Genomic DNA, 57,157 nt, shown 5'->3' with positions numbered 1-57,157 from the left:
CCAGCGCCGGTCGTGAGGAGGCGCGCCGCGGCGAGTGCCGGGTTTCCGAAATTCGGTACACCGCCGCGGCGCATTCTGACTTCGGAAACCAGACGGCACTCGCAACTCAATAGCTCCATTGCCGCTTTTCGATTTGAAGTTCCTTCGCCGGTTCGCTTCTATCGCTGCAGGAACTTCAAATCGGCGGCACTGGGTCCCTCTGGGCGCGGCGCTTTATGCCGCGGCCAGCAGCAGTTCGGTGAGCCGGTCCGGCATGTCGATCATCGCATCGTGCCCGCATGGCATGTCGTGCACATTCCAGCCGCGGTCGGTACGCAGCCGCGCCGCGATGGCGTCGAAGCCGCCCGAATTGAAGCCCCTGGCGCGGATATAGGTCTTCTTCGCGATCTTCTCGCGCGCGCCGGTGAGCTTCAGCGGATCGCCATAGGTGCCGATCGGCTGCGGAGTGCATTTCCTGTCGACGAAGGCGCGGTCCTCTTCGTTGACGTTGAAATAGGCGGCGCTCGCCGGCGGAATGCCGAGATCGCCGCGCCTGATTGCGGCGTTGACATTGTCGCGCAGGCCCTGCCGCGACATACTCATGATGGTCGCACCATTCGGCGGCACGAACGCATCGAGGAAAACGATCGAGGCGAGCTGCGGCAGCACTTTTTCGGCAACGCCGGAGATGACCAGGCCGCCATAGGAGTGGCCGACGAGTACCACGCGCTGCAGATCTTCGAAGCGGATGATGTTGGCGATGTCGTCGATATGGGTGGTGACGGTCGGCCGCGTGCCGATCAGATGGGAGCGGTCGCCGAGCCCGGTGAGCGAGGGCGCATAGACCTTGTGGCCCTTGCGTTCGAGCCGGTCCGCGACTCGGCGCCAGCACCAGCCGCCACGCCAGGCGCCATGGACGAGCAGGAAGCTGCGTCTGTCGTTTTGGGAGATCGCGGGAGACGCCAGCGTGGAGGCGGTGACCGCCGTGCCGGCGATCAGCGAACGGCGGGTGAGGGAAGTGTGTGTGTCATGCATTGCTGCGTTCGCTCCATGCGATCAGCATACACAAACCGAAACGAACCGGCCCCACCCGGATCACAATGCCCGCATCCGCTGGATCGCCCAATAGGTGAGGGCGCCGGCCCCGGCCGCGAGCGCCAGCGCGTACCAGGTGCCGCCCGGAGTTTCCAGAAATGGCAGGTCCCTGGTGTTCATGCCGAAGAAGCCGGTGACCAGCGTCGGCGGCAGAATACCGGCGGTCAGAATTGACAATGTCAGCAGGCGCCGGTTGGTCAGTTCGGCCATGCGGCCCGCCAGCTCTTCCTGCAGCAGACGCGCCCGGTCGTGAATGGCCGACACCGAATGATCGAAATCGTCGATTTTCTGCGCCAGCGACTGAACCGGTGCGGCGAGCTCCGGCATGGGGCCGGTCACGCGCAATTCCAGCCGGTGAAACAGTCCCCGCATCTGCGTCAACTGGCGATGCACGCGCACGGAGTCGCTCCGCGCGCGGGCGATCAGCTGTGATTCATCGCCGCGCGGGCTGTGTGCGATGCGCTCCTCGACCAGATCGAGGTCGTCGCCGATGCGCTCCGCAAGCCTGCCGATGACGTCGGCGAAATGGTCGATGATGGCGTCGAGCAGCTCGATCGGCGCCGTAAACAGCGTGCCGGCCGTGATTGCGCGCCGCACATTCTCCACCGAGCGCAGCGGTATCCGTCGCATGGTGACAAGAAGCCGGCTGGTCATGGCGAAACGCAGCCGGGTCAGGTCCTCGGTCGGATGGTCGAACTCGAGATGCAGTTCGGGAATGACGCCGACGATCTCACGGCCATAGATTTCGATGCGCTGATGGTCCTCGTCACCGAGCATGATCTCCCGCACGATCTCGCTCAGCGGTGCATGCTGGTCGATCCAGTGACGGCAGCGGATGTCGGCGCGGGAAAGGTGCACCCAGACAAAACCCTCCGGGTTCTGCAGTGCCTCGTCGAGGTCTTGCGGCCGCAGGGCCCGTGCCTCTCCCTCGGAATCGAAATGGAAGGCAGAGATGATGCCGGCGGCCGGCGTGCTGTCGACCGGAGGCTGTGCGAGCCTGTTCATCCGAGCGCGATCCCGATTTGCGGGGTGATCGCGCGGGGCTAGATTCTCTGTGTGACAGTCTGACGACAGGATCTGGTCAGCCGCGCTGGCGCTTCCATTCCTTTTCCGGCTCCTTGGCCCCTGCGCGGCGAAGCGACTTGATCTGGAGCGGAATCTGGCCGGATTTTTCCGCAATTTCGCGATCCTGCCGTTCGATAACGTGACGGGCCGGGTCGTCGCCATCAAGGCCGCCCAGTTCCTCGGCGGGGACTCGGCGGTTCGAGCGCTGGCTGCCGTCCTCGTAGATTACGTCGAACAGCACAAATTCGGCCCGTTTGGTCGGCTTGCGCGCCATTTTTGTTCTCCTTTTCGTGCGCCTGAATGTTCCGAAGCACCCGTCCCGTCCTGTCGGCGGTGCTTCTCCGTCTCGGCTTGTGCAGATGGCCCGATACGGCGGACGCACGACTCGGGACGTTGCTTATATGCGCAATGAAACGAAGTGCCGCAACCGGGCCGGGGCCGGCTCATGCGAGCCATTCGGTCAGGTCATGGGCCCCGTCGTGCAGGTTGGGGCCCTATTCCGCCGCCGCAAGATCGGGGGAGTCGATGAAGCCGCCGGACTGGCGGCGCCAGAGCGAAGCATAGTGCCCGTCGGCCGCAAGCAATTCGTCATGCGTGCCCTGTTCGACGATGCGGCCCTTGTCGAGAATAACGAGGCGGTCCATGCGCGCGATGGTCGAGAGCCGGTGCGCGATCGCGATCACGGTCTTGCCCTTCATCAATTCGTCGAGGCTCGACTGGATTGCGGCCTCGACCTCGGAATCGAGCGCGGAGGTGGCCTCGTCGAGCACCAGAATCGGGGCGTTCTTCAGGATCACGCGGGCGATCGCGATGCGCTGGCGCTGGCCGCCGGACAGCTTCACGCCGCGCTCGCCGACCTGCGCGTCGTAGCCGTGGCGGTGGCGCCAGTCCTCCAGGCCAAGGATGAAATCGTGCGCCTGCGCGAGCTTCGCCGCTGCGACCACCTCGTCGTCGCGGGCCGAAGGACGGCCGTAGCGGATATTGTCGCGGATCGAGCGGTGCAGGAGAGAAGTGTCCTGCGTGACAACGGAAATCTGGGTGCGCAGCGATTCCTGCGTGACCTCCGCGATGTCCTGGCCGTCGATCAGGATGCGTCCGTTCTCCAGCTCGAAAAAGCGAAGCAGCAGGTTGACCAGCGTGGATTTGCCGGCGCCGGAGCGTCCGACCAGACCGATCTTCTCGCCCGGCTTGACGGATAGCGACAGGTCCTCGATCAGGCCTTTCTCGCTGCCATAGCCGAAACGGATATCCTGAAACGCGATGGCGCCGCGCGTGACATTCAGTTCTTTGGCATCCGGCTTGTCGGTCAGGCCGAGCGGGCGCGCGATTGCGCGCATCCCCTCCTGCACGACGCCGATATTCTCGAAAATGTCCGTGATCTGGTAGGCGACCCAGCCGGCCATGTTCACGATCTGCCAGGCGAGCGGCAGCGCCATCGCAACGGTGCCGACCTGCACCTTTCCCAGCGTCCACAGCCAGATCGACAATCCCGCGACCGATACCACCATTGCGGCATTCAGGGTTGCGAGCGTCAGCGTGAACAGCGTGTTGAGACGCAGGGAGGCGTGAAACAGTCCGGTATGCGTCTCGATCGAGTTGCGTACATAGGCGTCCTCCTCGCGCGAGCGGGCGAACAGCTTCAGCGTCAGGATATTGGTGTAGGTGTCGACGATGCGCCCGGTCATGATCGAGCGCGCCTCCGACACTTCGACCGAGCGGTCGCGCATGCGCGGCACGAAAATGCGCAGCAGCAACGCATAGCCTGCGAACCAGACCAGGATCGGCAAGGCGAGCCACGGATCGGCCGACGCCAGCAGCAGCATGGCGCTGGTGCCGTACACCAAAATGTACCAGACCGCCGTGATCATGGAGACCAGGCTCTGGCGGATCGCAGGGCCGGTCTGCATCACCTTGTTGGCGATGCGGCCGGCGAAGTCGTTCTGGAAGAACGCCCAGCTCTGCCGCACCACATGCCAGTGGCTCTGCCAGCGGATCAGATTGGTGACATTGGCGGCGATCGCCTGATTGGCGACGATGTTCTGCGCGGTGAGCGCGAGCGGTCGCAGCACGACCAGCACCAAAGCCATGCCGAGCAGGAGATGCCACCATTGTGCGAACAGCGTGCCGGGATCGTTGGCCGTCACCAGCGTCACAACGCGGCCGATAAAGACCGGGATCGTCACGTCAAGCAGGGCAACGATGAAGCCTGTCACGAACAGCGCCGCGAACAGCCCCTTCGCCTGGCGCGCGAAGTGCCAGTAGAACGCGGCAAGGGTCGGCGGCGGCTCCGGGTTGTCCGGCAGCACCGTCGGCTGCAGCGCTTTTTCAAACCACCCGAACATGAGGCGTCCAAATACAGCAAAGGCGGCGCCGCGGCGCCGCCTGGCTCGATCGCGATCTCATCGAATGCCGCTGGTTAGGCCGGCTTCATGTCGAGAGGATGGCGATTGCCCGCCGAAGGGCTCGCCAGCGTGGCCGCCGGGAGGTCGTTCAGCGCTTGCAGGACGTCTCGGGGGTCATGGCCGCGGGGTCGCCCGGGCCGGCAAGTACGCCGGTGAGCGATGACGTTTCGGCCGCGTCGTCCGACGTTGCGCCTGGGCGCAGGCGCCGCTGCAGATAGTAATTGGTCAGACCCACCATCAGCTTTTCACGGGCGTGCTCGGCGCAATTCCGGTCGATCACGGCGATCACCGGATTCACAGTCATCTCCTCGCCGTGCTCGGCTTCGCGTTCTGCAGCCGCATAACCGTCAGTTGTCGACTCCGAAACCGGACCGCGCAGGGCCGCCGATGTCGTCACGACGAGAGTGGCGAGAAGCATGCCCCCGGCGAGGACGCCGACCGGACCGACGGCCGGCTTTTCTGGCTTCTCGCTTGGGGGTTTGCGATCGCGGAACAGAGGCCGCGGCGGGAACAGCCAGAGGTAAGGAGGAGACGACTTCAGCAGCGAGATGAGTTTCATGGTCTTCGGCCCTGCGACAGCAGCGCTATACCGAAGCCACGGCTTAAGCTCGCTTAAGACGCAAGAGCGATCCGCGAGCAGGGTGACGCCGACGCTAATGCAATCGTTCAAATTGCGCGTGTCGTGATGACATGCGTGACGCGCGATCACTTGGCGCAAAAAAACGGCCGGCTTGCGCCGGCCGTGCAGAGCTACCCAAAAACAGTCAGACGATTCCTACCGGTGCTGGACCACGATCTTGGTGCCAACCGGCACGCGCGCATACAGATCCTCGATCTCGCTGTTCACCAGCCGGAAGCAACCCGACGATACCGCATGACCGATGGTCTCCGGCGCGTTGGTGCCGTGAACGCGATACACGGTTGTGCCGATGTAAAGCGCGCGCGCCCCCATCGGATTGCCGGGGCCGCCGGCCATGAAGCGCGGCAGATAGGGCTGGCGCTGGATCATCTCGGGCGGCGGGGTCCAGTCCGGCCATTCCGTCTTGCGCGAAATCTTGTGGATGCCGCCCCAGCGGAAGCCGTCGCGGCCGACACCGACGCCGTAACGGATCGCGCGATTGTCGCCCTGCACGAGATAGAGGAAACGGTCATGCGTGTTCACGATGATCGTGCCGGGCGCCTCATGCGTGCGGTAGAACACCGCCTGCTTCCGGAATTCATAGGGCAGCGAGAACCCCTCATTGCCGTCAGAGCCGGGATCGCGGTCGCGAATCGTCGGCGACGGGACCTGACCTGCTCCTTGGCCGATGACCGGCGCAGGCAGGGCGCATGCAACAACAACACCGGCACATGCCAGCAAACGCATCCAGTTCATGTCGGAAACCCGGCTCCCCGAATTAAATATTGACGTAACTCTGACCGAAATATGTGGCAAAATTCAATACAGATGGCGGTCAAGACGTCGGGAGCGGGGCCGGTTTGGTGTAATATTACCGTAAATGATACGGTACCGGCCGCGCCAGAACGCGGCCGGAATCTCAAAAAGCCGGCGGGCCGCTATTGCGGGCCGGGACCGGCGCCGACATAGCCCGAAATTTTCCAGCCGCCGGCGTCCTTGACGTAGCAAAGCTGGTCGTTTCCGAGCGCAGAAAGAACATCGGCCGAGATGTAGCCGACCTTGCCGGACGGGGTCACGACCCGGACCAGCGGCACCTCGTTCGGAGATGCGGGGGCGGCCTGCTTCGGATCCGGCATGATGCGGATCAGGACCGTGCCGAGTTTCTCGATCACCGGCGCATTGGCGCGCGGCGCGCTGCGGACCTCGACGCTGGTATCCAGCGGATAGACAAATTCGCCCGGATCGGCGCCGGTTGCCTTTGACACCTCTTCGAGCTGCTTTTCGTCAAGTTCCGGGTCAGCGGGCCCGCAGATCACGCCCTGCTTGCCGGGATATTCACCGGCGGTGGGATCCTGCGCGTAGCCCTGCAGCATATCCCAGCCCACCGGTTCCTTCCCTGCGAGTCCGATTGCGGCCGAGAGATTGTCGATCCCGGATTTTTTCTTGTCGGCCTGGTCGCCTTTCTCACCGTCCCAGAAGAAACCCTGCGCAACCACCAGCCTGGCAAGCCCGGCGCGGTCCTTTTTCGCGGCAACTTCGCCGAGTTGCTTGCGGAATGCTTCGAAACTCGGGTCTTTGAACGGGCCCGGCAGCTTGACGGCGATCGGGGTGTAAGGCCTTGCCGGAGCGGGCGGCGGCGGCCCCTTCTGCGCCGGCTGTTTCTGTTGGGCCTGCGCGCCGAACGGCGCTGCGATGAGGAGAGCTGCTGCAATGATGATCGCGTGGCGCATCTTGATTCTCCGAAAGGACGGTCGACTCTAGAGGTTTCGCCATGAAAATGCGACGGTCGTGCAACGCTGCGCTGAACATTTTCGCGGCAGGGCCGGGCAGCGCATATCGGCGGTGACCAGTGCTAGAATCAAATGTCGTTCACGCCAACGGTTGCCGCATGACATTCACATCTCCCCATCTCCTGCCGATCCTGCTGCTGCTCGGTTCCAACATTTTCATGACACTCGCGTGGTACGGTCATCTGCGGTTCAAGGAACAGCCGCTGCTGATCGTCATCTTCGTGGCCTGGGGTATTGCGTTCGTTGAATATTGCATGGCTGTCCCGGCCAACCGATGGGGCAGCGAAGTCTATACGACCGCGCAACTCAAGACGATCCAGGAGGTGATTACGCTGGTTGTGTTTGCCGCCTTCTCGGTGGTCTATCTGAAAGAGCCGTTTACCTGGAATTATGCGGTCGGCTTCGCGTTCATCGCGATCGGAGCGTTCTTCGTTTTCCAGAAATGGTGATCATTTCGCCGGGGTCAGCCGCAGGATTCGTCCTGCGGCGTTGTCGGTGACGAGATAAATCGCCCCGTCGGGCCCGGTGCGCACGTCGCGGATGCGTTCATTGAGCTGGCGCAGCATGCGCTCTTCGCGCACCACTTTCTCACCGTCGAGTTCGAGCCGCACCAGCGTCTGCGTCCGCAATCCGCCGATGAAGGCATTGCCCTTCCATTGCGGGAACATGTCGCCCGTATAGATCGTGAAACCGGACGGCGCGATCACCGGCGTCCATTGCCGGATCGGCTGCTCCATGCCGGCCTTGTGCGTGCCTTCGTGAATCTTGGCACCGCCGTAATTCACGCCATAGCCGATCACCGGCCAGCCGTAATTCCTGCCGCCTTCGGGAATGTTGATCTCGTCGCCGCCCTGCGGACCATGCTCGTGCATCCACAATTTCCCGGTCGACGGATGCAGCGTCGCGCCCTGACTGTTGCGGTGGCCGTAGCTCCAGATTTCCGGTCTGGCCCCGGCGCGCCCGACGAACGGATTGTCCTTCGGGACCGAGCCGTCGGGCGCGATCCGGATCACCTTGCCGAGATGGTTGTCGAGGGTCTGCGCGAGGTCGCGCGGACCGAAATGATCCCCGGTGGTGAGAAACAGGTTGCCGTCGCGCGCCTGCACGATTCGACAGCCATAATGCAGTCCCCGCGAGGGAGGGCCGTCCTGCCGGAAGATGCGCCGCATGTCGGTGAGCCGCGGTCTCTCGCCAGCTTCCAGCCTGGCACGCGCAAGTGCCGTCTGAGCGCCGCCGCCTTCGACCGGATCGGAATAGCAGAAATAGATCGTGCTGTTGTTCGCAAAGTCGCGGTCGACGATCACATCGAGCAGCCCGCCCTGATTCTGCGAAAGCACTTTCGGCACGCCGTCAATCGGGGCCGACAGCGTACCGTCGCGGGTCGCGAGCCGCATGCGGCCGGGGCGTTCCGTCACCAGCATGCGGCCGTCCGGGAGAAATGCGAGTGCCCAGGGATTTGCCAGGCCTGAAACGATCGTCTCGACGCGAATGTTGCCGAGGTCTGAGTTCAACACCTGCTGCGCCTGCGCCGGGAGCGCAGCACATGCGAACAGCAATGCGATCGTGAAAGCTTTCATGCCGACCACTCTTGAAAACCGACCCGCACCAACGTTAGGGGCGCGGATCGCGTTCCGAAAGAGCGCCGTGATGCCGCATGGCCCCGATCACGGCATTGCGATCCGCAAGAGATCAGGTCCTGCGGGTGATCGCGGCGGTGATTCCGCCCATGCCGGCAAGGAGCAGGCCCAGCAGAAGCGCGAGAGGAACAACGCCTTCGCGTCCCTGCGCGATCACCCTGAAGGTATCGGCGCGCGCGGTGCCAATCGCCACCGCGGTCACGGCGACCAGAATGCAGATCACAAGCACGGCGGTCATCAGCAGATGCGCCAGTGCGAGCTTGCGTTTCGTCAACGGCCGGGCGTTGCGATCGGGAGAATGGAATCCGATCCCGGCGATCCGATCCCGTGTCATGGCAATAGCTCCGAAAGAGCGAATCAGGCCCCTGGTGGCAATATCGTACGGGATGCAGGCTTCGCCCCGGCCGGAAAGCGGCGCAAGCCGTCAGCTCTGATGGCGATTTGATGACAATGCGTTAACGACACCTTAACCGTTAACGCACAGTTAACGGTGTCACTCTGCCGCGACTTTCAGCTGCTCCGGCCGATGATCCATGGCGACATGTTGCGGCTCGGCGGTGACGCGGGCGAACCAGTCGCGCAGGGCCGGGAACGGACGCAGGTCGAAATCGCATTCCTCGGCGAGATGGGTGTACGAATAGAGCGCGACATCGGCCACCGAATAGCGGTCGCCCGTGACGAAACGATTTCGCGACATGTGCTTGTCGAGCAGGTTGAGCGAACGCTGCCCTTCTTCCATCCAGTCGTCGAGCGAGTGCTGCTGCAGTTCACGTCCGCCCTTGACCAGGCACAGCCAGAAATAGGCGGCGCCGATACTCGGCACGACCGCGTGCTGCTCGAAGAACATCCATTGCAGCACGCGGGCGCGTTCGAGCGCAGTCTTGCCATCGAGGTGGGAATCTTCCGCCAGGAACCACAGGATGGCATTCGACTCGGCGAGATAGCGGCCGGGCTCGATCTCGAGCAGCGGAATCTGACCGTTCGGATTCTTGGCGAGGAAATCGGGTGTGTGGGTTTCGCCCTTGAGGATGTCGACTTCGACCAGCGCATGCGGAATCGCAAGCTGCGCCAGCGCAAGGCGCACCTTGTAGCAATTTCCCGAGCGCTGCATCGAGTAGAGCGTATACATGCGCAAAGCGCTCCACGAAAAATGTTGGTCGAGTGTTCAGGCCATCGTAGCATGACGCGCGAGACACAAGAAGAAAAGCTCGGCCTTTGCAAGGCGGCCAGGCGGCACCTCATCATAAAGTGACGTTCATTGCGTGACGGTGCGTTGCAGCGAAATAAATGTTTCGTGTTTTCTGCATTCGCTTCAATGTGAGGATGGCGCGTTGCAATCGGTCATCCGGCGTACCGGAACGAGGGCGTTGTGGGCCAGACCATCACCCGCCGTCATCCATTCATCACCGAATGTCGCTTGCAGCGCAGCAAAATGGGCATTACCAAGCCACCGCAATCCTTGGAATCGCATCTGCAAGCCAAGTCCGGAGACCCGTCCCAATGGCCTTCCTCGCCGACGCGCTCGCCCGCATCAAGCCGTCCGCCACCATCGCGGTGACCGACAAGGCGCGGGCGCTCAAGGCCGCCGGCCGCGACGTGATCGGGCTGGGTGCCGGCGAACCGGATTTCGACACGCCGGCCAACATCAAGGCCGCCGGCATCAAGGCGATCGAGAGCGGCAAGGCGGCCAAATACACCGCCGTCGACGGCATCCCGGAGCTGAAGGCTGCGATCTGCGCCAAGTTCAAGAAGGAGAACGGGCTCGACTACAAGCCCTCGCAGATCATCGTCGGCACCGGCGGCAAGCAGGTGCTGTTCAACGCGCTGATGGCCACCATCAATCCGGGCGACGAAGTGGTTATCCCGGCGCCGTATTGGGTCAGCTACCCGGAGATCGTGGCGCTGCTCGGCGGAACGCCGGTCCCGGTCGTGACCACGATGGCAACCGGCTTCAAGCTCACGGCGGAGCAGCTCGAAAAGGCGATCACGCCAAAGACCAAGTGGCTGATCTTCAACTCGCCGTCGAACCCGACGGGTGCTGCCTATACCCGCGACGAGATCAAGGCGCTGACCGACGTGCTGATGAAGCATCCGCAGGTCTGGGTGCTGACCGACGACATGTACGAGCACCTCGTCTATGACGACTTCAGGTTCACGACGCCGGCGCAGGTCGAGCCGCGGCTCTATGAGCGCACGCTGACGCTGAACGGCGTCTCCAAGGCGTATTGCATGACCGGCTGGCGCATCGGTTATTCCGGCGCGCCCGAGCATCTGACCAAGGCGATGGCGATGCTGCAGTCGCAATCGACCTCGAACCCGTCGGCGGTGGCGCAATGGGCCGCGGTCGAGGCGCTGACCGGTCCGCAGGACTTCATCGCCAAGCACAACGCGATCTTCAAGGAACGCCGTGACCTGATCGTGTCGATGCTCAACCAGGCCAACGGCATCCAGTGCCCGAAGCCCGAAGGCGCGTTCTACGTCTATCCGTCCTGCGCGGGGACCATGGGCAAGACCGCGCCTTCGGGAAAGACGCTCGCGACCGACGAGGATTTCGTGACCGAATTGCTGGAGACCGAAGGGGTGGCGGTGGTTCATGGCTCGGCCTTCGGCGCGGGACCGGCCTTTCGGATTTCCTACGCGACCAAGACCGAAGACCTCGAAGAGGCCGGCAAGCGCATCCAGCGCTTTTGCGGGAACCTGAAGTGACTGCAGCGAACGGGTGCCCCCGCAGCCGGCCCGGGGTTTCCTGCGTCGCATTGTCCGAAAATTGGCGGAAAGGTGTTGTCGCCTTTGATACGGAAGCCGGCTAATTTCCGCCCGACTTCCGGCGCCTGATCGCCGCCTGCCGTCCATCATTCTGCAAGCAAAGGGAAACGCCCATGTTCCGTTCCGCGCTCATTGCTGCGTTGCTGTTGATCACCGCCCAGGCGACGCCGGCGTCCGCGCAGCAAGTTCAGGCCGGCGTTCTGGAATGCCGAGGCGGAGGTTCGATCGGCTTCGTGATCGGCTCGGTCACCGAACTGAGCTGCGTCTATAGGCCCGACTTCGGTCCGCGTCAGCCATACCGCGCGGTTCTGCGGCGGGCCGGCGTCGATCTGGGCGCGACCGCAGTGTCTGGTCTCGTCTGGGGCGTGTTTGCCCCGACCCAGCAGATCGGGCTCGGCGACCTCTCGGGCAATTACGGCGGCGTGACTGCCGGCGCCGCAGTCGGCGTCGGGCTCGGCGCCAACGTGCTCTATGGCGGCTCCAACAATTCCTTCGCGCTGCAACCCCTGAGCGTTGAAGGTCAGGTCGGGCTGAACATCTTCGGCGGCATTGCCGGGCTGGAACTTCGCTTCGCTCCGTAAGCAAAAAAACTCGGCTTATTCCCGCGAAAGCGGGAATCCAGAGAGCCAAGAATGAGCTGGTCCCCGCTTCCGCAGGGACGAGCGGTTATGATCGGAACACGATGCGCCCATCGACACCGGTGCGCACCGTCTTGATCTTTTCCAGATACTCGATGACGGCATTGGTCATCAGCGGGCCGTCGTGGCCCGGAACGATCTCGCGTACGTTGTTGAACATCTCGTAGCCGTCGCCGCCGCGCGACATGAAGTCGTTGGTCGCGATCCGGTAGATTCTGGTGTCGTCGAGCGGCTTGCCGCCGACTTCGGCCGACAGGACGCGCTGACCGACCGGCCGTGACGGATCGACCACGACCTTCATTCCTGAAATCTGCGGGAAACGGCCGGCGGCGCGCGGCAGCAGGCTGAATCCATTTTCGAGCGCGGTGCGGACCGACTTGCCCGACACGTCCAGCACCGAGATGTGATTGTTGAACGGCAGTTCCGCCATGACGTCGCGCCGGGTGATGGTCGAACCCGCCGGATAGAGGCGGCCGCCGCGGATGCCGCCGCCGTTGGTGATGGCGATTTCGGCGTCCGCCTCCGCTCTCATCGCATCGGCGATCAGGTTGCCGATCGCCGCTTCCCGGGTGCGGACCGTAGCGTTGCGGCTGTCGAGTTCGACCGCCGTGGTAGCGATTGGGATATCGAGCGCACTCGACAGCTTCTTCTCGTAGGCGTCGACGACTGCGAGCACCTCGGGATCCGGCGCCACGTTGCGGGTATCGATGATGCGAAATTCCGGTTGCCATATCACCTCGCGGCGTCCGTCATTGGTGCGCGTTGTGAAGGTGACATCGATGCAGGTGACGAAGTGGGCGTCATAGCTCGACTCGATTGCGGCGGTGCGACCGTCATAATTGAGCCAGAGATCGTGATCGTGTCCGCTCAGGATGATGTCGGCCGCCTGCCGGCGGTACATCGCCTCGTCCTTGGCGCGGTCGGTATGAACGCAGGCCACCACGATATCGGCACCCTCCTTGCGCAAGGCGGCGGCCTGCTGCTCGATGGTATCGACCGCCCGGGGAAACTTGAGGTCGCCCGGGCTCGACAGAATGACGGCCTCCTCGTCGGTCGCGGCCGCGATCCCGACGCGGATTCCGTCGATCGTGAGGATGGCGCGCTCCCGCATCCCGGCCGCGAGCGTGCCGTCAGGATTGAGGATGTTCGCGCAGTAGATCGGGAATTTCGCCTCCGCCATCCGCTTGAAGAAAATCTCCTTGCCGAAATCGAACTCATGATTGCCCGGAACGAACACGTCGGGCGCGATCATGTTGGTCAGCACCATGATGTGTTCGCCCTCGTCGATGCCGGACATCAGGGAGGGTGACAGCGTGTCGCCGGCATGCACGAAAATCACCGGCCCCCTGGCGCGCTCGGCCTTCACCACGGCAGCGAGTTTCGCGAACCCGCCCCGCGCCGTGCCGTCCGGGGCCGGCTCGGCGCTCATCTGGTAGATGTCGTTGACCAGCACGAATGTCAGCCGCGAGCGGCTGGTCTGGGCTGGCGAAAGGCGTGGAAGGCTTGCAATCAGCGCGATGGCGGACGATCCAAGCAGCAGCAGGCGGCGGGTGATGGTCATTTTCATGATTGATTTCCGGCAGGCAGGTGTGGCTTAGCATGGCGCCATGAACGACGCATCGCCAGACGCAGTCGCGAGGGGGTACCGTCCTGCCGGCCATCCGCCGGTCAAATCCGGGAAAATCGGTGTGCTGATCGCCAATCTCGGCACCCCCGACGCGACCGATTATTGGTCGATGCGGCGCTATCTGAAGGAATTCCTGTCCGACAAGCGGGTCATCGAGGAAAACTCGCTGACCTGGAAGCTGGTTTTCAACCTGATCATCCTGACGCGGCGGCCGGCCACCAAGGGCCACGATTACGACTCCATCTGGAATCGGGAGAAAAACGAGTCACCGCTGAAGACCATCACCCGCTCGCAGGCCCAGAAACTCGCCGCCTCGCTCGCACCGGTCGACGCGCGCATCCAGGTCGAGTGGGGCATGCGCTACGGCAATCCGTCGGTCGGCTCCGCGATCGATGCGCTGATGGCGAAGGGCTGCGACCGCATTCTGTATCTGCCGCTCTATCCGCAATATGCGGCCGCGACCACCGCGACCGCCTGCGACGCAGCATTCAAGCATCTGATGACGATGCGCTGGCAGCCGACGCTGCGGGTCGCGCCGCCCTATCATGACGAGCCGGCCTATATCGAGGCGCTGGCATCTTCGCTGCGCGAGGAACTGGCGAAGCTTGCCTTCAAGCCCGACGTGATCCTCGCCTCCTTCCACGGCATCCCGCAGGATTATTTCGACAAGGGCGATCCCTATTATTGTCACTGCGCCAAGACCACGCGGCTGCTGCGCGATGCGCTCGGATATTCGGAAGAGCAGTTGCGAATGACGTTCCAGTCGCGCTTCGGCACGGCGGAATGGATCAAGCCCTATACCGACAAGACCGTCGAAGCATTGGCACAGAGCGGGGTGAAGAATCTCGCGATCATCACGCCGGGCTTTTCCGCCGACTGCCTCGAAACGCTGGAAGAGATCGCGGTAGAGAACGGCGACATCTTCAAGGCGCATGGGGGGACGAATTTCGCGGCGATCCCCTGCCTGAACGACAGCGAACCGGGCATGTCCGTGATCCGCGCCGTGGTGCTGCGCGAGCTGCAGGGCTGGGTGTCCTAACCCCCCGTTAACCATATGCGTTTTAACTCCGTTAACCATTTCCGCCGGCTGCGAAGCCGGCCGCTCTCATTTGCGCGGGCTCGAAAGGCCGGCGAAATGCGGGCGCGGCAGGAGTCGACGCGTGGCGCGCAGCCTCGTCCCGATCACGGTGCTCTTGATCGCAGCGCTCGTCGCGGCCGGCCAGGGCTTCGCGCAGCAACAGCCGCAGCGGCCGAGCGAGCCGCGCGATCCTTCGACGCCGACCCTGTTCGATCCGCATTTCGATTCCGGCCGTACCCAGCAATTCCGCAGGCCGGGTCAGCCGGCGCGGGCGGTGCCGGTGACCATGCCGACCTCCGGGGCCGGTGAGACCGGCTTCGACGCAACCAATGCGCGGGTGAACCGCAAGAGAAAGGACGCGGCGCAGAAGCGCGCCCGCGCCGATGCGGAGAATCTTCCCCCGATTGCGGCGACGGGACCCGACCGCACGGTCGCGCCGGTGTTTCAGCGGCAGGAAAGCCGCGCCGCGCAGCGGCGGCGCGCCACCAACTCGGCTCCGATCCCCCTTGATGCAACCGGCGTGGTCGCGGCGCGCCCGATCCGCAAGCGGGTGGCCGAAGAGGATCCGTTCGGCCCGGTCGGCTTCTACCGCGGGTCGTTCCTTTACAAGCCCGCTCTGGAATTCTCGGGCGGCTATAACAGCAATCCCGGACAGCGCCTGAACGGCAAGGGTTCTAGTTTCGAGAAGATCGGGTCCGAACTCAGCGTCAAGTCGGACTGGTCGCGGCACGAATTGTCCGCCGACCTGCGGGGCAGCTACATCTGGTACAACGACAACGACCTCACCAATCTGAGCAAGCCCGATATCGACCTGAAGACCAGGGCGCGGCTCGATCTCACCAAGCAGACCCAGGCCGAGCTCGAAGGCAAATTCGCGCTGCGCGCGGACAATCCCGGCGATCCCAACCTGCCGACCGACGTGTCGACACCGCCGATGTATATCGTCCCCGGCGGTTCGGCCGCCATCACGCACCGTCTCAACCGCCTCGAATTGTCACTCAAGGGCAGCATCGAACGGACGGCCTATGGCGATGCGGTCCTCAACAACGGCGACCTGCTCGACCTGCGTGATCGCAACTATAATCAGTATACGCTGCGGACTCGCGCCGCCTATGAAACGCTGCCCGGCATCAAGCCGTTCGTCGAATACGGCAGTGACCAGCGCCGGCATGATCGACAGAACGATGCCGCCGGCATCGCACGCGATTCCAACGGCCGCATGATCAAGGCCGGCACGCAGTTCGAACTGACCGGCTATCTGATTGGCGAAGCCTCGATCGGTCTGTTCGAGCGCGAATACAAGGACCCGATCTTCCCGAATATCCAGGGGCCGCTGTTCGATGCTTCGCTGACCTATTATCCGTCGCCGCTGACCACGCTGAAACTCGAAATGAAGACCACCGTGGATGAATCCATCCTGCCGGGCGTCGCCGGTTCGCTGCGTCACGACTACGGCCTGCAGATAGACCACGCCTTCCGCCGCTGGCTGATCGGCACGGTTACGCTCGGCTATGGCAACGACGATTACGAGGGTTCGGACCGCCTGGACAACCGCTACATCGTGGCCGGCGCGCTGCTCTTCAAGATGTCGCGCGAAATCCACTTCAAGGCGGAAGCGCGGCGCGAATGGCTGAAGTCCACCTTCGAGGGCCAGGACTACACGTCGAATATCTTCACAGTCGGACTGCGACTGCAGCGGTAATCCTGGGACGTCCTTTTGTCCTATCCGAGCAGCCGCTTCAATTCATCCGTCAGTTCGCCTGCGATGTCCTTTCGCTTCAGCGCATAGGCAACGTTGGCGGTGAGGAAGCCGAGCTTTGAGCCGCAATCATAGGAGCGGCCTTCGAACTTCACCGCATAGAAAGGCTGCGTCTTCGACAGCGCGATCATCGCGTCGGTGAGCTGGATTTCGCCGCCGGCGCCGGTCTGCTGGTTTTCCAGGATCGAAAAGATTTCCGGCTGCAGGATATACCGCCCGGTGATCGAGAGATTGGATGGCGCGTCTTCGCGCCTGGGCTTCTCCACCATCTTCGTGATCGGCATGGCGGCTCCGCTCTCCTTGCCGACGCCGACGATGCCATACATGTGCACGCGGTCCATCGGCACTTCCTCGACCGCGATGATATTGGCCTTGCCCTTCTGCTTGCTGTAGGCCGCGACCATCTGGGCGAGACAGCCTGGCTCGTTCTGCACCAGCACATCCGGCAGCACGACGGCGAACGGCTCGTTGCCAACGATCTCGCGCGCGCACCAGACTGCATGACCGAGACCGAGAGGCGATTGCTGGCGCGTGAAGCTGGTCGTGCCGGCGTCGGGGGTATCCTGTGCGAGCAGCCTGAGTTCGCCTTTCTTGTTGCGCTCTTTCAGCGTGACTTCGAGCTCGAATTGCCGATCGAAGTGATCCTCGATCACCGACTTGTTGCGGCCGGTGACGAAGATCAAATGCTCGATGCCGGCCTCGCGCGCCTCGTCGACCACATGCTGGATCAGCGGCCGGTCGACCACCGTGAGCATTTCCTTCGGCATCGCCTTGGTCGCCGGAAGAAACCGGGTGCCGAGCCCCGCCACCGGGAAAATCGCCTTACGAATGGGCTTCATGGGGGAAACCGGAAGGACCTGTGGAAAAGGAGGCATTTGTTACCATGTGACACCCGAAAAAACCGGCGGCCGTCCCAAAACGTCCACGGAATTATTGATGCTGTTAAGGGTCTGGCAACCGTATGCGTTCCCCATAGGGAAAGTATTCGTGTTGTGGTTGCGTGAGGCTGCGATGGCCTGTCGGCGTGGAACCCTGTGGAGTCTTTGGCCGGTCGCGGCGCTGGGCCTGGCGCTGATCGGCTGCGCCGGTGCCGGCGAGGAGCGGAAAATCGGCGTCACTACCACGGCGTCGGTTCCGCAAGCGGCCCGCGCCGTCCAGACTTCCGGCGCACGGCGCTCCTTTGCGCAGGCGACCGGCCCGGAATGGAGCGGCGAATCGGGAGCCTCCGGTCATCCGCTGATGAGCGCGGATGCCATCCGCGCGGCGGCCGGGGAGTTCCAGAATTGCCTGCAGGGGCTGTATCCCGCAGCATCCAAGCGCGGCATTCCCAAACAGGCCTTCGATACGCTGACTCGCGATCTGACGCCCGATCTAAAGATCATGGACCTGGTTGACGCGCAGCCGGAATTCACCCTTGCATTCTGGGACTATCTCGACCGCCTGGTGGGCGAGGAGCGGATTCAGCGGGGCCGCGAATTGCTGCAGCAGCATCGCGCGACCTTCGACGCGATGGAGGCCCGCTACAATGTCGACCGCTATGTGATCGCGGCGATCTGGGGCATCGAATCGAAATATTCGACCATGATGGGAGAGCGCGCGGTCCTGCGATCGACCGCGACGCTTGCCTGTGTCGGGCGGCGGCAGAATTACTTCCGCAACGAGTTTCTCGCGGCACTGGAAATCCTGTATCGCGGCGACGTACAGCCGGACCGCATGAAAGGGTCATGGGCCGGTGCCTTCGGGCCCACGCAGTTCATGCCGACGGTCTACATGAACTATGCGCTCGATGCCGATGGCGACGGTCGCCGCGACATGACGGCCTCGGTGCCGGATCTTCTGTTCTCCACTGCGAATTATTTCCGCAAGCATGGCTGGGTCAGCGGCCAGACCTGGGGCTACGAAGTCGTGGTCCCGAACAATTTCAATTTCATGCTGGCGGACCGCAACCGGCTCATGACCATCCGCGAATGGGAGCAGCTCGGCATCCGCCGCGCTGGCGACAAGCCGTTTCCCCGCGGCTCGGACCGGGCCTTCCTGCTGGTGCCGGCCGGCAGCCAGGGACCCGGCTTCCTGATGCTGAATAATTTTCGCGTGATCATGCGCTACAATCCAGCCGAGGCCTATGCGCTGGCGATCGGCCACCTCTCCGACCGGCTGCGCGGAGGGGAGCCGCTGGTGCAGGCCTGGCCGCGCCATGAGCGCGTTCTTACCCGCGACGAACGCACCGAAATGCAGCAATTGCTGGCGCGGCGGGGCTTTGACGTTGGCGAGGCCGATGGCCGGTTCGGCTCCAAGACCCGTGCCGCAATCCGGGATTTCCAGGCACGCGCCGGTCTGGTGCCGGACGGATTCCCGAGCGTGACCGTTCTCGCGCGGCTGCGAGGCAATTAACGGAGTTGCGCGGCGACCTTCGCCTCGCCATGTTCTTTTGCTATGGAAGTTCGATCCGGCGGACGCGCCGCCGGTATCATGGAACGGGTCCGGATGGCGGAAACAAGTGCACGGAAACGCGTCACGATGAGGGCGCTCCTGGCCGGCGCTTTGGCGCTTGTCGTCGGCGCCGCCCTCTGGCCCGCGCAGGCGCAGTTTTTTCCGTTCGATGACCGCTTTTTCGGACCGCCACGGCAGAAGCCGCGTCCGCGTGTGGTCGAGCAGGATCAGGTCAACGCGCCGGCCGCGAAGAAGGCGGAAGTCCCGCCGACCATCCGCATTCTCGTCCTCGGCGATTCGATGGCCGACTGGCTGGCCTATGGCCTCGAGGAGCAACTCGCCGAGAACCCTGAAATCGGCATCGTGCGAAAGCATCGCGCCTATTCCGGTCTGATCCGCTATCAGCAGAAGAGCGATGCGGATTGGCCAAAGGTGGCCCGCGAACTGATCGCAGCCGAGAAGCCCCAGGCCGTCATCATGCTGGTCGGCTTGCATGACCGTCAGGACATCCGCGAAACGGCGCCGCCGAAGCCGCAACCGTCAAACGGCCAGAAGCCGGGTCAGGCGGAGAAAGAGGCGCAATCGGGTGCACAGCCCTCGACGGAAACGAAAAAGCGCGCCGATGACGATGATGACGAAAGCGCGTCGCCCGAGCCACAGCGCGCGCGCCCGGCGGGTCCTGTAGATTTCAGGTCCGAGCGATGGGAAGAACTCTACGGCGCCAAGGTCGACGAGACCATCGCCGCCTTGCGCACCGCGAACGCGCCGGTTCTCTGGGTTGGCGTGCCCGCCGTGCGCGGCACGAAATCGACCGCCGACCTCCAGTATGTGAACGAGATCGTGCGAGCGCGGGTCGAGAAGGCGGGGTTCATCTTCGTCAATGTCTGGGACGGATTTGTCGACGAGCGCGGCAATTTCATGCAGCGCGGCCCGGACGAGACCGGTCAGATTCGTCCGTTGCGCACCTATGACGGCATCCACTTCACGCGCTTCGGCGCGCGCAAGCTTGCGCATTACGTGGAGCGCGACCTGAAGCGCGTCCTGCGCGAACCCATTCCCGCAGCCCTCATCCCGGCCGAACCGCAGCCGGCGCAGGCAGCCAAACCTTCCGGGCCGACGGCACGGCCTCTTGCGGGGCCTGTCATCCTGCTCGGTACGCCGCTGCAGGAACCGACGGAGCTGGCCGGCGGCGCGCCGGCTCCGGCCAAGAATCCACCGCCGCTCGATGCGGTCGCGAACCGCATGCTGGTCAAGGGAGAGCCTCAGCGCAACGAAGCGGGGCGCGCCGATGATCCATCCTGGCCACCGCGGATGCCGAACCTGGTGGCCGCCGAGCCGCTGCCGCCGACCGGACCTCCGCTTGCGATCGCGAGGGTGCCGGCTCCGGCCGCGCCCGTTCAGCAGGCGGCGGCTCCTGGTCCGAAGCCGGGCGCTCCGACCGCCCGGGTGGCCCAGCAACGGGCACAGCAACAGGCACCGACCTTCTGGCGACGCCAGGTGCCTGAATATTCCGGCCCGCGTTTCTTTTTCGGATTGTTCGGCGGTCGCTAGACCCCGCTCCTGCAGGCGGCTGAACGGGCAACGACCCGCGGACGATGGCGGCTGCAGCGAATTTGTATTGAGCGAATTGCCCCGTGGACCGGCCGGGTAGCGCGACCCGAGTGGGGCGGCGATTTGATTGCTGCGGCTCGCAGGATTAACCCGCCTTTAACCATGGGTGGTCAACGATGAGACCATCATCGCAAAGTTGCATCAATTCATAAGAACACAAATCCATTCAGAGGCTGCACAATGAGCTTCGTTATTGGAATGGCAGGCGGCCTGATCGTCTCGTACCTGATTTTGTGGTGCCGCGAATTGTCGGCTGTCGACTACGACCCCTACTGACTGATTCTATCGCGGCAGGGTGGTCGTCCCCATCAGGAACTTGTCGATCGCGTGCGCGCATTGGCGGCCTTCGCGGATCGCCCAGACCACCAGCGACTGGCCGCGGCGCATGTCGCCCGCGGCGAACACTTTGTCGATCGAGGTCTTGTAATCCTCGGTGTTGGCCCTGGCGTTGCCGCGCGGGTCGAGCGCGACACCGAGCGAAGCCAGCATGCCGTCCTTCACCGGGTGCACGAAGCCCATGGCGAGCAGCACCAGATCGGCCTTGATGGTGAATTCGGTGCCCGGGACCGGCTTGATCTTGTCGTCGGCGCGCACGCAACGGATCGCTGTCACCTTGCCGTTCTCGCCTTCGAAGGCCTGCGTCAGCACCGAGAATTCGCGCTCGGCGCCTTCCTCGTGGCTCGACGAGGTGCGCAGTTTGTAGGGCCAGTCCGGCCAGGTCAGCGCCTTGTTTTCGCGGGTAGGCGGCATCGGCATGATCTCGAAATTCGTCACCGACAGCGCGCCCTGCCGGATCGAGGTACCGATGCAGTCCGATCCGGTGTCGCCGCCGCCGATCACCACGACATGCTTGCCGCCGGCCAGTATCTCTTTCACGCCGCCGAGCGGCTCGCCGGAGACGCGGCGATTCTGCTGCGGGAGGAAATCCATCGCGAAATGAATGCCGTCAAGCTCGCGCCCTGGAATCGGAAGGTCGCGCGGATGCTCGGCGCCTCCGGTCAGCGCCACCGCGTCGTAATCCGCGAGCAGCGTGTCGGCCGGAACATTCACGCCGACATGCGCGCCGTAATGGAAGGTAACGCCCTCGGCCTCCATCTGATCGATGCGCAGGTCGACGATGCCCTTCTCCATCTTGAAGTCGGGAATGCCGTAGCGCAAAAGGCCGCCAGCCTTGGCCCATTTCTCATAGACATGCACGTCATGTCCGGCGCGCGCGAGCTGCTGCGCGCAGGCCATGCCGGCCGGGCCGGAGCCGATGACCGCGACCTTCCTGCCGGTCTTGCGGGCGGGAGGTTCCGGCTTGATCCAGCCGCTCTCGATCGCCCTGTCGGCGATCGCGCATTCGATGGTCTTGATGGTGACAGGCGTGTCGTCGATGTTGAGCGTGCAGGACGCCTCGCACGGCGCGGGGCAGACGCGGCCGGTGACCTCCGGGAAATTGTTGGTCGACAGCAGATTGCGCGCGGCTTCCTCCCAGTTGCCGCGATAGACGAGGTCGTTCCAGTCCGGGATCTGATTGTTGACCGGACAGCCGTTGTGACAATAGGGAATCCCGCAATCCATGCAGCGCGCGGCCTGCGCGCGCGTCTCCGGCTCCGGAAGCGGAAGGACGAATTCGCGATAGTTCCGGATCCGCTCCTCGACCGGAGCGTAATCGCGATCCTCGCGCTCGATTTCGAGGAAGCCCGTAATCTTACCCATTGACGAAAGGTCTCACTCGGCAGCCTCGAGCGCCTGTGCAGCCTGCATTTCCTTGAGCGCGCGGCGATACTCGAGCGGCATCACCTTGCGGAACTTGCCGCAATAGGTCTCCCAGTCCGCGAGTATGGCCTGTGCACGCGTCGATCCGGTGAGCCGCGCATGCTGGCCGATATAATAGCGCAGCCTTTCGGAGTCGTAGCGTGTCATGTCGGTGAGGATTTCGACGCGGCCCGCGGTCTCGAGGTCATGCTTCGAATGATAGAAGCGCGCATTGACCTCTTCCTCCGCCGGGACCGGCTCCAGCTCCACCATCGACATGTTGCACAGCTTCTCGAAGTCGCCGGTCTCGTCAAGTACATAGGCAATCCCGCCGGACATGCCGGCTGCAAAGTTACGGCCGGTCGGCCCGAGCACGATCACGATGCCGCCGGTCATATATTCGCAGCAATGGTCGCCCGCGCCCTCGACCACCGCGACCGCGCCGGAATTGCGCACGGCAAAGCGTTCGCCGGCGACGCCGCGGAAATAGCATTCGCCGAGGATCGCGCCATACAGCACGGTGTTGCCGACGATGATGGATTCCTCGGGGACGATGCCGGAATCCGCGGCCGGCCGCACGATGATCTTCCCGCCGGACAGGCCCTTGCCGACATAGTCGTTGCCCTCGCCCTGCAGGTCGAAGGTGACGCCCCTGGCGAGCCAGGCGCCGAAGCTCTGGCCGGACGTGCCGGTCAGCGAAACATGAATGGTGTCGTCGGGCAGACCCTCGTGGCCATAGCGCTTCGCCACTTCGCCCGACAGCATCGCCCCCGCCGAGCGGTCGATGTTGCGGATTTCGGCCGCGATCTTCACCGGCGCGCCGCGATCGAGCGCGGACTGCGCCTGCGAAATCAGCTTGCGATCGAGGATGTCGTGGATCTTGTGGTCCTGCCGTTCGGAATTGAAGATCGCAACGCCTTCCGGCGCGACCGGCTTGGTGAACAGCTTCGAGAAGTCGAGCCCCTTGGCCTTCCAGTGGGCGATCACCGCGCGCTGGTCGAGCATCTGCAATTGCCCGATCATTTGGTCGAAGGAGCGGTAGCCCATCTCGGCCATGATCTCGCGGACTTCCTCGGCGACGAAGAAGAAATAGTTGATGACGTGCTCGGGCTGGCCGGTGAAGCGCCTGCGCAGGACGGGGTCCTGTGTCGCGACGCCGACCGGGCAGGTGTTGAGATGACATTTTCGCATCATGATGCAGCCGGCCGCGATCAGCGGCGCGGTGGCGAAGCCCATCTCATCGGCACCGAGCAGAGCGCCGACCACGACGTCGCGGCCGGTGCGGATGCCGCCGTCGACCTGCACGGTGATGCGGCCGCGCAGCCGGTTGGCGACGAGCGTCTGGTGCGTCTCGGCAAGCCCGATCTCCCAAGGCGAGCCGGCATGCTTGATCGAGGTGAGCGGCGAGGCGCCGGTGCCGCCCTCGAAGCCCGCGATCGTCACATGGTCGGAGCGCGCCTTTGAGACGCCCGCAGCGACGGTGCCGACACCGACCTCGGAGACGAGCTTTACCGAGACGTCGCCCGCGGGGTTGACGTTCTTCAGATCGTAGATGAGCTGCGCCAGGTCTTCGATCGAATAGATGTCGTGATGCGGCGGCGGCGAAATCAGCCCCACGCCCGGTGTCGAGTGGCGCACCTTGGCGATGGTCTTGTCGACCTTGTGGCCAGGCAACTGGCCGCCCTCGCCGGGCTTTGCGCCCTGCGCCATCTTGATCTGCATCACGTCTGAATTGACGAGATATTCGGTGGTGACGCCGAAGCGGCCCGAGGCGACCTGCTTGATCGCCGAACGCATCGAGTCGCCGTTCGGCATCGGCCGGAAGCGGTCGGCTTCCTCGCCGCCCTCACCGGTATTCGACTTGCCGCCGATCCGGTTCATCGCGACCGCGAGCGTGGTGTGCGCCTCACGGGAGATCGAGCCGAATGACATGGCGCCGGTCGCGAAGCGTTTCACGATATCCTTCGCGGGCTCGACCTCGTCGAGCGGCACGGCCTTGCGCCCGTCCTCCTCCGCGCTCTTCAGCCGGAACAGGCCGCGGATGGTCAGTAGCTTCTCGGACTGCTCGTTCAGCGTGCGCGCGAAGGCCCGGTATTGCTCATAGGAATTGCCGCGCACCGCATGCTGCAGGTTCGCGACCGTCTGCGCGGTCCAGACGTGATCCTCGCCGCGGACCCGATAGGCATATTCGCCGCCGACATCGAGCGCGTCGCGATAGACCGGCGCGTCGCCGAAGGCATCGCGATGCCGCCGCACCGTCTCTTCGGCGACTTCGGCAAGGCCGACACCTTCGATGCGCGTATGCGTTCCGGTGAAATAGGTCGCAACGAAATCGCTGCTCAGCCCGACCGCGTCGAAAATCTGCGCGCCGCAATAGGACTGATAGGTCGAAATGCCCATCTTGGACATCACTTTCATGATGCCCTTGCCGACCGACTTGATGTAGCGCTTGACGATTTCCTTGTCGTCGAGCTTCTGCGGCAGCGCGTCCTTCATCGCGATCAGGGTTTCGAACGCGAGATAGGGATTGATCGCTTCCGCGCCGTAGCCGGCGAGGCAGGCGAAGTGGTGCACTTCGCGCGGTTCGCCGGATTCGACGACCAGCCCGACCGACGTCCGCAAGCCCTCGCGGATCAGGTGATGATGCACGGCGGCGCAGGCGAGCAGCGCCGGGATCGGCACGCGCTCGGCGCTGACCTTGCGGTCGGACAGGATGATGATGTTGATCCCCTCGCGCACCGCCTTTTCGGCGTCCGCCTTGAGCTGTGCGAGCGCGGGCTGCAGCCCCGCAGCGCCGTGATCGGCCGGAAAAGTGGTATCCAGCGTGCAGGACTTGAAGTGGTTGTCCTCGATGTCGCCGATCGAGCGGATCTTCTCCAGATCCTTGTCGGTCAGGATCGGCTGGCGTGTTTCAAGCCGCTTGGTGGTCGAGGTGCCTTCGATATCGAACAGGTTCGGCCGCGGCCCGATGATCGACACGAGACTCATCACGATCTCTTCGCGGATCGGATCGATCGGCGGGTTCGTGACCTGCGCGAAATTCTGCTTGAAATAGGTGTAGAGCAGCTTCGATTTGTCCGACAATGCCGAGATCGGCGTGTCGTTGCCCATCGAACCGGTGGCTTCCTCGCCGGTCGCGCCCATCGGCGCGAGCAGGATCTTGATATCTTCCTGGGTGTAGCCGAAGGCCTGCTGGCGATCGAGCAGCGAAAGGTTCGAGAGCGCGGCCTTGCCGGACGATTCCGGCAGTTCTTCCAGTACGATCTGGGTCGCGTGCAGCCATTCCTTGTAGGGGTGCGACTTGGCGATCTGCGCCTTCAGTTCCTCATCTGGGATGAGGCGCCCTTCATTCAGGTCGACCAGCAGCATCTTGCCGGGCTGCAGGCGCCACTTCTTGACGATGTCCTTCTCCGGTATCGTCAGCACGCCCATCTCGGACGCCATGACGATGCGGTCGTCTCGCGTCAGGCAATAGCGCGCCGGGCGCAGGCCGTTGCGATCGAGCGTCGCGCCGATCTGGGTGCCGTCGGTAAACACCATCGCCGCCGGGCCGTCCCACGGCTCCATCAGCGCGGCGTTGTATTCGTAGAAGGCGCGCCGCTCGTCGTCCATGAGCGGATTGCCGGCCCAGGCCTCCGGAATCATCATCATCATGGCGTGCGACATCGGATAGCCGCCCATCACCAGGAATTCGAGCGCATTGTCGAAACAGGCGGTGTCGGACTGCCCTTCATAGGAAATCGGCCAGAGCTTCGTGATGTCGTCGCCGAACAACGGTGAGGCCACCGAAGCCTGCCGTGCCGCCATCCAGTTCACGTTGCCGCGCAGCGTGTTGATTTCACCGTTATGGGCGATGAAACGGTACGGATGCGCGAGCGACCAGGCCGGGAAGGTGTTGGTCGAGAAACGCTGATGGACGAGTGCAAGCGCGCTCTCGAAATCCGGATCGTGCAGATCCGGATAATAGGTGCCGAGCTGGTCCGCGAGAAACATGCCCTTGTAGATCAAGGTACGGCAGGACAGCGACACCGGGTAATAGCCGGACAGCCGGCGCTCCCGCCGCAGGTACACTGCGTTCGAGATGGCCTTGCGCATGATATAGAGGCGCCGATCGAAATCCTGTTCGGTCTTGATGTGGGCCGGCCGCTCGATGAAGACCTGCATGTGTACGGGCTCGGTCGGCTTGACCGATTCGCCGAGCGTCGAGTTGTCGGTCCGCACCTCGCGCCACCCGAGAATCTTCAGGCCTTCCTGCGCTGCGACTTCCTCGTAGGTACTGCGGACCTGATCGCGCCATTCCTGGTCGCGCGGCAGGAACAGGAAGCCCACGGCGTAATGGCCGGGCGCGGGCAGGGTGAAGCCGAGTTCTTTCGCTTTCTTGGCGAAAAAGGGATGCGGAATCTGCACCAGGATGCCGGCGCCGTCGCCGGCGCGCGGATCGGCGCCGACGGCTCCACGATGTTCGAGATTGACCAGGATCGTCAGGGCGTCCGCGACGATCTGGTGGGATTTGCGGCCCTTGATGTCGGCGATGAAGCCGACGCCGCAGGAATCCCTGTCGAGCGCCGGGTCGTAGAGGCCGACAGCCGCTGGCAAACCGGGATCGGCGGAATCGGCAAAATCGGACGCGCGCAAGGCGGTCCGTTTCTGCTCCATTCCCCGGTCGTTCGTCCGGCTCATCTCACCTCAACCCTCGGCTCGCTGGAACCCTCGGCGTACCTGCCGCCTGCGCTGCGCCCGTTCTGGCGCCGCGTTCGGCGGCAATCTCGTGCTCGGAGCGGCAGCCTTTCCGGACCCGCCCGCCGGCGCATCCCTGCGGCTCCCTTTGAAGTCGGCACTTCGATGCCGAGCCGCACCGTGCGCCCCCGGTCGGCAAGGTGGCTCGAAAAACCTGCCGCCGCGACTTCCTAAAGTGGGACAGTAATGCTGTCCTATCACATCTTTGCCAAATTTTCCCTCGGCCGACAAGAGGCGGGCGGGGGCGTCCCTGGCATTCTTCCAATATTATTCTTTCCGTCGCGGGGCCTCCGAACAAGCGGATTCTTCTGGCGCGCGTGAACCAATTTTGCTCAGGCCGGCTTCCGGCGGCGGTCAACTCTGCTATCGGTCGGAGCCGCGCCCTCCAGCCGGCGTGAGAGACGGGATCGCCGGTGAATTTCGCAAGCGACAATACCGCCGCAATGGCGCCGGGGGTCCTGGATGCGCTGCTGCGCGCCAACGAGGGGTTCGCGCTCGGATACGGCAACGACGAGCAGACCCGCACCGTGGAGCGTCACCTCGGCGAGGTGTTCGAATGCGACGCGGCGGTCTTTCTGGTTCCGACCGGCACCGCGGCCAACGCATTGTCGCTTGCGCATGTGACGGCGCCCTGGGGCGGGGTGCTGGGCCACGAACAGGCGCATATCATGTCGGACGAATGCGGCGCGCCGGAGTTTTTCGGCGGCGGGCTGAAGCTGATCGGACTGGGAGGCGCAGGCTGCAAGCTGTCGCGCGCGACGGTCGAACGGGCGATTGCGCGCTATTCCGGTCATGTTCCGCATCAGGTCAATGCGGCTTCGCTCTCGATTACACAGGCGACGGAGGCTGGCACGATCTACCGCGTGGACGAAATTGCCTCGCTCTGCGAGATCGCTCATGCACACGGGCTTGCTGTCCATATGGACGGCGCGCGCTTCGCCAATGCGCTGGTGCGCATGAATGCCAGTCCGGCTGAGGCCACATGGCGGGCCGGCGTCGACGTGCTTTCGTTCGGCGCCACCAAGGGCGGCGCCATGGCCGCCGAGGCGGTGGTGTTCTTCGACCGCAAGAAGGCGGCCTTCATGCCGGAGCGGCGCAAGCGCGCCGGGCACCTTCTATCGAAGCACCGCTTTCTTGCCGCTCAGTTCGCAGGCTATCTGAACGACGGCTACTGGCTGACCCTCGCGCGCCATGCCAACGCGATGGCGGACCGACTGGCCGACGGCCTGCGTGGCGCGGGCGTACCGATCGTCTGGCCGGTCGAGGCCAATATCGTATTCGCCCTGCTGCCGCGGGTGCTGGATGCAAAGCTGAAAGCGGCCGGGGCGGCCTATTACGTGCGGTCGAACACGCTTGCGGGGGACGATGTCACAATCGGGCCGGATCAGATGCTGGTTCGGCTTGTTGCCTCGTTTGCGACCGTGGAGGCGGAAATCGATCGCTTCGTCGCGCTGGTGCGCACGGGCTGACGGGCAAGGAGAAAGCCTACCATGAAAGTAGCGGTCATCGGCGCGTCCGGGCGGGGCGGATCGCGCATCGTTGCGGAGCTGGCGCGGCGCGGGCATCAGGTCACGGCCATCGCGCGCCATCCTGAAAAGATCGAAACCGGAGCGCATGTTACCGTCAGGCGGGGCGACCCGACCGAGATCGGCTTTCCCGGTTTGCTGGCGGGGCACGATGCGGTGGTGAGTGCCGTTCGGTTCGTCGACGTCGATGCCGATGTGCTGATCGGGGCGGTGCGCAAATCGGGCGTGCAACGATATGCGGTGATGGGAGGGGCCGGCAGCCTCGAAGTCGCGCCAGGCGTGCGGCTGATCGATACGCCGCAATTTCTCGAAGCGGCGAAGCCGGAGGCCCGGAAGGGCATCGCCTTTCTCGACAAGCTCAGGGCCGCGGACGATCTCGACTGGGTGTTTCTGTCGCCCGCGGCCGTCATCGCATTCGGAGAACGCACCGGACAATTCCGGCTCGGAAAGGATCAGTTCATGACCGACGCGAATGGCAAGAGTGCGATCTCGTTCGAGGATTACGCCGTAGCGCTGGTCGACGAACTCGAACAGCACAATCATTCGCGCGAGCGCTTTTGCGTGGCGTATTGACCGCCGGCCACCGGCGCGCGGTCGCTCGCAAAATGATCGGCGGCTGATTCAAAGCCGCTGAAATTCCGCCGTAGCCGCGCCCCAATCGCCCGGCACTTTCGGATGGGGACAGATTCTGGCTCCGATGGAGGGGCGACGTGAAACAATCATTTGTTGTGGCGGCTCTTGCGACCACGCTTGTGACGATGCTTGCGGCTGTGCCCGCGCAGGCGCAACCGATGGCAGCCGATCTTCTGCCGGCCTATGAGGTCAGCACCATCGTTGCGTCGATGGGCATGCGGCCGGTCGGCCGGCCGGCCTGGATGCGCGGCCGCTACGTGGTTGCGGCCATCGACCGTTACGGTCGCGAGGTCAATGTCGTGATCGATGCTCGCGACGGGCATGTGCTTGCGGTGCGTCCGCTCGCGCGCAACAGCTTCGGCGCGCCGCCGCCCCGGGGCCGCATGCCGGGACCTGCCCCGTTCGACCCGATGGACGGACCAGCCCCACCGCCGGAAGCCATGCCCGGCCCGCCTCCTCCGGATGAGGGCGAATTCTTCGACGATGACCGGCAGCATGGTGCTGGGCCGCCGCCGCGTCCGGCTGCACGAACCGCCGCCAAGCCGCAACCGCCGGCAACCACCGGCAGTCTGCCCCGCGCCACGCCGGCCGGGCGCAGGGATTTGGCCAGGGAGCCGGCGCCGAACATATCGGCACCGGTGCCGCGTCCACGTCCGGCGCTGGCAAAGGCCAGCGACCCGGCGCCGACCGACACGCCGGAAGCGGCGAAACCGGATGCCCAACCGGCGGCGAGTTCCAGCACAGCCAATCCGGCGACCAGTCCGACGACCGTCAAGCCAGCGACCGCTCAGCGAGAAATCCGCGTTATCGATCTGAGCAAACCCGCGAAGCAAGCCAAGCCCGAGCAGAAGCCGGGCGAGGCGATCCGGTTCTGAGCCGCGCTGGCCGCGCCCTTCAATCAGGGCACGACGAAAAGCGCCCCGGTTGCCCGGGGCGCTCCCCTTCCAAAGCAAGATTTGCGACCGGCTGTGCCGATCAGGCAGCAACCTTGGTCTCGACCTGAGCCTCGATCGACTTGTCGCTGGACGACTTGCCGTTGATCGGAATCTGGCGCGGCTTCTTGGTTTCGGGAATCTCGCGTACGAGATCGACGTGCAGGAGCCCGTTCTCGAGAGCGGCGCCCTTCACCTGGACGAAATCGGCAAGCTGGAAGACGCGCTCGAATGCGCGAGCCGCGATGCCCTGATACAGGACCTCGCCGGCCTTTTCCTGCTTCTGGGCCTGCTTCTCGCCCTTGATGGTGAGGGTGTTTTCCTTCAGCTCGATATGGAGATCGTTTTCCGCGAAGCCTGCGACCGCAACGCTGACCCGGTAGGCATTCTCGCCGGTCCGCTCGATGTTGTAGGGCGGATAACCCGGGGCGGCCTCCGCATTGGTCTGGTCGAGCAGATTGAAGAGCCGGTCGAAGCCGACGGTCGAACGATAGAAGGGAGTGAGATCGAAGTGACGCATCGTATGTCCTCCTTGAAGCGACAACGGTAAGGGTCCTCCCGCATGGGCCGGACCCGTGGGTCTGTGCGCCGCCTGCTGGCCGGCGCAGCTTTGATCTAGGAAGCCGCATTCTTCCGTCAAGGGGTCGTCCACGCGCGAGCTAACTTAAGGAAAATCAACAACTTGCGAATTTGTTGGAATTGGCAGCGGTTTGCCGGCCCAATCAATTGAGACTGGCCCGGCCCCTGCTATAACGCCGGACCCGCCGCTGACGGCGAACCGTCACCGCCTCGCCGGATCATGCGCACAGCCTCCCGATGAAACTGACTTCCATTCCCGCCAATCCGGTGCCCGAGGATGTTGTCAGTGGCACCCTGAAGACACCGGACCGCATCGACCTGCGATTCGCCCGCTGGGCGCCGCCGCCGGGCCGCAAGGGAACCGTCTGCATCTTTCAGGGGCGCGCCGAGTTCATCGAGAAATATTTCGAGACCGCACGCGAATTGCGCTCGCGCGGATTTGCCGTGGCGACCATGGACTGGCGCGGGCAGGGCGGTTCGCAGCGCGCGCTCCGCGATCCGAAAAAGGGCTACGTCGAGAGCTTCCGCGAATACGAGACCGATCTCGAAGCTTTCATGCGCGAGATCGTGCTGCCGGATTGTCCGCCGCCCTATTATGCGATCGGGCATTCGATGGGGGCGTCGATCCTGACCCGCATCGCCTATCGCGGCTATCGCTGGTTCGACCGCATGGTGCTGTGCGCCCCGCTGATCAGGCTCGGGCCGCAGCTTCTGACCCCCTATGCAAGGCCGGCCGTAGGCTTCCTGAATGCGATCGGCATGGGCGGGTCCTATGTGCCGGGGGGGAGCGCGATGGTGGTGGCATCGCAGCCCTTCATCGGCAATGTACTGACCTCCGATCCGGTCCGACATGCCCGGACCGTCGCCGTGCTGGAAGCGGACCCGGCCCTGGGCCTCGGCTCGCCGACCAACGCCTGGGCGTCGGCCGCGTTCGCGATGATGCGCGAGTTCGAGGACGTCAATTATCCAGGCAAGATCCGCCAGCCGATCATGATGATCGCGGCTGGCCGCGACGTGACGGTATCCACGGCCGCGATCGAGGAATTCGCCGGGCGGCTGCGTGCCGGCTCGCACCTGATCATCGCGGGCTCGCGCCACGAGATGATGATGGAGACCGACCGCTTCCGCGCGCAATTCTGGGCGGCGTTCGACGCCTTCGTGCCCGGCACGCCGATGTATTGAAGCGCGGCTATCCGGCGGGGATGCCGCCGGGCACCAGCGTGAACAATTCCTGCGGCCGCTCGACCCCGCGCAGGGCAAAGCGGCCGACGGAGACCAGACGGACGCGCATGCCCTCGACTGCTGCGAAGGCCAGCGAGACCAGCACCGGCTGCTCCACCGACCGGCACATCGTGGCGATCCGGCTGGCTTCGTTGACCGCCGGCCCGACCACCGTGAAATCGAGCCGCTCCATCGAGCCGATATTGCCGTACAGCACTTCGCCGACATGCAGGCCGAGATACATGTCGGTGACCGGCAGCCCGAGGCTGTAACGCCTTGCGTTGAGCGCCACCACCTCGCGGCGCGCGATGGTCGCGGCATCAATTGCGCAGGAGCAACAGCGCGCACGATCTCCGGTGGTGAAGATCGCTAGGATCCCGTCGCCGATCAGCTTGAGCACGTCACCGCCCTGCGCGTGGATCGCCGAGACGATCACGTCCGCATAGTCGTTCAGCAGCGGAATGACATGCTCGGGGGTCGAGTCGGTGACGCGCGTGAAGCCGCGCAGATCGCTGAACCAGACCGCGGCGTCGATCCGGTCCGCGATGCCCCGCATGATTCGACCCGAGAGCACGCGCCGCGCGGCGTCGCGGCCGAGATAGGTTTCCATCAGCGTCCCGGTCATCCGCGTGAGCGCGAGGGTTTTCACTGCGAGTGCAAGGGTGGGGACGAGGCGCGCCAGAATTGCTACTTGCGCTTCGGAGAAGCCGCCCGGCTGCCGGGTCATCCAGGTGGAATAGACCGCATCCATCTCGCCGATCACGCCGTCCGCGGCGAACCGGTTGACGACCGCCAGGCCGCCCTTCATCCCGGCCGCGATGTGATCCTGCATGACGGGAAACCAGGCGGTATGCGCCTCGGTCAGCCGCATCACGGTCTCGCCGGTCTGCAGCATGTGGAAGAACGGGCTCGCGCGCCAGCTCGCTGCGGACTTTTCCTCTTCGGCGCCAAGCACGGCGCCTGCCGGCGCAACGGTGCGTCCGTATTCCACCATTCCCGGCTGCGAGGGGTCCTGTCCCCAACGGAACAGGCGGCCTTCATAGACCGGATGAAGCGTGTCGATCAGCACCAGCGCACGGCTGACCGGAACGCCGACCGCGATGCAGCGCTCGCAGAAGCCGGCGACCAGCGCATCTTCGGCAACGCCGTCCAGGCCGCTCTGGGTCAGCCAGGCGGTGAGCGCTGCGATGTCGTTCTCGGCAGGCATGCGACCCTAGTTTGGGCCGCACTCGCAGCTTCAAGTCAATCCCGGCCCGCTTCCACGAACTTGTCCGCCAGCAATTGCGGATTTGTGAAAATCGCCTCGTGGCTGCCGGGCATCTGTACCAGCCGGTAGAGTCCGAGCCGCGACGACATGCGCGGATGCCAGCCCCATTCGCCGGGCGGCAGCGCAGTGTCCTCCGTGCAGTTCAGGTAGCTTTTCGGAATCTGGAGCGAATAGAAGGTCTTCAGCGGCACCTTGTCGCTGTGGCTGCGCTTGGGCGTCGGCGACAGCATGCCATAGGCCTTGCGGGCCAGCGCGTCATCGGCATCGTTGATGAAGGCATCGCGCCATATCGGGTAGGGCAGCATGACCCCGCCGTCGGGTTGCGCGATGGCGTCGAACAATTCCTTGTAGTGCGGCGGGATGTTGTCTTCCAGGCTCTGCCCGTCGAGCAGCACGAAGGCGTTCCAGAATACCAGCCGGCGGACGCGGTCGGCGACCTGCTCCGCGACCGGCTGGATCAAGGTGCCACCGAAGGAATGCCCGACCAGAATGAAGTCCCGCACATCCGACGCCTTGATGAAATCCACCACCGAGCGGACGCAATCCGCATGCGTGACATCCTTGCGGTCATTGGGCGCATGCCCCGCGACGGTCGGTGCATAGACCTTGTGGCCGTTCTGTTCGAGCCGGTCGATGACCGGCTGCCAGGGACGATTGTCGTGCCAGGAGCCGTGAACGAGGACGAAGGTATAGGCCATGGTATTCCCCCTTGTCTGTCTGGTTTTCCGGAAGGATGCAGCAATGCAGAATAATTGCGCGCCCCTGCGCGCAGTCTTTCTGAGCTAGGAGCGCAATGTCCTGCGGAAATATCCGGGCGCGCTGCCGAAGCGCTGCCGAAATCGGCGCGCAAAATGGCTCGGGTTCGAGAAGCCGCTGCGCCAGGCGATATCGGCAATGGGGATGCGGGCGAAGCGCCGATCCTCCAGCAGGGCCTTCGCGCGGTTCAGCCGGGTCTCGATCAAGACGGCTCCGAAACTCAAGCCGCCCTGCGCCAGCACGAGATGCAGATAGCGTTTGGAAATCCCGTGGGCGGCCGCGATCGACGCCGGATCGATCGCAGGGTCCGAACTTTGCTCCGCGATCGTGCGCGTCAGCCTTCGCAGCAGCGAGGCGCCCTGCGGGGTCATCGGCTCATGTTTCCCGGTGGCGAGTGCCAGCATCGCGCCGATCTGGTCGGCGACCACGCCGAATGGCAGCGCGATCCGGTCGAGCGAATCGCGCCGCAGATTGCCGAGCGCGCTGGCCAGTGTTGCACCCCATGGTGAGTGATCGGCGAGCGTGATGATAGTCGCGTCGTCCGCATGCGGCAGCCAGGTTCGCAGCCAGCGCTGCGGGATCTGGACCGACAGGCAGTGGTTCCTGTCGGGCAGGGAAAAGCGGTACGGCTCGCGACTGTTCACCAGCAGGCAATTGCCGGGCGCGATCACCGCTTCACGGTCGCCCTGTGCGACTCGCATGTGGCCGCCGTGCATGTAGAGCAGGTAGAAAAAATTCTCGCGGCTGCGGGCAATCGCCGCGCGCGTGCGCCAGACCTCCTGCGGATCGGTATCGACGAAGTTGAGATCGATCGGTCCGAACTGAAACTTGGTGAGCTGCGCAGCGAAATTCTCGCGGTCCCCGTCCGCCTTCATTTCGAGAAAGGCTTCGCAAATCGCCTCGATCCAATAGCTCAGGCCCATGCCGGGGCCGGCATCCTTGGTCGACCAGAACCCGTCCGGTGCGGTCATGGGCCTCGATCGCGTTGGCATCCTATTACGCCACGAAGGCGAAACCCAGACAAGCGAGCCGTCAGCCTTTCAGTATTTCCATCGCCGCCGCATGCACACGCGCGTCGCCGGCAGCGATCACCCGCCCGCCAAGCGCCGCAGGTCCGCCGTCCCATGAAGTCACGACCGCGCCGGCACCGGCGAGGATCGGGATCAGCGGGATGATGTCGTAGGGCTTCAGTTCGGTCTCGATCACGAGATCGATATGACCGGCAGCTAGCATGCAATAGGCGTAGCAGTCGCCGCCGTAGCGGGAGAGCTTTGCGGCTGCCTCCACCCGCCGGAAAGCGGCGCGGTCTGCCTCGCCCATCAGAAGCGGGCTGGTGGTGAACAGGATTGCGTCCGACAGGTCGTTGCAGGAGCGCGTGCGCAGGCTTCGCTTGCCCGCGGGTCCCCGATAATCCGCGGCAAGTCCATCTCCGGAAAACAATTCGCGCATGAATGGCTGGTGCATCAGCCCGAAAATCGGCTCACCCAGCCTGGTCAGCGCGATCAGCGTGCCCCAGATCGGCATCCCGGCAATAAAGGACTTGGTGCCGTCGATGGGGTCAAGCACCCACACATATTCGGCGTCGGCACGCTCGGGGCCGAACTCCTCGCCGATGATGCCGTGTTCCGGGAAACTGCGGCGGATCAGCGTGCGCATCGCCTGCTCGGCTGCGCGATCGGCGGCGGTCACCGGATCGAAGCGCCCGGCGGGTCCCTTGTCGTCGATCCCGAGCGAGGTGCGGAAAAACGGCAGGATGGTTTCGCCGGAAACCGCGGCCAGTCGATCGACGAATGCCGCAAAATCGATAGCCGTCATCTGCCCCGCCGCGCCCGCTGCCACTCTCACCTATCGAATAGTAGCAATGCGGGCAACCAAGCCGCCTTGCCGGGGGCGTGCTGCCGTGCCACCAGAGCCTTCCTTGCACAAACCGCTCAAGGCCGGGAACCATGACAGCGGAGGTGGCACGCCCGTCGTCACTTGCGACGCGCGAGACGGTCGTGCTTGTCGCGGCTCTCGCCAGCATCTACGTCGTCAGCCAGTTCCTGCGGAACTCGGTCGGAGTCATCGCGCCGAATCTCGCGAGTGAACTCGGCCTGTCGGCGTCCGAGATCGGTCTGCTGTCCAGCGTCTTTTTCTTTTCCTTCGCGGCTGCCCAGATCCCGCTCGGGGTCGCGCTCGACCGTTATGGCCCGCGCCTGTGCATGCTGGTTTGCGCAGGCATCGCGATTGCCGGCGCGTTGCTATTCGCATTTGCCCCCTCACCGCTGTGGCTGATTGCGGCGCGGGTCCTGATGGGGCTCGGCTCGTCGGCCTATCTCATGGCGCCGCTCGCGCTCTACGCCAAGCGATACGCGCCCGATCGCTTCGCCACGCTGGTCGGTTTGCAACTCGGGCTCGGCACCCTCGGCACCCTGCTTGCGACCGCGCCCTTCGCGTTTGCAGTGGCGCTGATCGGCTGGCGAATGAGTTTTGTGGTGATCGCGGGCCTTGTCCTCGCCGCCGCGGTGCTGGTCACGGTGGTCGTGAGGGATGACAGGCAGGAGGCGTCGCGCGCCCGCGAAAGCTTGCGCGACAGCCTTTCCGGCACGCTCCAGGCGGTTCGCATCCCGTCATTCTGGCCGGTATTCGCCTTGCAGCTTGGGAGCTATTCGAGCTTCGTTGTCGTGGTCGGGCTCTGGGGCGGCCCCTACCTCACGCACATCTACGGCTACAGCCTGACCGAGCGCGGCAACATGCTGTTCGTGGCGGTACTGGCGCAGATTGTCGGTGCGATGCTGTGGGGGCCGACCGACCGGCTGCTCAACAGCTATAAGATTCCGGTGTTGACCGGGCACTTGCTTACCGCGGCGGCGTTCGGGCTTGCGGCCGTTGTCGGGGTGTTTTCTCCCGCTGCGCTGCTGGTCTGGTTCCTGGCGATCGGACTATTTCCCGCGGTGCTGCCGGTCCTGATTGCGCATGGCAAATCGCTGTTTCCCCCGCACCTGGTCGGGCGCGGCATGACCCTGATGAATATTGGCACGATGGGAGGCGTTTTTGTCTGTCAGACCGTGACCGGATTCATCATCGACCTGTTTCCGCCAGCGGGCGACGGGTATGCACTCGATGCATATCGTTCGGTTTTTGCCTTCCAAGCGGGCTTTATCCTGTTGGCATGTCTAGCTTATTCGTTTTCATCCGACCCGCGGCGAAATCCCCGGACCTGGGGATAGGTCAGCGACACTGACGTTTCGACTTGCTTTTGGTGCGGCGCAATGCAATATTGCTGCAGCGCGGCAATGTGCTTCGCACATTCCCGCCGCCCTCCTTGGGCGTTTCCTCCCTAGACTTGGGCCGCTAGTTCGCTAGCGGCCCTTTTTTCTTGTGGGCTTTGACCCTCGGAGGCCTGCCGGCGTCGCGGTGGAAGGTTACTCAGCCGCCGCCCGATAAGGGCGCAATTCTTCCAGGGGAATCGCAGCCAGCTGGTCAGCCAGCGCCTCGATATCGCGGGCAAGCCGCCGGAAGCCGGCGATGCGTTCATGGCTGCGCTCGTCCATGTAGAGCGCGCGGTTGAACTCGATCTGCAGCGCGTGCAGGCCGGCGGCCGGATTGCCATAATGCTCGGTAATGAACCCGCCCGCATAGGGCTTGTTGCGGCTGACCGAATACCCGAGCGCCCGCAGCACCTGTTCTGTGGTCTCCGCCACGACGGCCACGCAACTCGTGCCGTAGCGGTCGCCGATCACCACATCCGCGCGCGGTCGGTCGTCGCGCGAGCCGGTTGCCGACGGCATGGAATGGCAGTCGATCAGGACCGCCGCCCCGAAGTCCGAATGCACTTTCGTGAACAACCGCCGCAAGGTGCGGTGGTAGGGCTTGTACAGGCTTTCGATCCGCCGCAGCGCGTCGTCCACGGAAATGCGCTGGTCATAGATTTCCTGTGCGTCGCCGACCACACGCGCCACCGTGCCGAGCCCGCCCGCGACCCGCATCGAACGGGTATTGGCGAAGGACGGCAGGCGTCCGTCGAACATGCGCGGGTCAAGCTCATAGGGCTCCCGGTTGACGTCGACGTAACAGCGCGGGAAATGCGCCCGCATCAGAGGGTAGCCGCGGGTCACCACACCCGCGATCAGCTCGTCGACAAACGAATCCTCCGAGCGCCGCAGCGTGGCATGGTCAAGCCGGGCCGATGTCAGGAATGAGCGCGGATAGACTGAGCCGCTATGCGGCGAATTGAACACCACCGGACCGTGCCAGCGGTCCGGCTCGATCACATCGTAGGGAGGGTCGAAATCGTCCGAAACTGTCATCGGCTCCAAAATCTGATGCGCCGTTGTGCACTCGCAACATAGGTGGCGGAAAGCGCTTCGGATATCCCTTTTCGGGGCCGGATCGGATTTTTTGAACGGGTTTCATCCGACGGGCTCGTGCTTTCACCCGATATTTACCGGCCCTCGCGCTAATGGAACAGGGGCAGGGAACGCGCGGCAGCAGCCGGCAGGCGGCACCATCTTGCAAACTCAGCCCTGGACATGGAAGCTTCCGGCCGGCCGCCGGGGCGGATCAAGGATCGGTTGAGTTTATGAGTAACGATCTGCCGAAAATCCTGCTCGCGGAAGACGATACCGACATGCGGCGATTCCTGGTCAAGGCGCTGCAAAATGCCGGTTTCAACGTCGTGTCCTATGACAACGGACTGTCGGCGTATCAGCGGCTGCGGGAAGAGCCATTTGAACTGCTTCTGACCGATATCGTGATGCCGGAAATGGACGGCATCGAGCTTGCGCGCCGCGCCTCCGAACTCGATCCGGACATCAAGATCATGTTCATCACCGGATTTGCTGCGGTAGCCCTGAACGCGGATTCGCAGGCGCCCAAGCACGCCAAGGTGCTGTCGAAGCCGGTCCACCTGCGTGATCTGGTCAACGAGGTCCAGAAGATGCTGGCGGCCTGAAAGGGCAAGTCTCGGTTCTTGAGTCGGTCGTCGGGCCGTGGCTAGAGTTCCCGCGGAAAGTGCTGAGGGGACTCACGATGACACGCATTTCGCGCCGGGACTTCACGCTGATCGCCGCCGCTTCGGCTTTGTCTGCGGTCCCGCTTGATGCCGGACTGTCACAGCACCGGCCGTCGCCACATACCAGGCCGCCGGCGATCCAGGTCGAGCAGGCGCAGATCTATCTCATCCGCGGATTGTTCGGCGTATTCTCGAGCGGCATGGACCAGCTCGCGGCGCAGTTCAAGGCGCAGGGCTATTCCAATGTCTCGCTCTGGAGCTGGACCGACGTCGATCGGATCGCGCATGACATCATCGCCGGTCATCAGGCCGGCGACAACGCGCATGTGGTCCTGATCGGGCATTCGCTCGGCTCGAACGCGGTGGTCCAGGTGGCCGATCGCCTGGCGCAGGCCGGCATCCCGGTCGATCTTGCCGTGACCTTCGACATCACCGAAGGCCTGCGGGTGCCGCTCAATGTGCAGCGGTTCGAGAATTTCTATCAGAATAACGGCTTCGGCCGACCGGCGATCGAGCCGGCGGGCTTCACCGGCGAATTCAACAATATCAATCTGTCGAACGACACCCGGCTCGACCACGGCAATATCGACAACGCACCGCAATTGCAGCAAATCGTGATGAAGCAGGTATACGAGATCACGCATACGCATGTGCGCACGCGCGTCGCCAAGCGGAAGGATGCGCGAAGGGGTTAACCTGTGAGCTTCTGGGCGCAGATCGCGGCAAGGATGGAGCTGAATGCGTCCTCCGCGAAGCCGTGCAGTTCCCTGGTCGAGCGATTTTGCATCGGGTGCGGTACGTAGACCGAGGCGGCGTCGAAGCCGATTGCGGATTTCTGCGACTCGAAGGCCTGGCGGAATTCCTCGGTCAGCACGCTGACTCCGGCAACTCCGAGCCTGTCGAGGTCGTTCAGGTCGTGGGTTGAGCACGAGGTGCAGGAACCGCAATCGGACAGCGCGATGACGACGGCATCGCAACGCGTCGCGATGTCCTCGATCATCTGACGCGGCGCAACGCGGGTATTGGTCGGCTTCCGGAAGCGCCGGACGGCAATTCCTCTTGCGATGCATAAAGCTTCGAGCCGGTCAATGAACTCGTCGCCGCGCATCTTCCCGATATCCATCAGTGCGACGGTCCTGCCGTCAAGGCTGGCAAGCGGGTTTGCACGCGCGCGCAGGTCCGATGTGGTTTCAGCCGTTGGATCGCGCATCGACAGTCCGAGGCTCATCGGTAAATCTCCCGTGTCACGGTCGTCGATTCATGACGGAAGCGGCCGCCGGTCCAGCCGGCGCAGATCGCCGAGAACAGTCCGGCCTGCCCGCCGGCATGGACGATCAAAAGGCCTTCCGGCCAGAACTTGTTGACCATCTCTGACGCGCGCCGCGGGTCGATGCCTTCGCCGATGCCATGGGCGCCCTGGATCACATCCGCGCCCGGCCGCATCAGTGCCTCGTGCAGCGCCTCGGTGATGCGTTCGCGATTCCAGCCGGCCTGGCGGTAGATCGCGTAATGCTCGGGCACCAGAACCAGCATCGCGTTGGTAAACTCGCAAAGCTTCCAGTTGCCGACCGCGAGCAGCGAGCGCGCCAGCGAGCGCGTCAATTCCTGCGGTGTACGCGAGCGCTGGTCGATGAAGCCCTGGATGCCGTCGCCCTGAAACAGGGTGATCGCATTCTTGCCGGGGGCGATGCCGCGCGCGACGGAGAGGGGAGTCCAGCTTGGATCGGTCTCGTCCTCCGCGAAGCAGAATGAAAGCTTGCCGGGATTTCCGAGAACCGCGCGATCGAGCTCGCCCGGACGGCCGCCCCCGACGTTGCGGATGATGAGCTGCAGCGCGCGGCCGACGGTCATGTTGGCGCGATTGCCTTGTCCGAGACAATTGATCCCGGAATTCATCCCGATCTCGCGCGCGATCGGCCCGTTCACGATCAGGATCGGTCCGGAAAAGCAGGTCGTGCACAGGACGCCATGCATGGTCGCTTCCGGCTGCAGGGCCGCCTCGAGCGCTGTGATGACCACGGGCATGTATTCCGGCTTGCACCCCGCAAGCACCGCATTGATCGCGACCTTCTCGACCGTGACCGGCACGAGGTTCGGCGGGACGAGGCCGATGACGTCATCCGGCTTGCGAGACGTGCCAGCAAGCATGCGCAGGATGCGTGCGTCGGTCGGCGGCACCACCGGCAGCCCGTCCGACCAGCCGCGATCGAAACAGGCCTCGATCTCGTCATCCCATGCACCGATGCTGATGCGCCGCGCGGCCAGGCTGGTGTCCGTATAACGGGCGGTGAGCTGTTCATGGACGCCGGGTTCTCGCGTCTTCGAGCCGCAGCCCGGTCGCATGTCCGGGAGCCCTGGACCAAGGCCCCTCATGCCGGTGATTGTCTCCCAGTCGTTCCGGCGCCAGCCGAAGGTACGGGCAGTCTCCTGCCCGTCCTTCAGCCGGATCAGAGTCGGCACGGTCTCGATATCGAACTGGAACGAATGTCGAAGCGCGGTGTCATCGACCGCCGCGAGACCTGCGGGAAATTCCGGGTCGTCCTGCGTGACCACGGTCAGCGGCATGTCACCGGTCCGCAACTGAGCCATCACCGGCTGGATCATGGCGCAGGTCTCGCAGTCGCGCTTGGCGAAGAGCAGAAGGCCGTCGGTCGGGAAGGGATGCATTTTCGAGACGTATATGGTAATTGATATACTAGTATATTAGATTTGCCGACGGAGCGCAAACCGGAAAAGCGGTTCCTTCGAGCATCCGATCTTCAACAGCCGCGTGCAGCACAACGATGCCAGCAGCCCACGACATGACCGCCGCGGCCTGGGAGCCGCCTGCCAAGGCCGGAATTCTCGCGACCATCCGCCGTCGCATCGCGTCCGGCATTCTGCCGATGGGCTCCCGAATTTCCGACCGTGACATTGCGCTCGAACTCGGCGTCAGCCGAACGCCGGTGCGCGAGGCGCTCGTGCAGTTGCAGGCCGAGGGTCTCGTCGAGATGCGTCCGCAGAGCGGCACCTTCGTCTTCAACATGACGGCACCGGAGATTCGTCAGCTCTGCGCGACCCGCGCCATCCTCGAAGTGGGCGCAATCCGCTTGCCGCGGAGCAAGGAGAGCGTCCAGTCCTTGCGGGAACGGATCGACGGCGCCGAGAATGCGCTTCGCGCGGGCGATTTGGCACGCTGCGATGCGCTCGATTGCGATTTCCACGAAGCGCTCGTTGCCGCGAGCGGCAACGGCTATCTGGTGCGCTGCTATCGCGGGGTCGCCGACCGTCTGCGCGCGCTGCGCCAGCGCTTGCCGCGGGAGCGCGGCCGAATCGCGCGCGCGATTGCGCAGCATCGTCGGATCGTCGACCTCCTCGACGCGGCGGAGGTCGAGCGAGCCGCGCGCGAACTGGAACAGCATGTCGACAATGTGGAGCGGATGCTGACGGCGCTCGGCGGGCAGCAATGACTAGCGGCGGCGCCTGATATCCGAGGCGATCACCTTCGCCGCATTGTGTCCCGGCGCACCGGTGACGCCGCCGCCGGGATGGGTTCCCGAGCCGCACAGATAAAGGCCGGCGAGCGGACTGCGATAGTCCGCATATCCCAGCATCGGCCGCGCGGAAAAAATCTGGTCGAGCGACATCGCGCCGTGAAAGATGTCGCCGCCGATCAGTCCGAAGTCGCGCTCCAGATCGAGCGGCGTCAGCGCCTTGCGCGCGATCACGCTCTGCCTGAAGCCCGGGGCATATTTGTCGACGGTCGCGATCATCAGGTCGGCGACGCTGTCGCGGTGGTCGTCCCATGACGAGCCGTCCGGCAATTGTGGCGCGACATGCTGACAGAACAGGCTCGCGACATGCTGGCCTTTGGGCGCGAGCGAATCGTCGAGCGTGGAGGGGATCAGCATTTCGACGATCGGCTCGCGGCTCCAGCCGGACTTGCGCGCGTCGTCATAGGCGCGGTCCATATAGGCGAGCGTGGGCGCGATGATGATGCCTGCGGTATGGTGGTCGGCCTGAGCGTGGCCGGGCAGGGCGGTGAAGCTCGGCAATTCGGACAGCGCGACGTTCATGCGGAAGGTGCCGGAGCCGCATTTCCATCGCTTCATGCGGGCAAGAAATTCGCCCGGCAACGCAGCGTCGGGCACCAGCCGCTCGTACAGGAGCTTCGGATTGACGTTCGACGCTACCGCCCGGGCGCGGATGCTCCGGCCGTCGTCCAGCACCACGCCGGCCGCGCGGCCCTTCTCGACGATGACTTCGCGCACGCCGGCTTTCGTCTCGATATCGGCGCCGTGTGCGCGCGCGGACTTCGCCATCGCCTGGGTGATCGCGCCCATGCCGCCGATCGCATGGCCCCAGATGCCCTTCTTGCCGTTCACCTCGCCGAAGCAATGGTGCAGCAGCACGTAAGCGGAGGTCGGCGTATAGGGGCTGGCATAATTGCCGACTACCGCGTCGAAGCCGAGCACCGCCTTGATCGGATCGGATTCGAAGAATCGGTCGAGATAGTCGGCGGCTGATTTCGCGAACAGGTCGAGCAGTGCGCGCTGGCGCTCCATGTCGAGCTTGCGTAGGCGCTTGCCGACGAAGGCCAGCCGCAGCGCTTCACGGAACGAGCGCGCATTCCAGCCCTGCACCAGATTGGGCGGCTGCTCGAGCACGAGGTCGCGCAGCACGTCGGTGATGGCGTCCAGTTCGATATTGTAGTCGTCATAGCGTTCAGCATCCCTCGGGCTGAATTTCGCAATCTCCGCCTTGGTGCGACCTTCGCCGGTGAGGAGGTAGCGGCCGTCCTCGGTCGGCAGGAAATTCAGCGCGCGGCGCTCGACCACCTTCAAGCCGTGCGCGGCGAGTTCGAGGTCGCGGATTACTTTCGGGTTGAGCAGGCTGACGGTATAGGCCGCGACCGAGTTGCGAAAACCGGGATGAAATTCCTCCGTCACCGCGGCGCCGCCGACCGCGCCGCGCCGTTCCACCACCTTTACCTTCAGACCGGCCATGCCGAGATAGGCGGCGCAGACAAGGCCGTTATGGCCGGCGCCGATGATGAGGACGTCGCAAGTCTCGGGCACGTTGCAGCTCCCCCGATGGAGCGAGTTTGGCCTACTCCGCCGCTGCCATGCGCCGCCGCTTCCTGCGTACCAGGCCAAGCAGCGGAATTCCAATCAGGAGCACCGCGATGCCGAACAATGCCCCCCGGCCGGTATAGACCAGGCTGGAATAGATCAGGTAGGCGCAGATCGCGCAGAACAGGATGGGAGTGACCGGATAGAACGGAACCTTGAAGGGACGGGGATGACTCGGATCGCGCTGCCGCAGCACGAACAGCGATATCCCCACGAGCAGCAGGAAGAACCAGAATACCGGGGCGGTATATTCGACCATCGCCTTGAAGCCGTCGCGTGCCATCGCGCCGAAGCAGACCAGCACGAACGCGATGAAGCTTTGCAGGATGATGGCGTTGCGCGGATTGTTGCGCACCTGGTCCCAGACGCGGAGCCGCGCCAGCGACAGATCCTGGCCGAGCGCGTGATAGAGCCTCGCACCGGTGAAGATGCTGGCATTCATGGTCGAGAGCGCTGCGACACACACGATCACGCTCACGACCACAGCGCCTGCGGGACCGAAGGCCAGTCGCATCACGTCGGCCGCGATGGCGTCGCTCTTGCGCATGCCGTCGAGTCCAAGCGCGAACAGGTAACCGACATTCACCAGCACATAGATGCATGTGACGATCGTTGTGCCGACCAGCAGGATGCGCACCATGTCGCGTCCGACATTGCGGACGTCCCCCGACAGATAGGCCGCCTCGTTCCAGCCGCCATAGGTCAGCAGGATGAACACCATGGCGAGGCCGAGCATGCCGTAGCCCGGTCCGCCGGCAGCCGCAGCCGCAACCGGGGGCGTGTTGCCGAGATTCATCAGGCCGACGACGACCATCATCACCATCGCGGCGACGAGCAGCAGCGTCAGGATGTTTTGCGCGGTCTTGCTTTGATAGGTGCCGGCGATATTGATGAGAGTGAGTGCGATCAGCGCCAGGGCGCCATAGATGGCAGATCCGTAGGTGCCAAGCGAAAACAGCTCCTGCGCATAGTCTCCGAACACGAAGGCGACGGCCGCAATCGCGCCGGTCTGGATCACCGTGGTACGGGCCCAGGCGAACAGAAATGCGACCGGCAGTCCGAAGGCGCGGCTGAGAAAGTGATATTCGCCGCCGGTGGACGGATAGGCGGCCGCGAGTTCCGCATAGACCAGCGCGCCGATCAGGGTGGTGAGCCCGCCGAACACCCAGAGAGCTGCGAAGGTCCATTCATTCGGGCTGAACATCGCCACCAGTTGCGGTGTCTTGAAAATGCCGATGCCAATGATGATGCCGACCATCATCAGTGCGCCGTCGGTGACTGAGAGGCTTGCGCGCGGAGTGCCGGAACTTTGCGTTGTCATGGGGACTATCCTGCGCGAGGCGCAAATGAAGGAAGGACGCCGAGGCGTCCTTCCGATTGTGTCGGTTTATCGAACGCGGGAAAAGCCCTCAGGCCTTGGTCGCTTTCCAGCCGTCACCTGCGATCGAACCACCTGAAACCTTGCCAGTGAAGGTCTTGCCGTCCACCTTGAAGGAGATGTCGGCACCCTTGAGCTGGCCGTCGGTGACCTCGACGGACTTGCCGCCGATGTCGGCCTTGCCGGTGAAGAACTGAAATGTCTGGTCGAGCTTCAGCGTCATCTTCTGCGCGCCGTCCACCTCCCAACTGCCGCCGACCTTGGCGGGCACGATCCAGAAATAGACGTTGCGGCCGTCGACCTTCTCTTCGACTTCCGGCTTCCAGTCGCCCATGTCGAAGGCATGCGACACGATGCGCGTGCCCGGCTTCATGGTATCGAGGATTTTCGGACGCAGCCGCAGGTTGATGTCGGGAAGCAGATACATCGCCATCACGTCGGCCTTCGAGAGGTCCTGTTCGAACAGGTTGGCGATCTTGAATTCGACCTTGTCGGTGACGCCCGCCCTTGCGGCGTTCTCATTGGCTTCCTTGATGCGCTGCGGATTGATGTCGACGCCGTAGCCGCGGGCGCCGAGCTTGGCCGCCGTGACCACCATGCGGCCGTCGCCGCAGCCGAAGTCGATCATGTAATCGCCGGGGCCGACCTTGGCGAGCGCCAGCATGCGGTCCACGACCTCCTGCGGTGTCGGCACATAAATCACGTCAAGCCGGGGCTCTTGCTGCGCATGAACCGCGCTCGCCGCTGCAAGGCCGGCTGCGACGGTCAGGGCATAGATTGCTGGACGAAGCGACACCAAACGCGAAATCATCAGAGGCTCCCTGTGAGCTTTGTGTGGAATGCGTCCCGGCCGTCGCCCGGGCTGCAACGCGTACACCTTACGGGCGTTCCTTATTCCCTTTGTGGCAGCTTTGGAACCGGGCCGGACCTCGCCAGCAGCCGGAAATCGAAAATCCGGACCGATGCTTGCTTCGTACCGGGCGACCGATTATAGGGGCGCCTCAGTCCGATAGGCGGGACGGGCGCGTAGCTCAGCGGGAGAGCACTACCTTGACATGGTAGGGGTCACAGGTTCGATCCCTGTCGCGCCCACCACCCAGTCTGACCAAACGCCAGATTGTGAAAATCGGTGACAAAAGCCCGCATTTGGCGGGTTTTTCTGTCTTTGGCCTGCGCATTTTCGGTCTCCCCGGAGACGGTGCGGTGTTTTCCGGCCTCAGTCTCCGCGACAGGAATTCCCGTTCCTGGCGGCTCGGTTTGGGGTGCAGGTCACGCCTCGCAATGGCGGCCGCCGGCATCCGGAAACCGCCGGTCTCAGGGGGCTGGTCAATCTGGGATCGGCAGGCCGAGGCGCTCGTACTGACGTGACCATTCGGCCGGGGCCTCGCGGAGGCTGGCAACGCCGATGCCACGCGGCAGACGACCTTCGATGGCAGCCTTGACGAGGGCTGGAGCGATAAAGGCCATCGAGATCGTCATATTGACATGACGGAGACTGCGCTTATTGCGGGTTGCAATCTGCTCGATCCTCGCTGTTCCGGAGACGATCTCGTCCAGCCAGGCGCGACCCCGCGCGATAGCCCGGATCAGTGCAGCCTTCCGCTCGGCTTTGATGGGGCGAACCTGGTGTCGTTGCGCCGAAGCCGGCAACAGGATCTCGCGCGCCTGTTTCGACGGCGGCTTGCGCCACGGGATCAGCAGCCAGGAACCGGCATCGTTCTGGTCCATTCCAGATGGCATCAGTTCGGCCTCTTGATTCGGAGGTTCATCCGCGGCGGGCGATTTGAAGCGGACAGCTATCTGGTTCTTGCGGATCTCGATGCGGGCAATGTTATCCACAACCGCCTTGCGGTCGATCCCGTTCACGTTTCCGGCCCCATCGGTCCCCTTGCCCAGATGCTTTGCCAGTGCCTCGGCAACGACCGTCTCGATGTCGGCGGCCGGCACGCGGGAGACCGAGCCGCAGGGAGTCTTGGAGCTGCCGCGTAGTATGGCCTGCGAGACGTAATATCGATAGCGTACCCGGTCCTTGGTCGCATGGGTCGCAACCATGGGAAAGCCGGCATCATCGAACAGCAAACTGGAGAGCAGGTAGCCGGATTTGGTCCGTGTCGCGGTCCGGTGCGACCATTGCTGGCTCAGCCTAGCCTGGACGGCGTCGAACAGACCTCTATCCATGAGCGGTGGCTGAGGACCGGGACAGATCTCGTTCTTGAATCGCACCTCCCCGATATAGAACCGGTTGCGCAGCATGTAGAAGAGCGGGCCCTGCGTGAATGGAACTCCGCCTCGGGTCTGGCCGTTCGACAGCGTCCGTATTTTGGAGCGGGCTTTGCGAACCCCGAGATCCGCGACCAGCCGGTTGACACTGCCCAGTTCCAGATAGCGCCGGAAGATCGTCCGGACGAGCTCCGCCTCCTTCTCGACAATCGTGAGCTTGCCGTCCTTCAGTTCGTAGCCGAGCGGGACCATCCCGCCGACCCACAGCCCCTTGCGCTTGGAGGCAGCGATCTTGTCGCGGATGCGCTCGGAGGTGACCTCTCGCTCGAACTGGGCGAATGACAGCAGCACGTTCAGGGTCAGACGTCCCATCGACGTGGTGGTATTGAACTGTTGGGTCACCGAAACGAACGAGACGCCATGGGCATCGAATAACTCAACCAGCTTGGCAAAATCCGCCAGTGATCGCGTAAGCCGATCAACCTTGTAAACCACGATCACATTAATCTTGCGGGCTTTTACATCGGCCAGAAGGTTCTGAAGCGCGGGACGGTCCGTCGAACCGCCGGAGAACCCGCCATCGTCGTAGCGGGTCCGCACCAGGGTCCAATGGGCGTGGGCCTGGCTGCGGATATAAGCCGAAGCTGCATCATATTGGGCATCCAGGGAGTTGAATTCCTGGTCGAGGCCGGAATCGGTCGAGACCCGGGTATAGATGGCGCAACGGACGGCCTTGTTGGCACTTGTCATGGCTGCACGTCAGCCGCTTTGCGGTCGCGCAAAGCAAAGAAGCGCGGGCCGTTCCATTTGGTGCCGGTGATGGCATAGGCGATCGTCGACAGGTTGTTGTAGGTGCGGCCATTCCAGGCAAAGCCATCTTGGACGACCATTACGCGATGCGTTTCACCATTAAACTCGCGTGTGAGAACGGTGCCTTGCAACAAGCCGCGTCGGCGCCGGTTGAAGGCGTCGGCCAACGAACCAACATCATCATCCGAGCCGGAGGCTCCCAACCTTTTCAGGAGGCGCAGGGTCTCGGCGTCAAGATCGCCCCAAGCCTCAGCCTGGATACGGTAAGCGAGCATGGCGAAGAGAAGATGTCCGGGCAGGTGAGGGGGCGCCTCGCGTCCGGTCACACTTCGCCAACGCGCTCGAAGACCTTTCAGGTCGAGATCGCGCAAATGCGCGATCTCTTGTTCCAACGAAGTCTTGGGCTGACTTCGTGCCATCGATTTCGACCGTCGCATAGTATCAGGCCGCGGTCTTCGCTTTTGTGTCGACAGCGGGCGTAGCTGCGCCATCAACGACCCGATAGACGCGCCCGCCGTCGATAATTTCCGACCGCAAATCGAGGCTGAACTTTTTTCGAACGACAGCGGTGAGGAAACCCCGAACTGAATGCTGCTGCCAACCGGTTACTCGCATCAACGCATCAATAGTGGTGCCTGATGGCGCACACAGCATCGCGATGACCTGCGCCTGCTTGGTGTCGGGTTGGCTCTTTCGCTTGACGGTGGCGGATAACGGCACAGTGGCTCTTGGCCGCCGAATCGCTTTGCGCGGTGCCGCCTTGCGGGTGCCGGATTCTCTTCTTTTGCCATGGCTTGGCTTGAGACGTGCATGCGTCGACGTATCAGGCTTCCGGGATTTGGACTTGGTCATGGGATCCTCTGGCATCAACGCGGCGCCATCCGCCGCACTGCCACAGCCCCGCTCAAGCAGCACAGCCAGCGGGGCAATCCCAAGGCGTCCGCCCAGGTCCGCACAGTAACGCTCCAATCGGCCGAACATGCCAGTCATTTCTTCAGAGACGGACTCGGTCTGGCCTGCAACGGTTTCGTTGACATGAACCCAAGCATGCCTTCCGCTCGAACTACATAGGCTCAGCATCGATATCGGTGTTAGGCACTATGGCGCGAGTCGACCGCCTCAAGCAGGTTTGCTCAGCAATTGGGCCCGACGATTGATGTTGCAGGTTATTGCCAGACCACCCCCGGACCCCTTTGGTCCGCGACGCATTTAATCGAGGGGTACCGACCACGGCCGATAGATATTATTACATCATAGCAAATCCGCCGTTCACTCCAAGGCATTGCCCCGTGATGTACGCAGCTCTTTCTGATGCCAGAAACAAGACAGCGTCTGCGGCGTCTTCTGGCCGAGTAAGACGTCCTAACCCTTCGCCGATTGGATAACTGCGCAGAACCTTCCGAAGTACTTCGTCTGTTTCGACCGTGGCGGAAATCTTCTGGAAGCCGGCGATCGGACTCTCGTGCGCGACGGCAGAAAGCGCAACCATATTCACATTGATGCAATATGGGCCGAGCTCCCGGGCAATGGCTTTAGAGAAGCCAATTACGGCGGCCTTGGCTCCCGAATAAACGGCCATGCGAGCCTCGCCAATGCGCCCGGCCTCGGAAACAATCGAGATAATTTTGCCTTGGCGCCGCTCCATCATAGAGGGCCCAACTATAGAAACGCAGTTCATCGCGCCATAGAAATTAAGGTCGACAATCTTTTTCCAATACTTGTCATGCATCTCGACGAACAAAGGCCGACCGATTTCCCCCGTGCGCCGTTCGGGGACGACGCCGGCGTTGTTGACCAGAATGTCAACCGGACCGGTCTGTTGCGTGATTTGTGCCAATTCTTTGCGGAGAGTCTCTAGCGATGTTATGTCGCAGACAAAGGGAGTTGCCGCGCCGCCGTCTTCGGTGATTTCCTTTGAGACCGCTTGGCAGCGCTCCGCGACAATGTCATTAACGATGATCGTGGCGCCCTCGCTCGCGAGGCGCTTGCAGATTGAACGCCCGACACCCATTCCGCCGCCGGTCACGAGCGCGACTTTATCTATGAGCTGAAGATCCATCTTCCACCTGATCACACCGCAAGAATGTGCACCGAGGTCGCGCCGGCTTCGATTTCCGTCACCCCGCCGCCGACCGTGTGCGCAAGCCCGACCTTGGCATCGCGCACCTGACGTTCGCCGCATTCGCCTCTCAACTGCCAGAACAGCTCGGCAATTTGGGCAACGCCGGTGGCTCCCAGCGGATGGCCTCTTGCCAGCAGGCCGCCGGACGGCGATACGGCGACCTTCCCATTCAGATCGAACCAGCCTTCGTCCACACCGCGACCGCCTTCGCCCGCAGCACAGAACCCGAGATCTTCGTAATGGATGAGTTCTGCGATAGTGAATGGATCGTGCAATTCGCAGACATCGATATCGGATGGGCCGACGCCTGCCTGCTCGTACGCCCGCTTTGCGGCCCTTATTGTCATCTCGGAATGGTCGTCGGCCATTCCGACACCGTTGCGAATTCCCGATGCGAGCACCGCGCTGCGGATTTCGACTGGCTTCGAGGTGTATTGCTTGGCGACCTTCGAGGAAGCCATGATTACGGCCGCCGCGCCATCCGACACAGGGCAGCATGATAAGCGAGTCAGTGGGTCAGCGATCATCGGGGCATTCAAGACCTGCTCGCTGGTGATCTCCTCAAGCCAAGGCGAATAGGGGTTTCGTATGCCGTTGCGACGATTTTTCACGGCAATCTTTGCAAGTTGCTCCCGGGTGGTGCCGTACCTATTCATGTGCTTATGGGCAGCCATTGCAAAAACCGAAGGCATCACCCGGCCCATGCTGCTTTCGAGGTCGTCGGCGACCAGCGGCGTGAAGCCACCCGTGGGGGAGGAGAGCTTTTCGGCACCGATCGCGATACCGATCTCAGCTTGTCCCGCTTTGATGGCGTTGTAGAGACCCCACACTGCGGAGGCGCCGCTTGCACAGGCATTCTCATAATTTGCGATCGCTATACCCGTTAGACCGATCTTGAGCAGGACCTTCTGACCGAAGCACTGGCCCTGATAGGCGTGGCCGGCGTGAGCCATTTCGATCGCGGCGGGATCAACATTGGAGTTCTTGATGGCGGCCCAGGCAGCATCGCGACCCAGTTCATGAACCTCAGTCTTGGGCTGCGGTTTGAACTGAGTCATTCCCGCGCCGATGACATAAATTCCGCTCAAGATCTTGGTCCTTCGAGAACGCGAAATTTCGGGCCCATCACGGCAGTGCCGTCTGGATCGAAGCGGATGGGCCCGATGACAAGTTCGACCTCCATTCCGATACGCAGACGGGCGTTTTGCCAGTCGGTAAGTTGGGCCGTCAGCTTTGGACCGGCGTCGAGTTCGACGACACCCAAGGCATAAGGGCACTCGAATCCCGAAACCGCCCGCCTGACCACAGTGAACGTCAACAGCCTGCCGGTGCCCGGAAGCTCAACTGGCTCCATGGTATCGGTGCGGTGTGTGAGCGGATTCATCTTTTGCGTAGGGTAGAAAACATTGCCCGTCTCGCGACAACGGCTTCCGAGCAGTCTGGGCGGCGGCCCTTCAACAAAAAGTCCCATACGAATCGGGCGCTGTTTTGACATCCAGTTTGCCGCCTCGCGAATGTTACTGTTTCAAAGTAACATAGCCGATCGGTTTTGTTGCGCAAAACGGTTTTTACTCAATGGAATAACCACCCGCCCCAGGCCCGGGATCGGTTTAATCACTAGACAAAACTGGTTCTACTGTGTGAAATAATTGCATTCCCCCTTGGAATTCCGGGCAGTGGGCAGTGGGCGGTTGGTGAAGCATGAAGATCCTTGTGCCGGTCAAGCGGGTGGTCGATTACAACGTCAAAACCCGCTTCAAGGCGGATGCCTGGTCGCTACAAGACGCTGCCGGACCTGGTTGGGGCTCTGGGCGGACTCAAAATGAGTCGATAGCGTTGACAGCCGCGGAAATGGCTCGGCGCGCGGATGAAGCTTAATAGCAATTACGGAGCACAGGTTTGAATTTCGACCTCTCAACAGAGCAGAAGCTGTTTGCGGAATCCGTGCGCCGGTTTGCTAAGGATGAGCTTGCATCAGGCGCCTTACCGCGGGCCCACACGCCTCGTTTTCCCTTCGACGTAGCGGAAAAGATGGCCCGGCGAGGGCTTCTCGGAATCACAATACCCGAGGCCGACGGCGGTCAGGGAGGTACGTTGATGGATGCCGTCATCGCGATCGAGCAGATAGCGGCTGTGTGCCCGCGAAGTGCGGATGTCGTGCAATCCGGCAATTTCGGCGCCATCCGAACCCTTTCGGAATACGCAACCCCAGAGCAGAAGAAACGCTTCCTGCCGGCGCTGTTAGAAGGAAAGGCTGCGATCAGCCTGTGCATGTCAGAGCCTGAGGCAGGTTCAGCTGCTACGGAGCTGCGCACGACCGCGACCGAACGGGACGAGGAAGTTATTCTCAATGGCACCAAGGTATTCTCGACCCATAGCCCGGACGCGTCAGTCTTCTTGGTCTATGTCCGATTTGGGCCTGGATTGGATGGAATAGGGTCGGTCCTGGTCGAACGCTCGACACCGGGACTGACCATCGGCAAGCCCTCCGCCTTCATGGGCGGAGAAGAATGGTGTCAGCTTTACTTCGAAGGCTGCCGCGTTCCAAAGGAGAACATCCTGCTGGGTCGCGGCGGGTTCAAAAAGCAAATCGCAGGTTTCAACGTCGAGCGCATCGGAAATGCGTCGCGCTCGCTCGCACTTGGGCGGTATGCGTACGAGCTTGCTCGCGAGCATGCCATGGTCCGCAAGCAGTTCGGGCGTCCGCTTTGCGAATTTCAGGGGCTGCAATGGAAATTTGCGGACATGGCCCTTAAGCTCGAATCCGCCCAACTTCTTCTCTATCGGGCAGCGGTGAACGGGGAGGAGCGCCTGCCATCTGCATATGAAACGACGATCGCCAAGCTTGCCTGCAACCAAGCGGGCTTCGAGGTCGCGAATGATGCGCTGCAGGTCCTCGGCGGACTTGGCTACACCCAGGAATTGCTTGCCGAATATTGCCTTCGCCGGACAAGAGGTTGGATGATCGCAGGCGGCTCTATTGAAATGCTCAAGAACCGCATGGCCGAGACGATTTTCGACCGACGTTTCGACCAACGTTCGAAATAAGGTGCGGCGCAAGGCGCAAAGATTAGGTGTGCACATGCTGAATGTCAGAAAGGATCTTTCAGCCGGCAACGGCGTCGGCGCCACAGACGCGCTCATCGAGTTTGCCGCCGGTCTGCGGTGGAGCGACCTCGATGCCGCCGTCAAACACGCAGCGAAGCGGCATGTGCTCGACACGCTTGGCGCGATCATCGCGGGGGCTGCGGGTGACCTCGCCAACCGAGTAGAAGGCGTTCTCGGCGGCGTACGGGTCGCTGGCCAAGTTGTTGTGCCAGGCCGAAAGCGGCGAGCTGACCTGCTCGATGCAGCTTTCATTTCTGGGACGGCAGGGCATGGTACCGAGCTTGACGATGGTTACCGGCTCGGTTCAGTGCATCCTGGCGTCCCGGTCGTACCCGCGATTGCGGCGCTTGCCTATGAGAAGCACGCCAGCGGACTGCGGTTTCTCGAAGCGGCGGTCATTGGATATGAAACCATCTGTGCAGTCTCACGTGCCCTTCACCCCGATATGCGCCGCCGCGGATTTCATCCGACTGGTGTCGTTGGTGTCTTGGGCGCAGCAACGGCGTCCGCGCGCTTGCTCGATCTTACCCCAAACAAGATTGCGAACGCGCTCGGCATCGCCGCTAGTAGCGGTGCCGGTCTGTTCGCCTTTTTGAACGGCGGTGCCGACGTCAAGCGGCTTCATGCCGGACATGCCGCACGAGAAGGCTTGCAAGCCGCGCTTTTTGCGGCGAACGGGATTGAGGGGCCGCCTAAGGTGTTTGAAACGGTCGACGGTTTCGCCCAGGCCTTTGCATTTGGCCAGGATGCAGCGTCGCGCAACCTCACGCTTTCGCCCGGCGCTCCCTTTGGCATTACCGATTGCTATGTCAAGCCATATGCATGCTGCCGACATCTTCAGCCGGCCGTGGAGGCGCTGATCGAGCTCATGAAGGCAAATTTTCTCAGGACGGAGGACGTCAAGGACATCAAGGTCGAGACGTACAGCATCGCCGCTGCGCACGCGCATACGGATTGGGCCGACTTCGCGAGCGCTCAGTTGAGTTTTCCCTACATCATGGCGCTCGGCCTGAAATACGGTTGGATCAAGCTCGAGCACTTCAAGGCGGAAACCAGACAGGATCCCGAAGTGACCCGGCTCTGTAAGTTGGTTCATGTCGAAGCGACCCCTGAAATGGACGCGCTGTATCCGCAGAATCGGCCCGCAAAGGTCACGGTGACCACATCGCGTGGCGTCTTTCGCAAAGAGGCGATGGAAGCGCTCGGAGCGCCGGAACTTCCGCTGAGCGACGACCGGCTTGGGCAAAAGTTCTTGGATCTCGCCTCACCCTCGCTCGGAGCCGACTACGCACGCCGAATTCTCGATGATCTGTGGCGGCTCGACTCCGTTGGAGACATCGTTCCACTTTTCGACGCGATGCGCCCCCAGTGATGCCGGAAGGCGAAACCGTGAATTCGGGCGTTCGACGCCGCGTTCGTCTTGAACGCAAAGGGAGCGTCGGTCTTATCATCATCGACAACCCCCCGGTTAATGCAGGGTCGTGGGACGTTCGTTCCGGCATTTTCGAATGCATCCGGCAGATCGGGGAGGACCCAACGCTCGAAGCGGCAGTCTTAGTCGGCACGGGCACGACGTTCATCGCGGGTTCGGACATCAAGGAGTTCGATAAACCGCTTCGCGATCCGCAGGTTCCGGCGGTCATCGCGGCGCTGGAAAATTGTCCAAAGCCGGTAGTGGCTGCCATTCATGGTGCGGCGCTTGGCGGCGGCTTTGAGATCGCGCTCGGATGCGACGCGCGCGTTGCGGAGAACACCGCAGTCGTCGGATTGCCCGAAGTGCAGCTTGGCCTCATTCCCGGAGCGGGGGGGACGCAGCGAATGCTCCGTCTCACCGGAATGGTGGCTGCTATCGAACTCATCACGACCGGCCGGAAAGTTCCGGCACCCGAAGCGCTCCGCATCGGCCTGATCGACACGATCGCCGAAGGAGATTTGCGCGAGTTCGCAGCGAAATACGCATTAGAGATGCACGGCGGCAAACGGCGGGTTCGCGATATGGCTGTTCCTCAGTACGACGAAGCCGAATTGACTGCCGCCGTTGGGGCTGCGGAGCGCCGCGGTCGGTGGAATCCAGCGATTGCGGAAGCCATCGCGATCGTTCGGCGTGCGGCGGACGTTCCAATTGACATCGGCCTGAAGGAGGAGCGGGAAATTTTTCAGCGGCTGCGCGTAAGCGAGTCGGCCGCCGCGATGCGCTATCTGTTTTTTGCAGAGCGCAAGGCAGGCCGGTTGGACGACGGAAAGGACGCTCAACCTAAAGCCGTGCGATCAGTAGGTGTGGTGGGTGGCGGCACAATGGGGGCCGGGATCGCCGTATGCTTCGCCGATGCCGGCATTCCCGTTACGCTGGTCGAGCGCCATCAAGCGGCACTGGACGGCGCGTTCGCACGACTACGAGCTATCTATATGCGTTCCGTAGAATCCGGTGAGCTCGCCGAAGCAGAATTAAACCGCCACATGTCATCGATCAGGCCGGGTATCAGCCTTCCAGGCCTGTCCGATGTCGACTTGGTGATCGAAGCCGTACCTGAGGAAATTGACATCAAGCGCGAAATTCTTACGAAGCTGGATGACGTAATTCGCCCTGAGACGATTTTGGCTTCCAACACCTCCTACCTTGACCTCAACCGTCTCGGTATGGAGATCAGACGTCCCGAGCGCTTCGTCGGTATGCACTTTTTCGCCCCGGCGAACTTGATGCCGCTCATGGAGGTGGTACGAACGGCCAAAACATCGACCGAGACCCTGGCGACCGCCGTTGTCGTCGCTCGGAAATTGCGCAAGGTACCTGTCATCGCGCGGGTGTGCGAAGGCTTTATTGGAAATCGGATCTATTCCGCCTACCGACGCGAGTGCGAAATCCTGCTCGAAGAGGGCGCTTATCCCGAGCAGATTGATTCCGCGCTCGAAGCTTTTGGATTTGCGATGGGTCCGTTCGCAGTTTCTGACCTTTCCGGCCTCGACATCGCGTGGCAGACGCGCAAGAGACAGGCGGCGTTGCGCAACGCCCAAGAGCGGTACGTCGATATCCTTGATCAGCTCTGCGAACTGGGACGTCTTGGGCGCAAGACCAAGGCTGGTTGGTACGACTATTCATCGGCCGCCTCGCGCGGCCGACTCGATCCGGCCGTCCATCGGTTGATCGAAAACGCTTCCCGCAAAAAAGGCATCGAGCGCCGGCAATTCACGGCGGCTGAGCTGCAAGGGCGCGCACTTGCCGCCATGCTCAACGAGGCAGCTTTGGTCCTGGAAGATGGCGTCGCCGAGCGGGCGTCCGACATCGATCTTGTGCTGGTGAACGGCTGCGGATTCCCTGCGGTCCGCGGCGGCATCCTGTTCTGGGTGAGCCGGCAGGACCGCAAGAAAATAGAGCAGCAGATCGACAAAGTCGCTGCTGATATCGGCTTCGGCTTCCGTCGGGCCAATCTCGACCGCGCGTTTCAGATGCTCCGAGAGGGCTGAGGTGTCAAAGGCGTCGAGCCTTCGTTGATAAGCCCACGGCGTGCTTAACGCGTCCTGAAACGTCTG

The 57,157-nt window shown here is 63.2% G+C and carries 49 protein-coding genes and 1 tRNA gene; 19 read left to right on the top strand and 31 right to left on the bottom strand.

Features of this window, described 5'->3' with window-relative positions; all coding sequences use genetic code 11:
* Positions 1 to 213 precede the first annotated feature (213 nt).
* The 7 genes from AB7F49_RS14325 to AB7F49_RS14295 form a co-directional block, all read right to left on the bottom strand.
* A complete protein-coding gene (locus AB7F49_RS14325) occupies positions 214 to 1,014 on the bottom strand; it encodes an alpha/beta fold hydrolase (protein WP_428523411.1) in 801 nt (266 codons plus the stop codon).
* Between the two features lie 60 nt (positions 1,015 to 1,074).
* Positions 1,075 to 2,079 (bottom strand): CorA family divalent cation transporter, encoded by a 1,005-nt coding sequence (locus AB7F49_RS14320; protein WP_428523409.1) that lies wholly within the window; start codon positions 2,077 to 2,079, stop codon positions 1,075 to 1,077.
* 76 nt (positions 2,080 to 2,155) lie between these two features.
* Positions 2,156 to 2,413 (bottom strand): hypothetical protein, encoded by a 258-nt coding sequence (locus AB7F49_RS14315; protein ID WP_428523407.1) that lies wholly within the window; start codon positions 2,411 to 2,413, stop codon positions 2,156 to 2,158.
* Between the two features lie 220 nt (positions 2,414 to 2,633).
* Positions 2,634 to 4,481, bottom strand: a complete 1,848-nt coding sequence (locus tag AB7F49_RS14310; protein WP_428523405.1) for an ABC transporter ATP-binding protein — start codon at positions 4,479 to 4,481, stop codon at positions 2,634 to 2,636.
* 148 nt (positions 4,482 to 4,629) lie between these two features.
* A complete protein-coding gene (locus AB7F49_RS14305; RefSeq protein ID WP_428523403.1) occupies positions 4,630 to 5,100 on the bottom strand; it encodes a hypothetical protein in 471 nt (156 codons plus the stop codon).
* Positions 5,101 to 5,316: 216 nt separating this feature from the next.
* Positions 5,317 to 5,916 carry a L,D-transpeptidase gene (locus tag AB7F49_RS14300; RefSeq protein ID WP_428523401.1) on the bottom strand — a complete coding sequence of 200 codons (600 nt, stop codon included), beginning with the start codon at positions 5,914 to 5,916 and terminating at the stop codon, positions 5,317 to 5,319.
* A 182-nt stretch (positions 5,917 to 6,098) separates the two neighbouring features.
* Positions 6,099 to 6,890: a hypothetical protein gene (locus AB7F49_RS14295; RefSeq protein ID WP_428523400.1), complete on the bottom strand. Its 792-nt coding sequence runs from the start codon at positions 6,888 to 6,890 to the stop codon at positions 6,099 to 6,101.
* Between the two features lie 158 nt (positions 6,891 to 7,048).
* Between AB7F49_RS14295 and AB7F49_RS14290 the strand changes: the two genes are divergently transcribed.
* A complete protein-coding gene (locus AB7F49_RS14290; protein ID WP_428523398.1) occupies positions 7,049 to 7,399 on the top strand; it encodes a DMT family protein in 351 nt (116 codons plus the stop codon).
* On the opposite strand, the gene AB7F49_RS14285 is transcribed toward AB7F49_RS14290, so the two are convergent.
* From AB7F49_RS14285 to AB7F49_RS14275, 3 genes are all read right to left on the bottom strand, one after another.
* Entirely contained in the window at positions 7,400 to 8,527 is a 1,128-nt protein-coding gene (locus tag AB7F49_RS14285) for a PQQ-dependent sugar dehydrogenase (protein WP_428523396.1), read from the bottom strand.
* Positions 8,528 to 8,639: 112 nt separating this feature from the next.
* Positions 8,640 to 8,921 (bottom strand): hypothetical protein, encoded by a 282-nt coding sequence (locus tag AB7F49_RS14280; protein WP_428523394.1) that lies wholly within the window; start codon positions 8,919 to 8,921, stop codon positions 8,640 to 8,642.
* A gap of 159 nt (positions 8,922 to 9,080) precedes the next feature.
* On the bottom strand, positions 9,081 to 9,716 hold the full coding sequence (locus tag AB7F49_RS14275; protein WP_428523392.1) for a glutathione S-transferase family protein: 636 nt from the start codon (positions 9,714 to 9,716) through the stop codon (positions 9,081 to 9,083).
* A gap of 371 nt (positions 9,717 to 10,087) precedes the next feature.
* On the opposite strand from AB7F49_RS14275, the gene AB7F49_RS14270 reads away from it, so the two are divergent.
* Positions 10,088 to 11,293, top strand: a complete 1,206-nt coding sequence (locus AB7F49_RS14270; RefSeq protein ID WP_428523390.1) for a pyridoxal phosphate-dependent aminotransferase — start codon at positions 10,088 to 10,090, stop codon at positions 11,291 to 11,293.
* 173 nt (positions 11,294 to 11,466) lie between these two features.
* Complete coding sequence (locus AB7F49_RS14265) at positions 11,467 to 11,934, top strand: DUF992 domain-containing protein (RefSeq protein WP_428523388.1); 468 nt, start codon at positions 11,467 to 11,469, stop codon at positions 11,932 to 11,934.
* Between the two features lie 85 nt (positions 11,935 to 12,019).
* Here AB7F49_RS14265 and AB7F49_RS14260 read toward each other — a convergent pair whose 3' ends face one another.
* Complete coding sequence (locus AB7F49_RS14260) at positions 12,020 to 13,558, bottom strand: bifunctional metallophosphatase/5'-nucleotidase (RefSeq protein ID WP_428523386.1); 1,539 nt, start codon at positions 13,556 to 13,558, stop codon at positions 12,020 to 12,022.
* Positions 13,559 to 13,598: 40 nt separating this feature from the next.
* Between AB7F49_RS14260 and hemH the strand changes: the two genes are divergently transcribed.
* Complete coding sequence (gene hemH, locus AB7F49_RS14255; protein WP_428523384.1) at positions 13,599 to 14,657, top strand: ferrochelatase; 1,059 nt, start codon at positions 13,599 to 13,601, stop codon at positions 14,655 to 14,657.
* 121 nt (positions 14,658 to 14,778) lie between these two features.
* Positions 14,779 to 16,398, top strand: coding sequence for an outer membrane beta-barrel protein (locus AB7F49_RS14250; protein ID WP_428523382.1), 1,620 nt, complete (start codon positions 14,779 to 14,781; stop codon positions 16,396 to 16,398).
* Between the two features lie 20 nt (positions 16,399 to 16,418).
* On the opposite strand, the gene galU is transcribed toward AB7F49_RS14250, so the two are convergent.
* The gene (gene galU, locus AB7F49_RS14245; protein WP_428523380.1) at positions 16,419 to 17,294 is read right to left on the bottom strand and encodes a UTP--glucose-1-phosphate uridylyltransferase GalU; all 876 of its coding nucleotides are present in this window, start codon (positions 17,292 to 17,294) and stop codon (positions 16,419 to 16,421) included.
* Between the two features lie 172 nt (positions 17,295 to 17,466).
* Here galU and AB7F49_RS14240 point away from each other — a divergent pair, with 172 nt between their 5' ends.
* A complete protein-coding gene (locus tag AB7F49_RS14240; RefSeq protein ID WP_428523441.1) occupies positions 17,467 to 18,846 on the top strand; it encodes a lytic murein transglycosylase in 1,380 nt (459 codons plus the stop codon).
* A 126-nt stretch (positions 18,847 to 18,972) separates the two neighbouring features.
* On the top strand, positions 18,973 to 20,436 hold the full coding sequence (locus AB7F49_RS14235; RefSeq protein WP_428523378.1) for an SGNH/GDSL hydrolase family protein: 1,464 nt from the start codon (positions 18,973 to 18,975) through the stop codon (positions 20,434 to 20,436).
* A gap of 342 nt (positions 20,437 to 20,778) precedes the next feature.
* On the opposite strand, the gene AB7F49_RS14230 is transcribed toward AB7F49_RS14235, so the two are convergent.
* Entirely contained in the window at positions 20,779 to 22,197 is a 1,419-nt protein-coding gene (locus AB7F49_RS14230) for a glutamate synthase subunit beta (RefSeq protein WP_428523376.1), read from the bottom strand.
* A 12-nt stretch (positions 22,198 to 22,209) separates the two neighbouring features.
* Complete coding sequence (gltB, locus tag AB7F49_RS14225) at positions 22,210 to 26,892, bottom strand: glutamate synthase large subunit (protein WP_428523439.1); 4,683 nt, start codon at positions 26,890 to 26,892, stop codon at positions 22,210 to 22,212.
* Positions 26,893 to 27,386: 494 nt separating this feature from the next.
* Between gltB and AB7F49_RS14220 the strand changes: the two genes are divergently transcribed.
* The 3 genes from AB7F49_RS14220 (at position 27,387) to AB7F49_RS14210 (ending at position 30,007) form a co-directional block, all read left to right on the top strand.
* Positions 27,387 to 28,442, top strand: coding sequence for a threonine aldolase family protein (locus tag AB7F49_RS14220; protein ID WP_428523374.1), 1,056 nt, complete (start codon positions 27,387 to 27,389; stop codon positions 28,440 to 28,442).
* Positions 28,443 to 28,463: 21 nt separating this feature from the next.
* Entirely contained in the window at positions 28,464 to 29,072 is a 609-nt protein-coding gene (locus tag AB7F49_RS14215; RefSeq protein WP_428523372.1) for an NAD(P)-dependent oxidoreductase, read from the top strand.
* Between the two features lie 137 nt (positions 29,073 to 29,209).
* Positions 29,210 to 30,007 carry a hypothetical protein gene (locus AB7F49_RS14210; RefSeq protein ID WP_428523370.1) on the top strand — a complete coding sequence of 266 codons (798 nt, stop codon included), beginning with the start codon at positions 29,210 to 29,212 and terminating at the stop codon, positions 30,005 to 30,007.
* A gap of 100 nt (positions 30,008 to 30,107) precedes the next feature.
* On the opposite strand, the gene AB7F49_RS14205 is transcribed toward AB7F49_RS14210, so the two are convergent.
* A complete protein-coding gene (locus AB7F49_RS14205) occupies positions 30,108 to 30,584 on the bottom strand; it encodes an Hsp20 family protein (RefSeq protein WP_428523368.1) in 477 nt (158 codons plus the stop codon).
* A gap of 296 nt (positions 30,585 to 30,880) precedes the next feature.
* Between AB7F49_RS14205 and AB7F49_RS14200 the strand changes: the two genes are divergently transcribed.
* Entirely contained in the window at positions 30,881 to 31,825 is a 945-nt protein-coding gene (locus AB7F49_RS14200) for an alpha/beta fold hydrolase (protein ID WP_428523366.1), read from the top strand.
* A gap of 7 nt (positions 31,826 to 31,832) precedes the next feature.
* On the opposite strand, the gene AB7F49_RS14195 is transcribed toward AB7F49_RS14200, so the two are convergent.
* From AB7F49_RS14195 to hisN, 4 genes are all read right to left on the bottom strand, one after another.
* Positions 31,833 to 33,071 carry an adenylate/guanylate cyclase domain-containing protein gene (locus AB7F49_RS14195; protein ID WP_428523364.1) on the bottom strand — a complete coding sequence of 413 codons (1,239 nt, stop codon included), beginning with the start codon at positions 33,069 to 33,071 and terminating at the stop codon, positions 31,833 to 31,835.
* Between the two features lie 35 nt (positions 33,072 to 33,106).
* Positions 33,107 to 33,829, bottom strand: a complete 723-nt coding sequence (locus AB7F49_RS14190; protein ID WP_428523362.1) for an alpha/beta fold hydrolase — start codon at positions 33,827 to 33,829, stop codon at positions 33,107 to 33,109.
* Between the two features lie 84 nt (positions 33,830 to 33,913).
* Positions 33,914 to 34,858: a helix-turn-helix domain-containing protein gene (locus AB7F49_RS14185; RefSeq protein ID WP_428523360.1), complete on the bottom strand. Its 945-nt coding sequence runs from the start codon at positions 34,856 to 34,858 to the stop codon at positions 33,914 to 33,916.
* A 61-nt stretch (positions 34,859 to 34,919) separates the two neighbouring features.
* Positions 34,920 to 35,702 (bottom strand): histidinol-phosphatase, encoded by a 783-nt coding sequence (gene hisN / locus AB7F49_RS14180; protein ID WP_428523358.1) that lies wholly within the window; start codon positions 35,700 to 35,702, stop codon positions 34,920 to 34,922.
* A 131-nt stretch (positions 35,703 to 35,833) separates the two neighbouring features.
* Here hisN and AB7F49_RS14175 point away from each other — a divergent pair, with 131 nt between their 5' ends.
* Positions 35,834 to 37,096: an MFS transporter gene (locus AB7F49_RS14175; protein WP_428523356.1), complete on the top strand. Its 1,263-nt coding sequence runs from the start codon at positions 35,834 to 35,836 to the stop codon at positions 37,094 to 37,096.
* Between the two features lie 195 nt (positions 37,097 to 37,291).
* Here AB7F49_RS14175 and AB7F49_RS14170 read toward each other — a convergent pair whose 3' ends face one another.
* Entirely contained in the window at positions 37,292 to 38,176 is an 885-nt protein-coding gene (locus AB7F49_RS14170) for an N-formylglutamate amidohydrolase (protein WP_428523354.1), read from the bottom strand.
* A 272-nt stretch (positions 38,177 to 38,448) separates the two neighbouring features.
* Here AB7F49_RS14170 and cpdR point away from each other — a divergent pair, with 272 nt between their 5' ends.
* The gene (gene cpdR, locus AB7F49_RS14165) at positions 38,449 to 38,820 is read left to right on the top strand and encodes a cell cycle two-component system response regulator CpdR (RefSeq protein WP_325609228.1); all 372 of its coding nucleotides are present in this window, start codon (positions 38,449 to 38,451) and stop codon (positions 38,818 to 38,820) included.
* A 77-nt stretch (positions 38,821 to 38,897) separates the two neighbouring features.
* Positions 38,898 to 39,575 (top strand): alpha/beta hydrolase, encoded by a 678-nt coding sequence (locus AB7F49_RS14160; RefSeq protein ID WP_428523352.1) that lies wholly within the window; start codon positions 38,898 to 38,900, stop codon positions 39,573 to 39,575.
* Here the strand turns inward: AB7F49_RS14160 and AB7F49_RS14155 are convergent.
* Both AB7F49_RS14155 and AB7F49_RS14150 read right to left on the bottom strand, forming a co-directional pair.
* Positions 39,572 to 40,108, bottom strand: a complete 537-nt coding sequence (locus AB7F49_RS14155) for a UGSC family (seleno)protein (RefSeq protein WP_428523350.1) — start codon at positions 40,106 to 40,108, stop codon at positions 39,572 to 39,574. The genes AB7F49_RS14160 and AB7F49_RS14155 overlap by 4 nt on opposite strands.
* Positions 40,105 to 41,547 (bottom strand): thioredoxin family protein, encoded by a 1,443-nt coding sequence (locus AB7F49_RS14150; RefSeq protein WP_428523348.1) that lies wholly within the window; start codon positions 41,545 to 41,547, stop codon positions 40,105 to 40,107. The genes AB7F49_RS14155 and AB7F49_RS14150 overlap by 4 nt, the downstream gene beginning before the upstream one ends.
* A 116-nt stretch (positions 41,548 to 41,663) precedes the next feature.
* On the opposite strand from AB7F49_RS14150, the gene AB7F49_RS14145 reads away from it, so the two are divergent.
* Entirely contained in the window at positions 41,664 to 42,329 is a 666-nt protein-coding gene (locus tag AB7F49_RS14145) for a GntR family transcriptional regulator (RefSeq protein WP_428523346.1), read from the top strand.
* On the opposite strand, the gene AB7F49_RS14140 is transcribed toward AB7F49_RS14145, so the two are convergent.
* The 3 genes from AB7F49_RS14140 to AB7F49_RS14130 all read right to left on the bottom strand — a co-directional run bounded on the left by AB7F49_RS14140 (position 42,330) and on the right by AB7F49_RS14130 (position 46,180).
* Complete coding sequence (locus AB7F49_RS14140) at positions 42,330 to 43,937, bottom strand: phytoene desaturase family protein (RefSeq protein ID WP_428523344.1); 1,608 nt, start codon at positions 43,935 to 43,937, stop codon at positions 42,330 to 42,332.
* A 31-nt stretch (positions 43,938 to 43,968) separates the two neighbouring features.
* Positions 43,969 to 45,312: an APC family permease gene (locus AB7F49_RS14135; RefSeq protein WP_428523342.1), complete on the bottom strand. Its 1,344-nt coding sequence runs from the start codon at positions 45,310 to 45,312 to the stop codon at positions 43,969 to 43,971.
* Positions 45,313 to 45,400: 88 nt separating this feature from the next.
* Positions 45,401 to 46,180 carry an SAM-dependent methyltransferase gene (locus tag AB7F49_RS14130; protein ID WP_428523340.1) on the bottom strand — a complete coding sequence of 260 codons (780 nt, stop codon included), beginning with the start codon at positions 46,178 to 46,180 and terminating at the stop codon, positions 45,401 to 45,403.
* Positions 46,181 to 46,389: 209 nt separating this feature from the next.
* Between AB7F49_RS14130 and AB7F49_RS14125 the strand changes: the two genes are divergently transcribed.
* A tRNA-Val gene (locus tag AB7F49_RS14125) sits at positions 46,390 to 46,464 on the top strand.
* Between the two features lie 231 nt (positions 46,465 to 46,695).
* Here AB7F49_RS14125 and AB7F49_RS14120 read toward each other — a convergent pair.
* From AB7F49_RS14120 to AB7F49_RS14095, 6 genes are all read right to left on the bottom strand, one after another.
* A complete protein-coding gene (locus AB7F49_RS14120; protein ID WP_428523338.1) occupies positions 46,696 to 48,339 on the bottom strand; it encodes a recombinase family protein in 1,644 nt (547 codons plus the stop codon).
* Positions 48,336 to 48,836 (bottom strand): DUF2924 domain-containing protein, encoded by a 501-nt coding sequence (locus AB7F49_RS14115; protein ID WP_428523336.1) that lies wholly within the window; start codon positions 48,834 to 48,836, stop codon positions 48,336 to 48,338. The genes AB7F49_RS14120 and AB7F49_RS14115 overlap by 4 nt, the downstream gene beginning before the upstream one ends.
* A gap of 4 nt (positions 48,837 to 48,840) precedes the next feature.
* Positions 48,841 to 49,251, bottom strand: a complete 411-nt coding sequence (locus AB7F49_RS14110) for a DUF3489 domain-containing protein (protein WP_428523334.1) — start codon at positions 49,249 to 49,251, stop codon at positions 48,841 to 48,843.
* Between the two features lie 394 nt (positions 49,252 to 49,645).
* Complete coding sequence (locus tag AB7F49_RS14105; protein WP_428523332.1) at positions 49,646 to 50,458, bottom strand: SDR family NAD(P)-dependent oxidoreductase; 813 nt, start codon at positions 50,456 to 50,458, stop codon at positions 49,646 to 49,648.
* An 11-nt stretch (positions 50,459 to 50,469) separates the two neighbouring features.
* A complete protein-coding gene (locus AB7F49_RS14100) occupies positions 50,470 to 51,609 on the bottom strand; it encodes a thiolase family protein (RefSeq protein WP_428523330.1) in 1,140 nt (379 codons plus the stop codon).
* On the bottom strand, positions 51,606 to 52,016 hold the full coding sequence (locus AB7F49_RS14095) for a Zn-ribbon domain-containing OB-fold protein (RefSeq protein ID WP_428523328.1): 411 nt from the start codon (positions 52,014 to 52,016) through the stop codon (positions 51,606 to 51,608). Before AB7F49_RS14095 ends, AB7F49_RS14100 begins: the two co-directional genes overlap by 4 nt.
* 404 nt (positions 52,017 to 52,420) lie before the next feature.
* Here AB7F49_RS14095 and AB7F49_RS14090 point away from each other — a divergent pair, with 404 nt between their 5' ends.
* From AB7F49_RS14090 to AB7F49_RS14080, 3 genes are read left to right on the top strand one after another with little or no spacing between them, the layout of a single operon-like run.
* Positions 52,421 to 53,569 carry an acyl-CoA dehydrogenase family protein gene (locus tag AB7F49_RS14090; RefSeq protein ID WP_428523327.1) on the top strand — a complete coding sequence of 383 codons (1,149 nt, stop codon included), beginning with the start codon at positions 52,421 to 52,423 and terminating at the stop codon, positions 53,567 to 53,569.
* A gap of 1 nt (position 53,570) precedes the next feature.
* Complete coding sequence (locus AB7F49_RS14085) at positions 53,571 to 55,001, top strand: MmgE/PrpD family protein (protein ID WP_428523325.1); 1,431 nt, start codon at positions 53,571 to 53,573, stop codon at positions 54,999 to 55,001.
* The gene (locus AB7F49_RS14080; protein ID WP_428523323.1) at positions 55,001 to 57,091 is read left to right on the top strand and encodes a 3-hydroxyacyl-CoA dehydrogenase NAD-binding domain-containing protein; all 2,091 of its coding nucleotides are present in this window, start codon (positions 55,001 to 55,003) and stop codon (positions 57,089 to 57,091) included. Before AB7F49_RS14085 ends, AB7F49_RS14080 begins: the two co-directional genes overlap by 1 nt.
* The last annotated feature ends 66 nt before the right edge of the window (positions 57,092 to 57,157 follow it).

This window comes from Pseudorhodoplanes sp., from assembly GCF_050250235.1.
Classification (GTDB): domain Bacteria; phylum Pseudomonadota; class Alphaproteobacteria; order Rhizobiales; family Xanthobacteraceae; genus Pseudorhodoplanes.
This window is presented reverse-complemented; position numbering and strand designations above follow the sequence as displayed.

Excerpts from the sequence above, each read along its gene's own strand:
- AB7F49_RS14080 (WP_428523323.1), top strand. The coding sequence starts at position 55,001 with ATGCCGGAAGGCGAAACCGTGAATTCGGGCGTTCGACGCCGCGTTCGT.
- AB7F49_RS14200 (WP_428523366.1), top strand. The coding sequence starts at position 30,881 with ATGAAACTGACTTCCATTCCCGCCAATCCGGTGCCCGAGGATGTTGTC.
- AB7F49_RS14295 (WP_428523400.1), bottom strand. The coding sequence starts at position 6,890 with ATGCGCCACGCGATCATCATTGCAGCAGCTCTCCTCATCGCAGCGCCG.
- AB7F49_RS14130 (WP_428523340.1), bottom strand. The coding sequence starts at position 46,180 with ATGATTTCGCGTTTGGTGTCGCTTCGTCCAGCAATCTATGCCCTGACC.
- AB7F49_RS14155 (WP_428523350.1), bottom strand. The coding sequence starts at position 40,108 with ATGAGCCTCGGACTGTCGATGCGCGATCCAACGGCTGAAACCACATCG.
- AB7F49_RS14310 (WP_428523405.1), bottom strand. The coding sequence starts at position 4,481 with ATGTTCGGGTGGTTTGAAAAAGCGCTGCAGCCGACGGTGCTGCCGGAC.
- AB7F49_RS14280 (WP_428523394.1), bottom strand. The coding sequence starts at position 8,921 with ATGACACGGGATCGGATCGCCGGGATCGGATTCCATTCTCCCGATCGC.
- AB7F49_RS14215 (WP_428523372.1), top strand. The coding sequence starts at position 28,464 with ATGAAAGTAGCGGTCATCGGCGCGTCCGGGCGGGGCGGATCGCGCATC.
- AB7F49_RS14170 (WP_428523354.1), bottom strand. The coding sequence starts at position 38,176 with ATGACAGTTTCGGACGATTTCGACCCTCCCTACGATGTGATCGAGCCG.
- AB7F49_RS14315 (WP_428523407.1), bottom strand. The coding sequence starts at position 2,413 with ATGGCGCGCAAGCCGACCAAACGGGCCGAATTTGTGCTGTTCGACGTA.
- AB7F49_RS14115 (WP_428523336.1), bottom strand. The coding sequence starts at position 48,836 with ATGCGACGGTCGAAATCGATGGCACGAAGTCAGCCCAAGACTTCGTTG.
- gltB (WP_428523439.1), bottom strand. The coding sequence starts at position 26,892 with ATGGAGCAGAAACGGACCGCCTTGCGCGCGTCCGATTTTGCCGATTCC.
- AB7F49_RS14205 (WP_428523368.1), bottom strand. The coding sequence starts at position 30,584 with ATGCGTCACTTCGATCTCACTCCCTTCTATCGTTCGACCGTCGGCTTC.
- AB7F49_RS14290 (WP_428523398.1), top strand. The coding sequence starts at position 7,049 with ATGACATTCACATCTCCCCATCTCCTGCCGATCCTGCTGCTGCTCGGT.
- AB7F49_RS14190 (WP_428523362.1), bottom strand. The coding sequence starts at position 33,829 with ATGGCCTATACCTTCGTCCTCGTTCACGGCTCCTGGCACGACAATCGT.
- AB7F49_RS14320 (WP_428523409.1), bottom strand. The coding sequence starts at position 2,079 with ATGAACAGGCTCGCACAGCCTCCGGTCGACAGCACGCCGGCCGCCGGC.
- AB7F49_RS14160 (WP_428523352.1), top strand. The coding sequence starts at position 38,898 with ATGACACGCATTTCGCGCCGGGACTTCACGCTGATCGCCGCCGCTTCG.
- hisN (WP_428523358.1), bottom strand. The coding sequence starts at position 35,702 with ATGACGGCTATCGATTTTGCGGCATTCGTCGATCGACTGGCCGCGGTT.
- AB7F49_RS14235 (WP_428523378.1), top strand. The coding sequence starts at position 18,973 with ATGAGGGCGCTCCTGGCCGGCGCTTTGGCGCTTGTCGTCGGCGCCGCC.
- AB7F49_RS14145 (WP_428523346.1), top strand. The coding sequence starts at position 41,664 with ATGCCAGCAGCCCACGACATGACCGCCGCGGCCTGGGAGCCGCCTGCC.
- cpdR (WP_325609228.1), top strand. The coding sequence starts at position 38,449 with ATGAGTAACGATCTGCCGAAAATCCTGCTCGCGGAAGACGATACCGAC.
- AB7F49_RS14305 (WP_428523403.1), bottom strand. The coding sequence starts at position 5,100 with ATGAAACTCATCTCGCTGCTGAAGTCGTCTCCTCCTTACCTCTGGCTG.
- AB7F49_RS14110 (WP_428523334.1), bottom strand. The coding sequence starts at position 49,251 with ATGACCAAGTCCAAATCCCGGAAGCCTGATACGTCGACGCATGCACGT.
- galU (WP_428523380.1), bottom strand. The coding sequence starts at position 17,294 with ATGAAGCCCATTCGTAAGGCGATTTTCCCGGTGGCGGGGCTCGGCACC.
- AB7F49_RS14260 (WP_428523386.1), bottom strand. The coding sequence starts at position 13,558 with ATGAAAATGACCATCACCCGCCGCCTGCTGCTGCTTGGATCGTCCGCC.
- AB7F49_RS14265 (WP_428523388.1), top strand. The coding sequence starts at position 11,467 with ATGTTCCGTTCCGCGCTCATTGCTGCGTTGCTGTTGATCACCGCCCAG.
- AB7F49_RS14285 (WP_428523396.1), bottom strand. The coding sequence starts at position 8,527 with ATGAAAGCTTTCACGATCGCATTGCTGTTCGCATGTGCTGCGCTCCCG.
- AB7F49_RS14195 (WP_428523364.1), bottom strand. The coding sequence starts at position 33,071 with ATGCCTGCCGAGAACGACATCGCAGCGCTCACCGCCTGGCTGACCCAG.
- AB7F49_RS14105 (WP_428523332.1), bottom strand. The coding sequence starts at position 50,458 with ATGGATCTTCAGCTCATAGATAAAGTCGCGCTCGTGACCGGCGGCGGA.
- AB7F49_RS14095 (WP_428523328.1), bottom strand. The coding sequence starts at position 52,016 with ATGTCAAAACAGCGCCCGATTCGTATGGGACTTTTTGTTGAAGGGCCG.
- AB7F49_RS14270 (WP_428523390.1), top strand. The coding sequence starts at position 10,088 with ATGGCCTTCCTCGCCGACGCGCTCGCCCGCATCAAGCCGTCCGCCACC.
- AB7F49_RS14135 (WP_428523342.1), bottom strand. The coding sequence starts at position 45,312 with ATGACAACGCAAAGTTCCGGCACTCCGCGCGCAAGCCTCTCAGTCACC.
- AB7F49_RS14275 (WP_428523392.1), bottom strand. The coding sequence starts at position 9,716 with ATGTATACGCTCTACTCGATGCAGCGCTCGGGAAATTGCTACAAGGTG.
- AB7F49_RS14240 (WP_428523441.1), top strand. The coding sequence starts at position 17,467 with ATGGCCTGTCGGCGTGGAACCCTGTGGAGTCTTTGGCCGGTCGCGGCG.
- AB7F49_RS14150 (WP_428523348.1), bottom strand. The coding sequence starts at position 41,547 with ATGCATCCCTTCCCGACCGACGGCCTTCTGCTCTTCGCCAAGCGCGAC.
- AB7F49_RS14120 (WP_428523338.1), bottom strand. The coding sequence starts at position 48,339 with ATGACAAGTGCCAACAAGGCCGTCCGTTGCGCCATCTATACCCGGGTC.
- hemH (WP_428523384.1), top strand. The coding sequence starts at position 13,599 with ATGAACGACGCATCGCCAGACGCAGTCGCGAGGGGGTACCGTCCTGCC.
- AB7F49_RS14230 (WP_428523376.1), bottom strand. The coding sequence starts at position 22,197 with ATGGGTAAGATTACGGGCTTCCTCGAAATCGAGCGCGAGGATCGCGAT.
- AB7F49_RS14185 (WP_428523360.1), bottom strand. The coding sequence starts at position 34,858 with ATGACCGCACCGGACGGGTTCTGGTCGACCAAGGATGCCGGCCCCGGC.
- AB7F49_RS14300 (WP_428523401.1), bottom strand. The coding sequence starts at position 5,916 with ATGAACTGGATGCGTTTGCTGGCATGTGCCGGTGTTGTTGTTGCATGC.
- AB7F49_RS14325 (WP_428523411.1), bottom strand. The coding sequence starts at position 1,014 with ATGCATGACACACACACTTCCCTCACCCGCCGTTCGCTGATCGCCGGC.
- AB7F49_RS14175 (WP_428523356.1), top strand. The coding sequence starts at position 35,834 with ATGACAGCGGAGGTGGCACGCCCGTCGTCACTTGCGACGCGCGAGACG.